The 57671-nt window shown below is 69.8% G+C and carries 46 protein-coding genes, 3 tRNA genes and 7 pseudogenes (1 of these 56 running past the window's edge); 32 read left to right on the top strand and 24 right to left on the bottom strand.

All coding sequences use genetic code 11. The features are described 5' to 3' along the window. Positions 1-501 carry the 5' portion of a response regulator transcription factor gene (locus tag IEZ21_RS00275; protein WP_246567167.1) on the bottom strand. 459 nt of this gene lie to the left of the window's left edge, so only the first 501 of its 960 coding nucleotides appear in the window; it begins with the start codon at positions 499-501; the stop codon falls past the left edge of the window. 291 nt (positions 502-792) lie between these two features. On the opposite strand from IEZ21_RS00275, the gene IEZ21_RS00270 reads away from it, so the two are divergent. From IEZ21_RS00270 to IEZ21_RS00260, 3 genes and pseudogenes are all read left to right on the top strand, one after another. Beyond that, the gene (locus IEZ21_RS00270; RefSeq protein ID WP_189319880.1) at positions 793-1407 is read left to right on the top strand and encodes a carbonic anhydrase; all 615 of its coding nucleotides are present in this window, start codon (positions 793-795) and stop codon (positions 1405-1407) included. Continuing rightward, a pseudogene (locus tag IEZ21_RS00265) lies at positions 1404-3020 on the top strand (SulP family inorganic anion transporter); the annotation flags it as partial. The gene IEZ21_RS00270 and the pseudogene IEZ21_RS00265, both read left to right, overlap by 4 nt. 815 nt (positions 3021-3835) lie before the next feature. After that, a complete protein-coding gene (locus tag IEZ21_RS00260) occupies positions 3836-4762 on the top strand; it encodes an oxidoreductase (protein ID WP_189319878.1) in 927 nt (308 codons plus the stop codon). A 6-nt stretch (positions 4763-4768) separates the two neighbouring features. Here IEZ21_RS00260 and nirD read toward each other — a convergent pair whose 3' ends face one another. The 5 genes from nirD to IEZ21_RS00235 all read right to left on the bottom strand — a co-directional run bounded on the left by nirD (position 4769) and on the right by IEZ21_RS00235 (position 10758). Beyond that, the gene (gene nirD, locus IEZ21_RS00255) at positions 4769-5128 is read right to left on the bottom strand and encodes a nitrite reductase small subunit NirD (RefSeq protein ID WP_189319877.1); all 360 of its coding nucleotides are present in this window, start codon (positions 5126-5128) and stop codon (positions 4769-4771) included. Beyond that, the gene (nirB, locus tag IEZ21_RS00250; RefSeq protein ID WP_033320890.1) at positions 5125-7707 is read right to left on the bottom strand and encodes a nitrite reductase large subunit NirB; all 2583 of its coding nucleotides are present in this window, start codon (positions 7705-7707) and stop codon (positions 5125-5127) included. The genes nirD and nirB overlap by 4 nt, the downstream gene beginning before the upstream one ends. Further along, entirely contained in the window at positions 7707-8921 is a 1215-nt protein-coding gene (locus IEZ21_RS00245) for an NAD(P)/FAD-dependent oxidoreductase (RefSeq protein WP_189319876.1), read from the bottom strand. Before IEZ21_RS00245 ends, nirB begins: the two co-directional genes overlap by 1 nt. 555 nt (positions 8922-9476) lie before the next feature. Then, on the bottom strand, positions 9477-10097 hold the full coding sequence (locus IEZ21_RS00240; protein WP_189319875.1) for a class F sortase: 621 nt from the start codon (positions 10095-10097) through the stop codon (positions 9477-9479). Between the two features lie 112 nt (positions 10098-10209). Then, entirely contained in the window at positions 10210-10758 is a 549-nt protein-coding gene (locus IEZ21_RS00235) for a hypothetical protein (RefSeq protein ID WP_189319874.1), read from the bottom strand. Positions 10759-11084: 326 nt separating this feature from the next. Between IEZ21_RS00235 and IEZ21_RS00230 the strand changes: the two genes are divergently transcribed. The 3 genes from IEZ21_RS00230 (at position 11085) to IEZ21_RS00220 (ending at position 13699) form a co-directional block, all read left to right on the top strand. After that, the gene (locus IEZ21_RS00230; RefSeq protein ID WP_189319873.1) at positions 11085-11696 is read left to right on the top strand and encodes an NADPH-dependent FMN reductase; all 612 of its coding nucleotides are present in this window, start codon (positions 11085-11087) and stop codon (positions 11694-11696) included. A 128-nt stretch (positions 11697-11824) separates the two neighbouring features. Then, positions 11825-12505 (top strand): Clp protease N-terminal domain-containing protein, encoded by a 681-nt coding sequence (locus IEZ21_RS00225; RefSeq protein ID WP_246567165.1) that lies wholly within the window; start codon positions 11825-11827, stop codon positions 12503-12505. A gap of 144 nt (positions 12506-12649) precedes the next feature. Then, the gene (locus IEZ21_RS00220; RefSeq protein WP_189319872.1) at positions 12650-13699 is read left to right on the top strand and encodes an LLM class flavin-dependent oxidoreductase; all 1050 of its coding nucleotides are present in this window, start codon (positions 12650-12652) and stop codon (positions 13697-13699) included. Between the two features lie 77 nt (positions 13700-13776). Here the strand turns inward: IEZ21_RS00220 and IEZ21_RS00215 are convergent, their stop codons facing one another. Continuing rightward, complete coding sequence (locus tag IEZ21_RS00215; protein WP_246567163.1) at positions 13777-14247, bottom strand: hypothetical protein; 471 nt, start codon at positions 14245-14247, stop codon at positions 13777-13779. 135 nt (positions 14248-14382) lie between these two features. Here IEZ21_RS00215 and IEZ21_RS00210 point away from each other — a divergent pair, with 135 nt between their 5' ends. Then, positions 14383-15006, top strand: coding sequence for a hypothetical protein (locus IEZ21_RS00210; RefSeq protein WP_189319871.1), 624 nt, complete (start codon positions 14383-14385; stop codon positions 15004-15006). 133 nt (positions 15007-15139) lie between these two features. Here IEZ21_RS00210 and IEZ21_RS00205 read toward each other — a convergent pair whose 3' ends face one another. Continuing rightward, the gene (locus IEZ21_RS00205) at positions 15140-15343 is read right to left on the bottom strand and encodes a DUF397 domain-containing protein (RefSeq protein WP_189319870.1); all 204 of its coding nucleotides are present in this window, start codon (positions 15341-15343) and stop codon (positions 15140-15142) included. Between the two features lie 2 nt (positions 15344-15345). Continuing rightward, a complete protein-coding gene (locus IEZ21_RS00200; RefSeq protein WP_246567161.1) occupies positions 15346-16233 on the bottom strand; it encodes a helix-turn-helix domain-containing protein in 888 nt (295 codons plus the stop codon). A 158-nt stretch (positions 16234-16391) separates the two neighbouring features. Between IEZ21_RS00200 and IEZ21_RS00195 the strand changes: the two are divergent. The 7 genes and pseudogenes from IEZ21_RS00195 to IEZ21_RS00165 form a co-directional block, all read left to right on the top strand. Continuing rightward, positions 16392-16817: pseudogene (locus IEZ21_RS00195) on the top strand (ATP-binding protein); the annotation flags it as partial. 99 nt (positions 16818-16916) lie between these two features. Beyond that, positions 16917-17165, top strand: coding sequence for a hypothetical protein (locus IEZ21_RS00190; protein WP_078491826.1), 249 nt, complete (start codon positions 16917-16919; stop codon positions 17163-17165). Beyond that, positions 17162-17404, top strand: a complete 243-nt coding sequence (locus IEZ21_RS00185) for a hypothetical protein (protein WP_189319869.1) — start codon at positions 17162-17164, stop codon at positions 17402-17404. Before IEZ21_RS00190 ends, IEZ21_RS00185 begins: the two co-directional genes overlap by 4 nt. Then, positions 17401-17598: a hypothetical protein gene (locus IEZ21_RS00180; RefSeq protein ID WP_189319868.1), complete on the top strand. Its 198-nt coding sequence runs from the start codon at positions 17401-17403 to the stop codon at positions 17596-17598. Before IEZ21_RS00185 ends, IEZ21_RS00180 begins: the two co-directional genes overlap by 4 nt. Positions 17599-17663: 65 nt before the next feature. Then, positions 17664-17990 carry a divalent-cation tolerance protein CutA gene (cutA, locus tag IEZ21_RS00175; protein WP_189319867.1) on the top strand — a complete coding sequence of 109 codons (327 nt, stop codon included), beginning with the start codon at positions 17664-17666 and terminating at the stop codon, positions 17988-17990. Then, a complete protein-coding gene (locus IEZ21_RS00170; protein ID WP_189319866.1) occupies positions 17987-18406 on the top strand; it encodes a gamma-glutamylcyclotransferase family protein in 420 nt (139 codons plus the stop codon). The genes cutA and IEZ21_RS00170 overlap by 4 nt, the downstream gene beginning before the upstream one ends. Before the next feature lie 117 nt (positions 18407-18523). Next, positions 18524-18994, top strand: a complete 471-nt coding sequence (locus tag IEZ21_RS00165) for a DUF6069 family protein (RefSeq protein WP_189319865.1) — start codon at positions 18524-18526, stop codon at positions 18992-18994. Positions 18995-19087: 93 nt separating this feature from the next. On the opposite strand, the gene IEZ21_RS00160 is transcribed toward IEZ21_RS00165, so the two are convergent. The 3 genes and pseudogenes from IEZ21_RS00160 to IEZ21_RS00155 form a co-directional block, all read right to left on the bottom strand. After that, positions 19088-19705: a Uma2 family endonuclease gene (locus IEZ21_RS00160; RefSeq protein ID WP_189319864.1), complete on the bottom strand. Its 618-nt coding sequence runs from the start codon at positions 19703-19705 to the stop codon at positions 19088-19090. Positions 19706-19959: 254 nt separating this feature from the next. Continuing rightward, a pseudogene (locus IEZ21_RS49085) lies at positions 19960-20049 on the bottom strand (IS5/IS1182 family transposase); the annotation flags it as partial. 39 nt (positions 20050-20088) lie between these two features. Then, positions 20089-20955 (bottom strand): helix-turn-helix transcriptional regulator, encoded by an 867-nt coding sequence (locus tag IEZ21_RS00155; RefSeq protein ID WP_373302136.1) that lies wholly within the window; start codon positions 20953-20955, stop codon positions 20089-20091. 114 nt (positions 20956-21069) lie between these two features. Here IEZ21_RS00155 and IEZ21_RS00150 point away from each other — a divergent pair, with 114 nt between their 5' ends. Continuing rightward, a complete protein-coding gene (locus IEZ21_RS00150) occupies positions 21070-21768 on the top strand; it encodes an SDR family NAD(P)-dependent oxidoreductase (protein ID WP_189319862.1) in 699 nt (232 codons plus the stop codon). Positions 21769-21914: 146 nt separating this feature from the next. Then, a pseudogene (locus IEZ21_RS00145) lies at positions 21915-22915 on the top strand (IS5 family transposase). A gap of 103 nt (positions 22916-23018) precedes the next feature. On the opposite strand, the gene IEZ21_RS00140 reads toward IEZ21_RS00145, so the two are convergent. Beyond that, positions 23019-25175 (bottom strand): glycoside hydrolase family 36 protein, encoded by a 2157-nt coding sequence (locus IEZ21_RS00140; protein ID WP_189319861.1) that lies wholly within the window; start codon positions 25173-25175, stop codon positions 23019-23021. A gap of 63 nt (positions 25176-25238) precedes the next feature. Then, positions 25239-26264, bottom strand: a complete 1026-nt coding sequence (locus IEZ21_RS00135) for a LacI family DNA-binding transcriptional regulator (protein WP_189319860.1) — start codon at positions 26262-26264, stop codon at positions 25239-25241. A 167-nt stretch (positions 26265-26431) separates the two neighbouring features. On the opposite strand from IEZ21_RS00135, the gene IEZ21_RS00130 reads away from it, so the two are divergent. After that, positions 26432-28906, top strand: a complete 2475-nt coding sequence (locus IEZ21_RS00130; RefSeq protein ID WP_189319859.1) for a CBM35 domain-containing protein — start codon at positions 26432-26434, stop codon at positions 28904-28906. Positions 28907-28983: 77 nt separating this feature from the next. Here IEZ21_RS00130 and IEZ21_RS00125 read toward each other — a convergent pair whose 3' ends face one another. Further along, entirely contained in the window at positions 28984-31209 is a 2226-nt protein-coding gene (locus tag IEZ21_RS00125) for a molybdopterin oxidoreductase family protein (RefSeq protein ID WP_189319858.1), read from the bottom strand. Positions 31210-31558: 349 nt separating this feature from the next. On the opposite strand from IEZ21_RS00125, the gene IEZ21_RS00120 reads away from it, so the two are divergent. From IEZ21_RS00120 to IEZ21_RS00100, 5 genes are all read left to right on the top strand, one after another. Next, the gene (locus IEZ21_RS00120) at positions 31559-33166 is read left to right on the top strand and encodes an amino acid adenylation domain-containing protein (protein ID WP_189319857.1); all 1608 of its coding nucleotides are present in this window, start codon (positions 31559-31561) and stop codon (positions 33164-33166) included. After that, positions 33166-34470 carry an FNR domain-containing protein gene (locus IEZ21_RS00115; protein ID WP_189319856.1) on the top strand — a complete coding sequence of 435 codons (1305 nt, stop codon included), beginning with the start codon at positions 33166-33168 and terminating at the stop codon, positions 34468-34470. The genes IEZ21_RS00120 and IEZ21_RS00115 overlap by 1 nt, the downstream gene beginning before the upstream one ends. 33 nt (positions 34471-34503) lie before the next feature. After that, positions 34504-35271: an enoyl-CoA hydratase-related protein gene (locus tag IEZ21_RS00110; RefSeq protein WP_189319855.1), complete on the top strand. Its 768-nt coding sequence runs from the start codon at positions 34504-34506 to the stop codon at positions 35269-35271. A 280-nt stretch (positions 35272-35551) separates the two neighbouring features. Further along, positions 35552-35755 (top strand): cold-shock protein, encoded by a 204-nt coding sequence (locus tag IEZ21_RS00105; protein ID WP_189319854.1) that lies wholly within the window; start codon positions 35552-35554, stop codon positions 35753-35755. A gap of 147 nt (positions 35756-35902) precedes the next feature. Continuing rightward, positions 35903-36997, top strand: a complete 1095-nt coding sequence (locus IEZ21_RS00100) for a fatty acid desaturase family protein (protein WP_189319853.1) — start codon at positions 35903-35905, stop codon at positions 36995-36997. Here IEZ21_RS00100 and IEZ21_RS00095 read toward each other — a convergent pair whose 3' ends face one another. After that, positions 36998-37615, bottom strand: coding sequence for a SanA/YdcF family protein (locus IEZ21_RS00095; RefSeq protein WP_246567235.1), 618 nt, complete (start codon positions 37613-37615; stop codon positions 36998-37000). 297 nt (positions 37616-37912) lie between these two features. On the opposite strand from IEZ21_RS00095, the gene IEZ21_RS00090 reads away from it, so the two are divergent. From IEZ21_RS00090 to IEZ21_RS00070, 5 genes and pseudogenes are all read left to right on the top strand, one after another. Then, positions 37913-38815, top strand: coding sequence for a sirohydrochlorin chelatase (locus tag IEZ21_RS00090; RefSeq protein ID WP_189319851.1), 903 nt, complete (start codon positions 37913-37915; stop codon positions 38813-38815). A gap of 218 nt (positions 38816-39033) precedes the next feature. Then, a complete protein-coding gene (locus IEZ21_RS00085) occupies positions 39034-40386 on the top strand; it encodes a deoxyguanosinetriphosphate triphosphohydrolase (RefSeq protein WP_189319850.1) in 1353 nt (450 codons plus the stop codon). A 224-nt stretch (positions 40387-40610) separates the two neighbouring features. Beyond that, complete coding sequence (locus IEZ21_RS00080; RefSeq protein WP_189319849.1) at positions 40611-41876, top strand: NAD(P)/FAD-dependent oxidoreductase; 1266 nt, start codon at positions 40611-40613, stop codon at positions 41874-41876. Between the two features lie 137 nt (positions 41877-42013). After that, positions 42014-43915 carry a DNA primase gene (gene dnaG, locus IEZ21_RS00075; RefSeq protein WP_189319848.1) on the top strand — a complete coding sequence of 634 codons (1902 nt, stop codon included), beginning with the start codon at positions 42014-42016 and terminating at the stop codon, positions 43913-43915. A 126-nt stretch (positions 43916-44041) separates the two neighbouring features. After that, positions 44042-45366 (top strand): annotated as a pseudogene (locus tag IEZ21_RS00070) (RNA polymerase sigma factor). 55 nt (positions 45367-45421) lie between these two features. On the opposite strand, the gene IEZ21_RS00065 reads toward IEZ21_RS00070, so the two are convergent. From IEZ21_RS00065 to IEZ21_RS00050, 4 genes are all read right to left on the bottom strand, one after another. Next, positions 45422-47350, bottom strand: a complete 1929-nt coding sequence (locus IEZ21_RS00065; RefSeq protein WP_189319847.1) for an ABC transporter ATP-binding protein — start codon at positions 47348-47350, stop codon at positions 45422-45424. Further along, the gene (locus IEZ21_RS00060; RefSeq protein ID WP_189319846.1) at positions 47350-49083 is read right to left on the bottom strand and encodes an ABC transporter ATP-binding protein; all 1734 of its coding nucleotides are present in this window, start codon (positions 49081-49083) and stop codon (positions 47350-47352) included. The genes IEZ21_RS00065 and IEZ21_RS00060 overlap by 1 nt, the downstream gene beginning before the upstream one ends. 194 nt (positions 49084-49277) lie before the next feature. Further along, positions 49278-50729 carry an FGGY family carbohydrate kinase gene (locus IEZ21_RS00055; protein ID WP_189319845.1) on the bottom strand — a complete coding sequence of 484 codons (1452 nt, stop codon included), beginning with the start codon at positions 50727-50729 and terminating at the stop codon, positions 49278-49280. Positions 50730-50975: 246 nt separating this feature from the next. Continuing rightward, positions 50976-51284, bottom strand: coding sequence for a hypothetical protein (locus tag IEZ21_RS00050; protein ID WP_033320955.1), 309 nt, complete (start codon positions 51282-51284; stop codon positions 50976-50978). A 148-nt stretch (positions 51285-51432) separates the two neighbouring features. Between IEZ21_RS00050 and IEZ21_RS00045 the strand changes: the two genes are divergently transcribed. From IEZ21_RS00045 to IEZ21_RS00035, 3 genes are all read left to right on the top strand, one after another. After that, positions 51433-51505: transfer RNA gene (locus IEZ21_RS00045), tRNA-Asn, on the top strand. 5 nt (positions 51506-51510) lie between these two features. Next, positions 51511-51583: transfer RNA gene (locus IEZ21_RS00040), tRNA-Asn, on the top strand. 167 nt (positions 51584-51750) lie between these two features. Next, a tRNA-Ile gene (locus IEZ21_RS00035) sits at positions 51751-51824 on the top strand. 400 nt (positions 51825-52224) lie between these two features. Here IEZ21_RS00035 and IEZ21_RS00030 read toward each other — a convergent pair. The 4 genes and pseudogenes from IEZ21_RS00030 to IEZ21_RS00015 all read right to left on the bottom strand — a co-directional run. Further along, a pseudogene (locus IEZ21_RS00030) lies at positions 52225-52674 on the bottom strand (CoA transferase subunit A); the annotation flags it as partial. A gap of 60 nt (positions 52675-52734) precedes the next feature. Continuing rightward, positions 52735-53679, bottom strand: a complete 945-nt coding sequence (locus tag IEZ21_RS00025; RefSeq protein WP_189319844.1) for an MBL fold metallo-hydrolase — start codon at positions 53677-53679, stop codon at positions 52735-52737. Beyond that, positions 53676-54659, bottom strand: coding sequence for a fumarylacetoacetate hydrolase family protein (locus IEZ21_RS00020; RefSeq protein WP_189319843.1), 984 nt, complete (start codon positions 54657-54659; stop codon positions 53676-53678). Before IEZ21_RS00020 ends, IEZ21_RS00025 begins: the two co-directional genes overlap by 4 nt. Positions 54660-54661: 2 nt before the next feature. Continuing rightward, complete coding sequence (locus tag IEZ21_RS00015; RefSeq protein WP_189319842.1) at positions 54662-56107, bottom strand: amidohydrolase family protein; 1446 nt, start codon at positions 56105-56107, stop codon at positions 54662-54664. 192 nt (positions 56108-56299) lie between these two features. On the opposite strand from IEZ21_RS00015, the gene IEZ21_RS00010 reads away from it, so the two are divergent. Next, positions 56300-57157 (top strand): LysR family transcriptional regulator, encoded by an 858-nt coding sequence (locus tag IEZ21_RS00010; protein WP_189319841.1) that lies wholly within the window; start codon positions 56300-56302, stop codon positions 57155-57157. A gap of 227 nt (positions 57158-57384) precedes the next feature. Beyond that, a pseudogene (locus tag IEZ21_RS47260) lies at positions 57385-57671 on the top strand (hypothetical protein); the annotation flags it as partial.

The following is a 57671-nucleotide window of genomic DNA, read 5'->3' as shown; positions in this document are numbered from 1 at the left end:
CGGGTCGTACGCGGGCACGGCAGGGTCGTACGCGTTCGGATCGTACGTCGCCGACTGGGGCGCGTACGGATCAGGAATGTACGTACCGGCTGCGGGACCAACGTACGTACCCGCCGCGGGAGTTGCGTCGCCCGGCGCCCCCGTGCGGTGCAGTCGGCGCGTCACGGCGCGGATACGGGCGACGAGTTCGCGGATGCTGAATGGTTTCGCCAGGTAGTCGTCCGCGCCGAGTTCCAGGCCCAGTACGCGGTCGGCCTCCTCGCCGCGCGCGCTGAGGATGATGATGGGTACGTCGGAGGTCTGGCGGATACCGCGACAGACGTCGATGCCGTCCAGGTCGGGTAGGCCCAGGTCCAGCAGGACGACGTCGCCGTGCGGCCCTCTCAGCCCTTCGGCGCCGGTGGCGACATGGCTGACCGTCAGCCCGAAGTGGCGCAGCCCCTCGGTCAGCGGTTCGGCGATCGTCTCGTCGTCCTCGATGAGCAGCACTCGTACGCCCATGCGTCCTGTCTCTCCATGAAACATGAATCCGGACAACACGAATCCCGTGCTGTGGAGTCGCCACGCTACAAGAGTTCTCATGTGCGTGTCCCATGAATGCGGGGTTTGTGAAAAGGAGCTCAGTAAGCGCTTGTATCTGTCCGATTCGACTGGTTCCGGCGGCTTCGGTGAGGTGCCTGGCTGAAATATGTGGCAAACCTGGTGTCGCCTTAGCGTCCCCTTAACCTTTCTCTGGCCAGGCCTCCCCTACGGTTCATAAGGCCAGGTCAGAATAGGTTTGAGGGAGGAAACGTGAAGGCATTGCTGGATCGCGCCCGGTCGTTCAAGCGCCGGGTCGACTTCGAGAGCGGTGAATACCGGAAGCTGGCCGAAGGTCAATTTCCGGAAGCGCTGTTCATCACCTGCTCGGACTCGCGGGTGATACCCGCTCTGATCACCGGCGCAAGGCCCGGCGAGATATTCGAGCTGCGCAATGCGGGCAATATCGTGCCGCCGCACGATGAGCACGGAGCGGCCTCCGGCGAGGCCGCCACCATCGAGTACGCACTGGAGGTGCTCGGCGTTCAGGACGTCGTGGTGTGTGGTCATTCCCACTGCGGCGCCATGGGAGCGCTGAAGCGCGGCGCGGATCTGTCCGGGCTGCCGCGGGTGGACGCCTGGCTCGACCTCGCCCGGCCGGGGCTCACCTCGCTGCTCGGGGACGCCGTCGAGCCCGAGGACCCGGCTCTGCGGGAGGTCGTGCAGATGAACGTGCGCAACCAGTTGGCCGCGCTGCGCGAGTACCCGACGGCCCGTCAACTCCTGGACTCCGGGCGGCTACGGCTGCACGGCTGGTACTACGAGATCGACACCGGCCAGGTCCAGGAGCTGGACGAGGACGGTCTGTTCCGGGTGCACGCGTCATGAGCGGGCAGCATGCGCGGCGGGCGCGCGAACAGAAGCCTCAGACTCCTCCGGGCTCCCGAAGTACCGAGGAAGGATCTGCCGGTCCTCCCGACCTGCGCAAGGGGAGCGGCAGTGGCGGTGGCGTGGACTTCGCCACCGAGATCACCGCCTCGCTCGTCGTGTTCCTCGTCGCGTTGCCGCTGTGCATTGGGGTGGCCGTGGCGTCCGGGGTGCCCGCCGAGCTGGGGATCATCTCCGGGGTCATCGGCGGGCTGGTGGTCGGGGCGGCCCGGGGCAGCACGCTCCAGGTCAGCGGGCCGGCCGCCGGGCTCGCCGCGCTGGTCGCGGAGACGGTGATGGAGTTCGGCGTCGCCATGCTCGGCGTGATCGTTCTCTTCTCCGGCATCCTGCAGATCATTCTGGGGATGGTCAGGCTCGGCCGCATGTTCCAGGCGATCTCCCTTGCCGTCGTCCAGGGGATGCTCGCCGGGATCGGACTGCCGCTGATGTTCAGCCAGGCGTACCCGATGGCCGACGCCAAGGCGCCCGGCATGCCGATCGAGAACATCGCCGGAGTTCCCGGCCTTGTCGTGGACACCCTGGCGAACCCCCAGGCGGGGATCGCGGCGCTGCTCGGCATCGTGACGATCGTGCTCAGCTTCGTGTGGAAGAAGATGCCGGGGCCGGTGAAGAAGGTCCCGGCGGCGCTCGTGGCCGTGGGCATCGGTATCGGGGTGGCCTCGCTGCCGGGCGTGGACGTGAAGACGCTCCAGGTGGGCAACCTGCTGGCTTCCGTACAGGTGCCGGGTGCGGAGCAGTTCGCGGGCCTGGCCAACGCCGGGATCATCACCGCGATCCTCACCTTCACGGTCATCGCCTCGGCGGAGAGCCTGTTCACCGCGGCGGCCGTGGACCGGATGCACAACGGCCCGCGCACCCGCTACAACACCGAACTCATCGCCCAGGGCGCCGGAAACACGGTGGCCGGCATCCTCGGAGCGCTGCCCATCACGGCGGTCGTGGCCCGCAGCTCGGCCAATGTGCAGGCCGGGGCCAAGACCCGGCTCTCCCGTACGCTGCACGGCCTGTGGCTGCTCGCCTTCGCGCTGCTGCTGCCGCAGGTGCTCGCGCTGATCCCGATCTCGGTGCTCGCGGGTGTCCTCGTCCACAGCGGGTGGAAGCTGTTCGCGCCCGAGGAGTTCCCGAAGATGTGGCGGCAGGACCGCGGCGAGTTCGCGGTGATGACCACCACGACGCTGGTCATCGTGGCCACGGCGCTGCTTGAGGGCGTACTGATCGGCCTCGCGGCCGGTGTGATCCTGGCGGCGCTGCGGATGTCGCAGACGGTCGTCCGGCAGCACATCGACAACGACACGGCGAAGGTGGTCATGGCGGGCAACGCCACGTTCCTGCGCCTGCCGCGCCTGATCGACGCCCTCGAGTCCGCGGCTGCCTCCGGCAAGCCCCGTATCCGTCTCGACCTCACGGGAGTGACCCACCTGGACCATGCCTGCCGCAGCCAGATCGACGAGTTCGTCGCGCAGCATCGGGGGGCGGGGTTGCGGGTGGAGTTGCTCATGCCGGGGCCGGCGGTTACGGGGGCGGGGGCGAAGGTGCCGCCGTCGCCGGAGCCGGAGGTGGCGGCTGCCGCCGGGGTCTCGGCGTCGGCATCGGCGCCGGGCCCTGATTCGGAGAGGGAGCGGGTGCTTGCCTCGGTCCCTGCCGCACCTGACGGGGAAGCGAACCGGGCATGGGGAGAGGCTTCGACCTCCGTCGGGGCGGCGAGCCCGGCGTGGGAGAGGGAGAGGGTTACGAACCGGGCCTGGGAAGCGGACTCCTCCAGCGGCCCCGCTTGGGAAGCGGACGGGTCCACCGGCTCGGCCCGGGACGCCGCCCCTGGCCGGGCAACGAACCTGGCTCTGGACGGACCTGCGACCTGGGATCCCGACCAGGCGTGGGGCACCGACCGGGCACGGGACCCCGACCAGGCGTGGGAAACCGGCCAGGCATGGGACCCCGACCAGGCATGGGACACCGGCCGCCCCTGGACCACGGACCGCGCCCAGGACGCCGACCCGCTCACCGATCCGTCCCACGACCGAGCCACCGCTGATCGGTCAGCGGATCCGGCCCCTGTCCCGGGCCCAACGGCCGAGTGGTTCTACCTGGACACGGAGCCCATGCCCGGCACGCCCCCGCCGCCCGTCATGCCCCTGTTCCGCCGCGGCAGGCCGACGACCGACCGGGTCTGAGTCAGCCGGTCAACCCCTCTGCTGGGCACCACATGCGTAGGGGGTGGACACTTTCCGGGAACGTGTTCACCCCTTACGCAGAGTGCATGCCCGCCACCAACCAGCCCATGAAGAAAAGCGGAACCGCCGCTAACCTGAAACCGTACGTCTCATGCGGAGTTGAGAGGGTCCTCAGGGCACAGCGAGAGGGAGCCGTCATGGCCGGCTGGAGTGTGCAGGACATCCCTGACCAGGGCGGGCGCATCGCCGTCGTGACCGGTGCCAACAGTGGGCTCGGGCTGGCCACCTCGCGTGAGCTGGCCCGGCGTGGGGCCCATGTGGTGCTCGCCTGCCGGAGTGAGGAGCGGGGGGCCCGCGCTCGCGACCGGATTCTTGGGGAAATCCCTGACGCGCAGGTCGAGTTGAGGGCCCTCGACCTCGGACACCTGGAATCTGTACGGGAGTTCGCGACGTCCTACGGTCACGAGCGGCTCGATCTGCTCATCAACAACGCGGGTGTGATGGCCCTGCCCCACGGGCGCACAGTGGACGGCTTCGAGACCCAGTTCGGTGTCAACCACCTCGGGCACTTCGCGCTCACCGGGCTCCTGCTGCCGCTGCTCCTGAAGACGCCGGGCGCGCGGATCGTCACCGTGTCCAGCACCATGCACTCGGTGGCCAACATCGACATCAACGACCTCAACAGCGAGCGCCGCTACAATCGTTGGCTCGCCTACTCCCGCTCCAAGACGGCCAACCTGCTCTTCACGCACGAACTCGCCCGCCGCCTCGGCGCGACCGGCTCGGACGTCGTGGCGGCCGCCGCCCACCCCGGCTACGCGGCCACGAACCTGCAGACCAAGGGCCCCAGGATGGAGCGCCGCAAGGCCGCCGAACTGTTCATGCAGATCGGCAACCGCTTCTTCGCCCAGTCCGCCGAAGCCGGCGCCCGGCCCATCCTGTACGCGGCCACCGCACCCGGCGTCGAACCCGACTCCTTCACCGGCCCCTCGTTCGCCGACTGGCGTGGCTCACCCGCCAAGTCCCGCCGCGCCAAGTGGACGCTCAACGACACGGCGGGGGAACGCCTCTGGGCGGAATCGGAACGGCTCACGGGAGTGACGTACGACGCCTTGAAGGTGTGAGAGGCGTCAGGACGTACGCACCTCGTACGTCGCCACCGTCACCGCATCGTCGTCCAGGCACCGCCCCGACTCCAGCTCGAAGCGCTGCTTGAGCAGGGGCGAGGCCACGAACGGGCGGCCCTGGTGGGAGCCGATGAGGCCGCGGGAGAGGACGGCGGCGCCACTGAACGGGTCGCGGTTGTCGATGGCGTACAGGCGGCCCGCGCGGTCCTGGAAGAGGGCGACCTGGCGGCCGTCGGGGAGCAGGGCCGCCACCCCGCGGCCGGGCATCAGCGCGCTGATGTCGCAGACCGTGAACCAGTCGTCCGCCGCGTCGTCGACGCGAAGCTGGACCTTCAGGGTCGTCGTCTCGGGTGCGAGAGTCATCGCTGGGCGCTTCCTTCCAGGGGACGGGTGCCGATGGTCAGCAGCGGCAGGTCGGGCTTGATCTGGTCGCGCTCGGGGACGAAGCCGACGACGGGGTCGGGGGTGTCCGGCGCGTTCACGAAGGAGACGAAGCGGGACAGCTTCTCCGGGTCGTTGATGGTCTCGGCCCACTCGTCGCGGTAGTTCGCGACATGCGCGGCCATCAGGGACTCCAGCTCCTCGCAGATGCCCAAGGAGTCGTCCACGACCACGTCGCGTACGTGGTCCAGGCCGCCGGGGATCCGCTCCAGCCAGGTCGAGGTGCGCTCGAGGCGGTCGGCCGTGCGGATGTAGAACATCAGGAAACGGTCGATCAGACGGATCAGTTCGGCGTCGGAGAGGTCCTGCGCGAGCAGGTCCGCGTGGCGCGGGGTGGCGCCGCCGTTGCCGGCCACGTACAGGTTCCAGCCGTTGGCCGTGGCGATCACGCCGAAGTCCTTCGACTGGGCCTCGGCGCACTCGCGCTGGCAGCCGGAGACCGCCGACTTCAGCTTGTGCGGGGAACGCAGCCCCCGGTAGCGCAGCTCCAGATCGATCGCCATGCGTACGGAGTCCTGGACGCCGTAACGGCACCAGGTCTGGCCGACGCACGACTTCACCGTACGCAGCGCCTTTCCGTACGCGTGACCGGACTCGAAGCCCGCGTCCACCAACCGGGCCCAGATCAGCGGGAGTTGTTCGACGCGTGCGCCGAACATGTCGATGCGCTGGCCGCCGGTGATCTTCGTGTAGAGGCCGAAGTCGCGCGCCACCTCCCCGATGACAATGAGCTTCTCCGGGGTGATCTCACCGCCCGGGATGCGCGGCACGATCGAGTACGAGCCGTTCTTCTGCAGGTTGGCGAGGAAGTGGTCGTTGCTGTCCTGCAAGGCCGCCTGCTCGCCCTCCAGTACGTAGCCGCTCGCGCCGATCGTCGGGGCCAGGGAGGCGATGATCGAGCCGACCGTCGGCTTGCAGATCTCGCAGCCGTCGCCGCCGCGGGCGGTCTCACGGCCGTAACGGTCCAGCAGGTCCTGGTACTTGTTGATGCGCAGGGCGAGGACGATCTCGTACAGCTCCTCGCGGGTCTGCGAGAAGCAGCCGCACAGGCCCTTGTCGACCTCGACGCCGCTGGCCTCCAGCTCGGCGTTGACGAGCTGGCCGAGGACCTTGACGCAACTGCCGCAGCCCGTACCGGCCTTGGTGCACTTCTTGACCTCGGGCACGGTCGTGCACTGGTGGTCGGTGACCGCGCCGCGGATCGTGCCCTTGGTGACGTTGTGGCAGGAGCAGATGACCGCCTCGTCGGGCAGCGCGGACGGGCCGAGCTGGGCGCCGCCGGCCGAGCCCGCCGGAAGCACCAGCTGCTCGGGGGAGACGGGCGGTACGGAACCGGTCAGTGCGCGCAGCGTGCCGTACGCGTCCGCGTCGCCGACCAGGATGCCGCCGAGCAGCTCGCCGTCGCGGCCGATGACCAGCTTCTTGTACGTGCCGGAGCGGGAGTCCGCGTACACGACGTCCAGGCAGTCCTCGGTCGCGCCGTGCGCGTCACCGAAGGAAGCCACGTCCACGCCGAGCAGCTTCAGCTTGGTCGACATGTCGGCACCGGTGAAGGAGGCTTCGTCCGCCGCGATCGTCGCGGCCACGGTCTCGGCCTGCTCGTAGCCGGGCGCCACCAGGCCGTACACCTTGCCGTCGGAGGCCAGCGCGCACTCGCCGATCGCGAAGACGTGCGGGTCGGAGACCGTACGGCACTGCTCGTCGACCGAGATGCCGCCGCGCTCGCCGACCGTCAGCCCGCAGTCGCGGGCGAGCTGGTCGCGGGGGCGGACACCGGCGCTGAACACCACCATGTCGGTGGCCAGTTCGGAGCCGTCGGACAGCTTCATGCCCGTGACGGCGCCCGAGTCGTCGGTCACGATCTCCTGCGTGCCCACGCCCGTGTGGACGGACAGGCCCATGTCCGCGATGGTGCGCAGCAGGGCGGCGCCACCACCCTCGTCGACCTGCACCGGCATCAGGCGCGGCGCGAACTCCACGATGTGGGCGGTGAGCCCGAGACCCTTCAGCGCGCCCGCGGCCTCCAGGCCGAGCAGACCGCCGCCGACCACCGCGCCGGTCGTCGCCTTCTTCGCGTACTCCTCGATCGCGAGGAGGTCCTCGATCGTGCGGTAGACGAAGCAGCCCTCGGCGTCCTTGTTCGGGACCGGCGGCACGAACGGGTACGAACCGGTGGCCATGACGAGGACGTCGTAGTCGACGACAAGACCGGAGCGGGCGGTCACCCTGCGGGCTTCACGGTCGATGGTCTCGGCCGGGTCGCCGACGTACAGCTCGATGCCCTCCTTCTCGATGAACGCCATGTCGGTCATCGAGAGGTCCTCGGGCGTCTTGCCCGAGAAGTACGAGGTCAGCTGGACGCGGTCGTACGCCGGCCGCGGCTCCTCGCACAGCACGACCACGCGGTGCGTGGCGGTCAGGCCGCGCTCGGCGAGCGCTTCGAGGAAGCGCTGGCCGACCATGCCGTGGCCGACGAGCACGATCGTGGGGGTCGTGGACATCAGGAGCCTCCATCGTTGGTGAGCAGGTGGAGCAGAGGGCCGGTCTCGGGGAGCGGCTCTGCTCCCTCCCAGGCACGGGCGAGCGCGCCTACGGTGCCGAGTTCGCCGACGAGTACGCCGCCGACCACGCGGTCGTTGCGGACGACGACCTTGCGGTAGGTGCCGCGAGTCGCGTCGGCGAGCTGGATGACGTCGTCACCGGGCTGCGGGGTGGGCTCGCCGAAGGCGGCGAGGTCGAGCGGGGTGCCGGAGGCGAGGGTCAGGCGGGTGAGGGCGCGGGTGCCGGTGTAGCGCGCGGCGCCCTCGCCCGTCGCCAGCAGCTCGGCCAGCGCTTCGGCCTGTTCGAGAGCGGGCGTCGCGAGACCGTAGACGGTGCCCGCGTGCTGCGCGCAGTCGCCGATCGCCCGGATGTGCGGGTCGGACGTACGCAGTTCGTCGTCGACGATGACGCCCTTGTGCACGGCGAGCCCCGCGTCCTGGGCGAGGCCCACGCGCGGGTGCACGCCACAGGTCAGCACCACCAGGTCGGCGTCGAGCGCGTACCCGTCGGCCAGCTCGACCGAGCGGACGGCTCCGCCGACGCAGCGCACGTCCCGTACCCGGCACTCGGTGTGCACCTCGACGCCCAGGTCCTTCAGGTGCCGGAGCACCAACTTCGAGGCGGACGGGTCGAGCTGGCGTTCCATCAGCCGCTCGGCCTGCTGCGCGAGCACGACCTGCGCGCCGCGCGCGGCGAGCGCGCGGGCGGCCGAGACGCCGAGCAGACCGCCGCCGATGACGACGGCGCGGGCGTTCGGGCGCACGGCCTTGGACAGCCCGAGGCAGTCGTCCATTGTGCGGAAGGCATGCACACCTTCCGGCAGCATGTGGTCCGCGGTGAAGAGCCCCCGCAAGGGCGGCAGCTTCGCGTTCGACCCGGTCGCCAGGACCAGCGTGTCGTATGCGATCACCGAGCCGTCCGAGCAGTGCACCTGCCGCTCGGCGCGGTCGATGCCGGTGACCCGGGCGCGCATCAGCTCCGCGGGCGCGGGCAGGGCGATCACGTCGGGGGCGTACCGCCCGGCCAGCACTTCGGCGAGCAGGACCCGGTTGTACGGGGTGTGCTCCTCCTCACCGATGAGCACGGCGGGCAGCCCGAGCTCGCCGAGCCGCCGGGCGAGCCGTACGCCCGCGAGGCCGGCGCCGATCACCACCACACGCGTATTCGAGGTCATGGTGACGAGCGTGCGGTGCCGGTGTTACCCGGCCGCATCACAACTGTTTCCCGCGAGGAACGCTGCGCTCAGCGGGGCGGGGTTCGGGGTGTGAGGGTTTTTTGGCGGGTGCGGGTTCGTTGTGGTTGCTCGCGCCGTTCCCCGCGCCCCTGGGTGGGTGGTGGGTGCGGGGTCGTGGGCCGGTGCGTCAGCCCGTCGCAGGGCGGGCATACGGCCCTGGCCTGGTACACGGTGCGGGTTCTCCGAGACCGAAGCTAAGCGACGGGCATACGACGCACCGGCCCACGACCCCTCCCGCCGGAGGAAGAGCGCGGGTTTCATCGGGGTGCGGGCTTTCCCGGGACGCGGGGGTCTTCGGGGCGCGGGCAGCCGCAGGCTTTTGCTTTTCAGGGGCGCGGGGAACTGCGCGACCAGCCACGACGCACCCGCAGTCGCGATACGACATGTCACCCCACCCCCTGGCGGAGGGCCTGGGGGCGCAGCCCCCTCACGCGGCGGAGCCGCAAATTGATACAGCCGGGAAGGGGCGGGGCTGGGGAAGAGAACCCCTCCCACCTACCCGCCGGAGGCCAGGTGGGCGAACACCACCACGTTGCCCCGATAGCCCGTGGCCTCCGAGTAGCCGCCCCCGCACGTGATCACGCGCAGCTCCGCCTCGTGAGAGGCCCCGTACACCTTCTCGTCCGGAAAGTCGTGGGCGTCGTACACCTCGACCGCGTCGACGGAGAAGACGGCGACCGTGCCGTCCCGCCGCGAGATCTCGATCGTGTCGGCCTTCTCCAGCGCGCCGAGGCGGAAGAAGACGGCGGGCCCGTCCGCGTTGTCGACATGGCCGACGACGATCGCGGTGCCCCGCTCGCCCGGGGTGGCGCCACCCGCGTACCAGCCCGCGAGATTCCGCCGCGATGCCGGCGGCACGTCGAGGCCGCCTTGCGGGGTGAGGCCGAGGCCCGTGAGAGGGGCGTCCACCCGGATGGACGGGATGCGGACGCGGTCGGGAAGGGAGGGCGGGAGCGGGGTGGCCGCGGGCCGGTCGGCATGGGCGTCCGCGCGGCTCTGCGCAGCAGACGGCTGCGGCGGGGCGTGCGCCTCGGCGCCACTGCGCACCAGCCACGCACCCGATCCGAAGGCCACCACCGTCACGGCGGCTATGGCGGCATTGCTGAACCTGTGCACGTACGCCCCCTCTGAAACAAGAGATGCGTCCCGCTTCCCCCTCCGGGCCGCGAGGGGCGTCGGACCCGGAGGGGGAGGGGACGGCGGTACCGGTGGACAGCGGAGGTGTCCGTCAGATCCCGTCGCCTCTCGCCCGGCGATGCAGGAGCCAGGTACCGCCCGCGGCGGCGACGGCGAGTGCCGCCACTCCCGCCGCGGTCTGTACGGGGTCGGGGCCGAGTGGGCCACCGACCCCCGTCTTCACGCTTCCTCTCGGGTGCGTCTGTTCGTCGGCCGCCTTCTCGGCCCCCGCCCTGGGGGCCAGCGCGACCCTCAGGTCCCCCGTCAGCCGCGTACCGCTGGAACAGCGCGCGACGATCTCGTACGTTCCGGGCTGTGCGGACGGCGGCACCCGGAACCGCCCGACCGCGTTCCGCTCGTGCGTGCTGGGCGTCAGCGTGAAGGCGCCCGCGCCCACCGCGCTCGCGTCCCCCTTCATCGCGCCGTCCGCACCGCACTTCGCCGTGTTCACCGTGACCTCGGCGCCGGGTGCGACGGTCGACGGGTACACCTCCAGCGCGCCGGTGTCCTCGCCGAACGCGTAGGCGTACGCGGGCGCGACGGGGAGGCCCGCGGCGGCGAGAGCCAACGCGGTACCGGTCAGCAGACGGCCTGTTCGCATCGTGCTCGCTCCTCCGCCTCGGTTGCACCCCTGCTCTGTCGAGGTAAGTGGCAGTCGGCCCGACACGCCTCCTGATGAGGCGTCAGAACGGGTGTCGGGCGGGTGCACCGGCCGACGCACCCAGGGCGTTTCAGCAGGTCACGGGCGTACGCGTAAAAAGTATCGGCGGGGTGTGGGGGGCGGGTGTGAACGGGTGACCGGCCTCTCGGACGAAGGCTCGGGTGACGGCTCGGGAACGGCTCCACCGGTGGTTCGGTCGAGTGGCTCGATCGGGTGGTCCGGTCGGGACTTGACCTCAACTTTGGTTGAGATATGAGCCTGTCCCCATGAACTCCACGAACCCCAAGAACTCCGCTACGGACGAACCCGTCCATCTCGGCCTGATCATCGGCAGCAACCGTGAGGGCCGCTTCGGACCCGTGATCGCCGACTGGCTGCTGAGCCGGATCCGCGAGCGCGACGACATCGAGGCCGACGTCGTCGACACCGCCGACGTACGACTGCCGACGGCCCTGTCCTACTCGCCGTCCGCCGAGGTGACCGCCGAGCTCGCCAAGATCGGGCCGACGCTCGCCGGCGCCGACGCGTTCGTGGTCCTCACTCCCGAGTACAACCACTCGTTCCCGGCCCCCCTGAAGAACCTCATCGACTGGCACTACACCGAGTGGCGCGCCAAGCCCGTCGCCTTCGTCTCGTACGGCGGACTCTCCGGCGGCCTCCGCGCCGTCGAACACCTCCGCCAGGTCTTCGCCGAACTCCACGCCGTCACCGTCCGCGACACGGTCTCCTTCCACAACGCGGGCGCCCACTTCGACGACGAGGGCCGCCACAGGGATCCGGCGGCTCCGGACGCCGCCGCGAAGGGGATGCTGGACCAACTGGTGTGGTGGGGGCGGACGTTGAGGGAAGCGAAGGCGGTGCGACCGTACGCGGGGTGACGCTGTCGCCGTAACCGCATGACGGCGGACATGCCGTCCGGCGGCGGGTGGCGAGTATTCGCCCCTCGCGCCGAGGAGAGAGGCAAGTGCGCCTTGACAGTTCGGGATTGTCAAGGCGCACTTGCCTCATGACTCTTCCAGACCTGGACGAACTCATCGCGGAAGTGGACCGCACCTGCGACACCGCACACCGGCCCGGCAGCGGCACGGAGCAGCCCGACTGGCTCGCCCTGCTGACCGTGGCCGCGCAGCTCTCGGGCCAACTGCAGGCCCTGGCGGACGACTTGGTCGAGGACTACGTCGAACACTGCCGGATGCACGGCTGCTCGTGGACCGACATCGGCGCCGCCCTGGGCGTGACCCGGCAGGCGGTGCAGCAGCGCTTCCACGCCCCCCACAAGCGATACGCCCCCGACACGATGACCGACGGCCTCCGCGAGGCGATGGCCCACGTCAAGCGGGCCGCGGTGCAGCACCGCAACAACTACATAGGCACCGAGCACCTGTTGTGGGGCCTCACCGCGATGCCCAACAACGCCACCCGGCTCCTTGAGGCGTCCGGTGTCGCCCCCGATGCCGTACACCGTTCGGTCGAGGCCCACCTGAGCATGGGCGCCTCACAAGCCGCCGAACGGATCGCCTGGACTCCCTACTCCCGCAAGGCCATCGCCCTGGCGGAAGAACAAGCGGGCGCCGCCCTCATCGACTGCGACCACCTGCTGACGGGCCTCGGCCGGGTCGGCCGCGGGGTGGCGGCGACGGTACTGACGGAGGCGGGCTTCAGGGTGGAGGCACTGGAGGAGGCGTAGGCGCAGCCATCCCGCTGCGTCGACTCCTCAAATGTGGGGATGGCTCTACAACTTGCTTGGCACGCTGGAGAGTTGGGCGCCGTTTTCCTAGCCTGGTGAGGACACCCGTACTGACCGCGGTCCCCTCTTCGGAAGGTGACACTCGTGAAGTTCAGCTATGCGATGCTCCCCGACTACCCCCTCACGGAGTCACTGGACTCCATCAAACTCGCCGACGAACTCGGCTTCCACGCCTGCTACGCCGCCGACGAGACCTGGCACAAGGACTTATGGCTGCTCTTCGCCGCGGCCGCCGGCCGGACCAGCCGAATCCGCCTGGGCCCGAGCGTCTCCCCGGTCACACTCCGCGAACCGACCCTGATCGCCCAGGCCGTGGCCACCCTCGACGAACTCTCCGACGGCCGCGCGGAGGCCGTGCTGTCCAGCGGCAACTTCGGGCTCCTGGCCCAGTACGGCATCGACTGGGCCCGCATCCGCCCGCTGTCCCGGGTCAAGGAGGCGCTGCATGTGGTGCGCACGCTGCTGGACGAGGGGACGATCTCGTACGACGGCGAATTCTTCTCGTACGAAGGCCTGTTCACCTTCGCGCGACCGGTCCAGAGCCGGGTGCCGCTGAAGCTCGGAGCGATGCGCGGGCCCAAGTCCTTCGAAGCGGCAGGCGAGTTGTCCGACGGCTGCCATCACGCGCTGAGCTACACCCGCGAGGCGTACGAGTACGCGGTGCGGCACATCCGGGCCGGAGCGGAACGCGCCGGCAAGGACTGGCAGTCCCTGGACATCGGCGCCTGGGTCGTCTTCGCCACCGGCCCCGACTCCGCCGCCGCCAAGGACGCGGCCCGCAGCATGGTCGGCATCTACGCCTCCTCGATGCCCGAGGAACAGCTACGCCGCAACGGCGTCGACCCTGGCGAGCTCAAACCGATCATCGACGCCATAGCCGCTGGCGACCTGCCCCGAGGCATCGAGCTGACGACGCCGGAAATCGCCGAACGCCTCTCCATAGCGGGCACCCCCGAGGAATGCCTGGAGAAGATCCAGCGGGAGATCGCCCCAACCGGCGTGAACCACATGATCTGCGCTATCACCGACCGCACCCTCGTCAAGTCCTTCACCGGCCGCCACCTCCCGGAGGTGGCCGACGTGAACATCCAGCTCCGCCTGATCCACGACGGGATCATGCCGGCGTTCGCGTGATCCGTCGTGGGCCTCCGACTGCCCGGGAGCGGCACCGTGCGGAACGGCAAGCGTCGTGGCGAGGACCGGCCCGACGGCTATTGCTGGGACAGCGCCTGGCTCACCTCGGCGCGGACCGGTCTGCGGCCGCTCACCGCCCAGGCTCGGGCGGTGAGCGCGATGGAACCGTCCGGCCTCCGGGGGACAGCCGCACTGAACACGTCACGCAGCCGGTCCCGGTCGGCGGGGGCGAGGGTGGCCACGTAGCCAGGTGCAGGACCCTGCCCCGCCAGGAAGGGCTTCCACAGGTCGTCGAAGTCGGCGAAGACGGTGGGCACTTCGATCGGGACGGTCGACACATCGACGAGTCCCGCGTCGGCCCACACCGTGTGCAACGCCTCCGGACGGCACAGAGGGAACCTGCGGCCTTCGTCCAGTGCGGCTGCGGACGGCTCCACCTTGACGGCGGCCTCCCAGAACCGGCGCAGGAAACCCATGCCCCCGGCGTAGTCCCACACATACGCCGCGACCAGGCCGCCCGGTCGGACGCCCCTGACCATCTCGGCCACGGCGGGCTCGGAAAGGAAGTTCAGTGCACGCCGGGGCGTTCAGGAGTCCGCGGTCATGTGCCCGTGGGGCGGGTCCGTACCTGCATGCGCTCGCCATGGGCCTACTTTCTGCAGAGGACGGGCTACGATCCCGCCATGCCGATCAAGGGTGGGGATCTGGCGCGTGCCTTCTGGGCTGTCGACCGCGTCCTCGGAGGACAGCGGCCTCCGACCAGGTCTCAGATGTTCGCAGCGAGGCGGCCACTCGTCGTCTGGCTTGTGGCAGGGATCTTGTGGTGGGGCCTCTTCATCCTCCTCCTCGATGGAGACGTTCTGCCCGCGCTGGGCATCGGCGTGCTGCTCGGCGGATTGTTGGCGATGTTCGCCCGGATCGAAAGGGGCCGCCAGCGCCGGCTCGTGCGCCTGGGAGTCTGGGACGGTGTCCACGCCCATTCGGTCGGCGAGACCCGCGCCATGGCCAAGCGGCGGATCCACGGCGAGAACCTACGGCCCCTGTGCGAGGTGTTGGCGTACTTCGCCGAGCACGACTTCGGGGACTCCGAATGGGAGGTCGTCGAGGCGGCCCTGCCGGAAACGGACATCGAGCGTGATGAGTGGTACAGCCACCGGCTGGCCGGCCGACGCACGTTCACCCTGCGGATCGCGGCAGTGCCGGATTCGAGAGACGCTTTCGTCGAGATCTACGGGGTGTTGGGTGGCCGCGGAAAGTTCCTGATCGCGGGGGTGCTGCACGTGTTCGGCAAGTATCGCGTCAGCTGATCTTCGCGCGAGCCGGAATGGCGATGAGTTCGGTCAGACAGGCCATCTGCTGCAGCCCGCGGAATGGGGGCAACGCATCCGGGAAGCCCGAACCTTCGTGCAGAGCGTGTTTCCCGTGCGCTGACCCACCAAGTCAGTGTGCCGTTCCGGTCGTCAACCTCTTTGTAAGCAGGGCTGTTCGGAAGGCCGTCCAGGTGGCAGGGCGGACGTGGAGGGACGGGCCGGTGGGGTTCTTCGAGTCGCGTATGGCGATGGTGGTGGGGATGTTGGTGGCTATTTCGACGCACTCGGCTTCGGGGTCGCTATAGGTGGACTTGCAGTACTGGAATTCAGGCACGGTCACAGTTCCTTACGGAGCTTGTGGAGGAACAGCACGGACTCTCGTTGGTCGAGGGAGCGTTCGGCGATCATCTCGAACAGCTCATCGTAGGCAGCAGCGCCCTCTCCGCCTTCCACCCACCGCTGAGCGAAGGGGGCCTCCACGTAGACGATGTCCATGGCTCCGGGCTCGGCGAACGAGATGATGTTGAACGAGCCGTTCAAGCCGAAGTGCGTGCCTGCACTGAACGGGAAGATCTGGAGACCGACGTTCGGCAAGTCGGCCATCTGCGCCAGGTGGTCGAGTTGCCTGCGCGCCTCTTCCGTTCCGCCAGGGAAGTTCCGGAGCACTGCCTCGTAGATCACAGTCCGCAGCGAGAGGGGTGGGTCCTCCGAGAGGCGCTGTTGCCGTGCGAGCCGTGCAGCGACGAACTCCTCGTCGGACTGCCTGTTCGTGGCCGCTGACGTGATGGGGTTGCTGCGCAGAGCTCGTACATATTCGGCGGTTTGAAGCAGTCCAGGGACGAACGCGGGTTGCCACACCTTGATCGTCGTTGCGGCGCTCTCCAGGGTGACGTACTCCTGCATGACGCCGCGGATTGTGTAGTCGTCCCACCAGCCCCTGGCTTTACGACGCTCACGATCGACCTTCGCGAGCTCCAGGAGCCCTCCGACGGTACCGGGGTCGTGAACTCCGTACAGCTCGCACAGGGCACGGACATCCGGGTCGCGCATGGGTACCCAGCCGCGCTCCATTTTCGCGATCTTCGTGGTGGACGCCGTGAGGGCCTTGGCCGCGTGGGTCTGTGTCATACCGGTGGCGATGCGCAACTTGATGAGTTCACCGCCCAGTCGACGCCCCAGGACGGTGGAGGTGCTGTTGCCCTGCATCGACTGGCTCGCGGTCACGTTGGTGCTCCTCCTGGCGTTGTTGCGCCGTCAGTCTGGCGCGGTGCGTGTCAGCCAAGCAAACCTCAATCGGAGGAAATCCTCCAAGAGGAACTTGCGAGCAATGATGTACTGCCCCTACCGTCGGTGACGAACTGCTCGCAGAGTGGCGCCAGTTGATGCATGGCGCTGCTCAACCCTGCCCGGAGGTGAGCGACATGGTCGCCCCCGAAGAGCCTGAAAAGTCTGACGGAGCCCAGCTCCAGTACGACCGTCTTGACTACACCCCGCTCCCCAAAAGCGTCACCCTCGCCCGCCGTCGCGCCCACCGCCTCCTCACCGACTGGGGTCACCCCGAACTCGCCGCAGACACAGCCCTGTTGGTGTCCGAGCTGGGCGGTAACGCCGTACTGCACGGGTGCCTGCGCGACCGGCTTTTCCGGGTGGAACTCACCCTCACCGAGCGAGCCGTACGCGTCTCCGTCTCCGACCCGAAGGGCGAGGTGCAGCCGAGCCTTCGAGAGGCGGCCGCGGACGACATGTTCGGGCGCGGGCTGCTGATCGTCAGGGAGATCGCCGACCGGTGGGGCGTGTCCGAGCTGAAGGTCGGCAAGTCCGTATGGTGCGAGCTGGACGTAGTACGCCAGGCGGCCTCCACCCACTACCGTGAGCCCAGCGAATCCCGGCTCCATAGGAGGACGACGATGGCCGAACCGCTGAAGACCTTCGTCAACGGTGTCGAGGTCGAGGTGCCCAACAGCATCCCCGACATCCGCGCCGCTCTCCCGGAAGGGCGGCGCGAGGAGTTCGACCGCGCTGTGAACGAGGCCGGCGTGCATGACATCCACGCCGTCATGCGGCACTGGATGCTGGAGGCCGTGCCCGACCCGGAGGCCGACGCGCTGCTGGCACGGCTCGCCGCGGATGAGGCCGAGAGGCGGGGCGTCGCTTGAGCTACCGCATCAGCTACGCGCCGCCCGCCGACGACACCCTGGCCAAGATGCGGAATGCCGAAGCGTTCAGGGATGCCATGGGGCGGACCATCGGCCGAGATCCGTACGGCCACGGATCGACCGCCGTCAGGGGCGAGCGAGACCGGCGGGAGGCGACCGTCCTCGGTGCCCTCGTTCTCTACTACGTCTCGGGATCCGTGCTGACCGTGACCGTGGTCAGGCTCGTTCCCGGGCTGTGAGCGAGGGTCTCGGCTCCGAGGAGATCGGCGTCCGGCAGCGGCGTGCGGCGGCGGTGGAACGGATGCGGCGGATGGTTGCTGAGGGGGAGATCGACTTCTCGGTCATCGAGATCAGCAAGGTCATGGAGGACGCCGGGACGGACGCCCGTGTGACGCCCGCGTTTCCCGACGTACGGCCGTCGCCCCGGACGTAAGCCGAGGCCACCGTACGTGTGAGGAGTGAGAATCGTTCTGCGAAGGTCTGGAAAGGAGATCGATCATGACCATGGCCGACTGGCTCACCGTCCTGACCACGACGGACGCCCCGGAGAAGGCGGACGCCCTCGCGCGGGGCGCGGTCGCGGCGCGCGTCGCCGCGTGCGCGCAGATCTCCGGGCCGGTCACGTCCGTCTACCGGTGGAAGGGAGAGATCGAGACCGCGTCCGAGTGGCAGGTGCTGTTCAAGACGACGGACACGCGGTATGCGGAGTTGGAGGCGTATCTGCGCAAGGCGCACGACTATGACACGCCGGAGATCATCGCCACGCCGGTGGTGCGGGGGAGTGCGGCGTATCTGGAGTGGCTGGAGCGGGAGACGGCGGGGTGAGCCGTCTGCCCTTCTTCGTGTACGGAACGCTGCGGCCCGGCGAGCCCAACCACGACCTCTTCCTCCTCGGCCGCACCGTTTCCGAGGTGCCGGGACGGCTGCCGGGGGCGGTGCTGTACGAGGGTCCCGGCTATCCGTACGCCGTGGAGGAAGCCGGGGGTGTGGTGTGCGGCGAGCTGATCACTTCCGTCCCCGAGCAGTACGGGCAACTCCTCCTCGCCCTCGACCGGTTGGAGGACTACGCGCCGGGTGACCCTCGCAACTTGTACGAGCGCGTGGCCCGCGACGTGGTGCTCGGGGACGGCACGAGTGTCCAGGCCTGGGTGTACGTGGCTGCGCCTGCGGTGGAGGCTCGACTGCGGGCGCGCGGCAAGCTCATCGAGGGCGGGGACTGGCGGGGGCGGCGGGGTTGTTGAGCGTTGTTTCCCCGCCCTTCTGAAAAGGTCCCCCCGTCACCGCTCAGTTCTGTGGCGCTCCTCGGTCTACATCTACGAAAGGCACCAACTCCCGTACGACAAACAGGAGACAGAGCCATGACCGCGACCACGCCCCAGACCCAGACCATCGCCCAGTCCTCCCCTTCCTCGACCCGGTCCCTCGCCACGCGGCCCGTGTGGCTGGTCGGTGTTCTGGCCACCCTCGCCGGTGCTGTCGTGACCGAGGTGTTCGCGCTGATCGCTCGCGGCGCCGGCGTATCGATGGACGCGGCCAGCCCAGGGGCCAAGGAGGCCGCGGAGATTCCGGTGGGCGGCTTTGCCGGGGGCGTGGTGTTCTGGTCGATCGCCGGGATCGTTCTCGCGGTGGTTCTCGCCCGCTGGGCCAAGCGGCCCGCCCGTACCTTCGTGGTGATCACCGTCGCACTCACCGCGCTGTCCATGGCCGGCCCGGCCGCCGCCCCGCACACCGCCACGTCCACCCAGATCGTCCTGGCCGTGTCCCACGTGGTCGCCGCCGCCGTGATCATTCCCGTACTGGCCCGGCGCCTTGCCCAGCACCGCCGGTGACGGATCAGGTAGCCCCACCCACCCGTAGTCGCACCCTCGGTATGAGCCGAGGGTGCGACTACGGGTGGGTGGCGTAGGGGCACATGGACGCGGTCAATTGGCCTTCTTCTGCCCGGCCTTGATGAGCTGCTCCACGTCGAGGGCGACTTCGGCGCCGATTGTGGCAGGCAGCGTAACGGTCTCGCCGGGAGCGTGTACGCGATGGCTGTTGTAAGCGCTCCCGGCCGGCTCGGTGAGTACGTGGAGGCGCTGGTGCTTGCGGTCGACTACGACGTAGACCGGCACCTTCGCCTCGGCATAAGCGGCGACCTTGGTCTTCAGGTCGTCGCGCCAGTTGCCGGAGGTCACCTCCAGGACGAGGCGGAAGCAGACCGGGTCGTAGGCGTTGTTCTCGACGAGGTGGTCTTCGATGTCGGATTCCACCACCACGAGGTCGGGGATGGCGTAGTCCTCGGCGCCGGTGGGCAGCCAGAGGCCGACGTTCTGGCCGACCTTGGTTTCCTCGCCATGCAGTCCAGCGGCGAGGAAGGGAACCATGAGGTCGGTGAGGACGAAGGCGTGCGGGGCATCCGGTGATGGGGTCACGAGGAGGTGGCCTCCGATGATCTCGACGCGGTAGCCCGGATGGCGCTCCATGATCTCGTCGGCGATGGCCGTGAGGGAGAACGGCTCATCATCGTCGAAGGGCTGCTCGACGGATGCAGCGGACATCGCGTGCCTCCTAGGGGCTGGTGTCGAGAGCATCATCGTAGGCAGGCCGCAGACGCTGTGTCCCGTTCCGGCCCCTTCACCCGAAAGTGATCACCCGGTCTCGTCACGCTCCGGGGCCGTCGTGACCGAGGTGTTCGTCCGGATCGCTCGCGGCGCCGGTGTACCGATGGAGGCGGCAAGTCCTAGGGCGCGTATCGAGTTGTGATCGTCGGTGGTCCGGTGTGAGGTCTTCGATCCAGATCATTGAGGAATTCGGCGATGCCCAGCCAGGCATTGAGCTTGTTGATCAGGCGCTCGGCGGTGTTCCTCTCCTTGTAGAGATCGGTGTCGTGATTCGGCGCTCGCCACGCACATGCGGCCGGTCGATCGACACGTAGGTCAGATCAGTTGCGTGTGGTGGCCGGTGGGTCGGCGATGGCGGTGAGCCGAAGCTTGGTCTCGTCCTCGCTGCCGGGTACGGCGGTCATGATGACGATCTTGAGCTCGGAGTCGCCGTCGGTCAGGACGTCGCAGTCCACCGTGACCGGGCCCACCGACGGGTGGTCGATGGTCTTGTGGTCCTCGCGGTGCGCGGCCACCTCTCCGGTCGTCCACAGCTCGGCGAACCTCCTGTTGCCCGCATTCAGATCGCGGATCAGCGCGGCCAAACGGCTGTCCTGGGGGAAGCGGCCGGTGGCGCGGCGCAGGTCGGAGACGACGGCTGCGTCGGTGGCGTTGGGGTCCGCCTCGGCCACTGGCCACAGCGCGAGGCGGGCGGGGCCGGCGTCCACCGGGAACCTGTCGCGGGCGAAGTTGCGCAGCCGTGGCGGCGAGGCGGAGGGGTCGCCCAGCAGGGCGGCCCACCCGCGGTTCCACCACACCAGTTGCCAGTCCGCCGCAAACACGGCGACCGCCACGTCCCCGAGGCGGGCGAGCACCCGTTGCACGCCGGGCGGGAGATGGGCAGAGATCGTGCCGTCCACCGGCGGTACGAGCTGGGCCAGTCGGTAAAGGTGGTCCCGCTCGGCGGTGGACAGCTGCAGGGCGCGCGCCAGGGACGCCACCACCGACGCTGAGGGTGTGGTGGCCCGCCCCTGCTCCAGGCGCACGACGTAGTCGACCGATACTCCGGCCAGGTCAGCCAGTTCCTCGCGGCGCAGCCCGGCCGTCCGGCGTCCGCGGGCCACCGGCAGCCCGGCGGCCGACGGGGGCAGCCGGTCCCGCCACGTGCGGATCATCACGCCCAGTCCGGTTCCGGGTGTCGCCGACATGACCTCCATCCTCCTGCATCCCGGGTCGTGCATGTGGGCGCGAGGGTGGTACTGGTCTTCCTACCGTCGAAGCGTCCCTGGTCCGCCTCCCTCGTCGGGATCAGCATCGAGCGCATGACAATTACCTTCATCACCGGAGCCAACAAGGGTCTCGGCCGCGAGACCGCCCGTCGCCTGATCGAGTGTGGCCACACCGTGCTCGTCGGAGCGCGCAATCGCGAGCAGGGCGAGGAGGCCGCCGCTGCGCTTGGCGCACGCTACGTCCCCATCGACGTGACCGACGACGCGTCCGTGGCCGCCGCGGCCGCGAACGTCGCCGAACACGAGGGCAGCATCGACGTCCTGATCAACAATGCTGGTGTCCACGGCCCCGTCGGCGACCCCAGCGACCTCACTGCCGCCGACGCCCGCGCCGTCCTCGACGTCAACGTCATCGGCGTCGTCCGCACCACCACCGCGTTCTTGCCGTTGCTGCGCCGCTCGGACGACCCTGTGATCGTCAACGTCAGCAGCGGCATGGGCTCCCTCGCCCTCACCCACGACCCCGGCCGACCCGAGTCGCACGTCGTCGCGCCGCTGTACACCTCCTCCAAGGCGGCGCTGACGATGTTGACCACGCAGTACGCCAAGGGGCTCAAGGGCATCCGCGTCAACGCCGCCGACCCCGGCTACACCGCGACCGACCTCAACGGTCACAGCGGCTCCCAAACCGTCACCGAGGGCACGGACGCGATCGTCGCCCTCGCCACCGAGGAGCCCGGCGCCGGCAGCGGACGCTTCGTCTCCCGCCATGGCGAGATCGCCTGGTCCTGACACCGGCTGTGCCGGATCAGCTATTTCGGGCGCCGAGGACATCGCGAAGTCGTTGCAGTGTCCGGGGTGCTCCAGGGCGCAGTTCGCATCGTGATCGATCTGCGGTTCGCTCTCGCGGCGGGGCCCGGACCGGTAGATCTTCTTGCGTGACACGAGCACAACTGACGGACGAGGAGTGGAAGTTCATCGGGCCGTACCTGCCGATCGGCAGGTACGGCCCGTATCCAGAGCGGCTTCGGCAGCAGTTCGAGGGCGTGATCTGGCGGTTCAAGACGGGCGGGCAATGGCGGGAGATGCCAGCGGAGTTCGGGGCTTGGCCCACTGTCCATAACCGCTTCCGGCAGTGGCGGGACGCCGGTGTCTTCGAGGCCTTGCTGGAGGGCCTGATCGCACAGGCCGCTGAGCGGGGCGAGGTGGATTTGTCCCTGGTCAGCGTGGACTCCACCACCGCCCGCGCCCACCACGACGCCGCCGGGATGCACCTTGATGACGACGTTCTCAGCGCTCTGGAGAAGGCCGCCGTCGAGGAGGAGAAGGCCCGGCAAAAAGGGGCGTGCCAGAAGGACAAGCCGGGCAGGCCGCCGGCAACGACCCCAAGCGGGAGGAACGGCGCCGCATCCGGCGGCGGCGCAGACTCCGGCTGAAGGTTGCCCTGCTCGGGCGCTCGCGCGGCGGGCAGACCAGCAAGATCCACTTTGCCGCTGACCGGAAGTGCCGCCCACTCGGGCTTGTCCTGACCGCGGGGCAGGCCGCCGACGGCCCGCAGTTCATCCCCGTGCTGGCCAAGGTGCGGGTCCGCGGGCCGGTCGGCCGTCCCCGCACTCGGCCCGGCGCGGTCGCCGGAGACAAGGCGTACTCGTCCCGAGGAAACCGCACCTACCTGCGTAAACGCCAGATCAAGGCGGTCATCCCGGAGAAGAAAGACCAGGCCGCGAACCGGAAGAAGAAAGGCAGCAGGGGCGGCCGACCCGTCGGGCACGATGCCGACCTCTACAAGGAGAGGAACACCGTCGAGCGCCTGATCAACAAGTTGAAAGCCTGGCGGGGTATCGCCACCCGCTACGACAAGACCCCCGAGAGCTACCTCGCTGGCCTTCATCTCCGCGCCTCCATGATCTGGATCAAGGACCTCACGCAAACCGCTTGATCTCGACTCGATACGCGCCCTAGCACCACCGGTGAGCAAGAGCGCACCCTCATCCACCCGCAGTTGCACCCTCGGTACCAGCCAAGAGTGCGACCCCAACCGCTCAGCCGCCAGAGGCAACCCGGACCAGCAGCACCGCCGGAGAAGCCGGCAACACCACCCGCAGCACCCCCGCCTCCCCGTCCCACTCCGCCGTACTGGCCGGCGCCGACGGATGCAGGATCTCGACCTGTACGTCCTCCCGGCCCGCCAACTGCGGCACGGACAGCTGCCGTTCCGCCGCGCCGCCCCGGCGCCACACCGACAGATACGTCACCTCCGACGCCGGCACCCGCACCCCCAACGCCACCCACTCATCCGCCCACCCCGGCAACCCGAGCGGCCAGAACGCCACCCCCGCCCGCAGGTCACCCCGGATCGACTTGTACGTCGCCACAGCGTCCCGTACCAACGACAGCTGCCCCGGCGACATCCGATCAAGATGCCCCGACAGATGCACCCGCCCCAGCAGCGCCGTCCCCAACGTGAAGTTGATCTCGTCGTCCGAGAACTCGGGCTGTGGGTACGCCCACACCGCCCCCTGCTCCGGCGGCACAGCCGTCGGCGCCGCGACAGCGATCGGTGGATAGCGGAGCGGATCCTGCTGGTCCGACGTGGACTGCACCTGCGCGACGGCCAGTGAAGCGCCGTCCATGCGCATGCCGCCGGACCCGCAGTTCTCGATCACCAGCGACGGGTGGCGGTCCAGGACCGACGACAGCCAGGACAGCCACGCCCGCGTATGCGAGAGCAACCCCGGCACGGACGTGGTGATGTTGTAGTCCAGCTTCAGATAGCCCACACCCCACTCGCCCACGATCCGGTCCACCGCCTCGTCGAGGTGGGCGCGAGCCGCCGGATGCGTCAGGTCCAGTTGGTGGCGGCCCTGTTCGGTGACCCGGATACCGCCCTCGTGGCGCAGGAAGGCGGCATCCGGCAGCTCGCGCGCGACGGCGCTGCGGACGCCCACGACCTCCGGCTCCAGCCACAGCCCGGGCACCATCCCTCGTGAGCGGATACGGTCGAGCACTGCCCCGAGCCCTCCGCCGGGGAAGCGCCCGGAGGACGGCAGCCAGGCGCCGACGCTGTCCCACCAGCCCGCGGAGTCGTCGTACCAGCCGGCGTCGATGCAGAAGTACTCCGCCCCGGCCGAGGCCGCCGCGTCGATCAGCGGCAGGAGCTTCTCGGTGGTCGGGTCGCCCATCAACGTGTTCATGTAGTCGTTGAAGATGACGGGGAGCCGCTCGTGGTCGGGGTGCGGGCGGCGGACGAGACGGCGGTACGTCGTCAGCGCGGCCAGCGCTCCGTCGAAGCAGGTGCCGAGGGCCAGTGCCCCCCACTCGCTGCCGAACTCCCCGCCCGGCTCAAGGACTTCACGCCAGCCGTGCTCGTCCGAGGTCGGCCCGCCGAGCGTCAGATACGTGTGCCCGCCGGCTTCCCCCGCCTCCCAGGACCAGCTCGCCGCGGACTCGATCTGCCACAGCCAACTGCGTTCGTCCGTATGGTGGTTGAGGGCGCCCATCGCCAAGTGTCCGTCGGTGGGCCAGCTGCCCCGCCCGGCCAGGCGTACCGCGGCCCGGCTGTCGTGCTCGTGGACGTCCCGGCCGATGTCGGGCACGGACGCCCTCAGCGGCTCGGTGTACCAACGGCATTCGGCGAGCCAGTCGTTGCGCGCCCGGAACACGAGCAGGTCGTCGGGGGAGGGCAGGGCGCCAAGGAGCAGACTGCTGACCGAGCGCAGGGTGACCGGCGCGGAGCCGTCGTTGCGGAGCCGTACCCGGGAGCGCAGCACCGGCACCCCGTCGGGCGAGGCGTACTCCGCGAAGACCGCCAACTCGCTTGCCGGATCGTGGAGTTCGACGGTCAGACGATGCCAGCCGTCGTCGTACGTGGCGTTGTGTCCCCGGTACCGCAGCCGCGGCCCGAGCGCCGTCCCGGTGAACCGCGGCCCCGAGAACCCCGTCCCCTCACCGGCCAGCACCAGATCGACCAGCGGCAACGCGGCACGGACCTCGGCATCCTCGTCCTTCGGCTCCGGATCGCCCGGCCGCCCCACTCGGAGCAGCCGAGCCGAGTCCCCGCCGACACCGGCGGCCCAAGCGGCCCCGCTGGGCCCGCCGGTCTCATCTGCCCTGCCGGCCCCGCCGAAGTCGAAGTCGACCGCGAGCTCTGAATGCCCCCAGCGATAGTGCCGTACGCCGTTGCCGTGGTCCTGCGTCACCCGATCTCCCCGCGATAGCCCTGATGACTCATGTCCTGATGCCGTGATCCCAAAGTCACCAAGTCAACCGTTACCCCTGCCACCCGGCCCCGAACTCTCCCGCACGATCAACTCCGGCTCCGCACAAGGCTCCTGCCCCGGAGCCGACGGATCCAGCAGGCGATGCAGCAGGCCGAAACACGTACGCCCGAGCCCCTCGAAGTCCAGCCGTACCGTGGTCAGCGCCGGAGCGAGATACGCGGACGCGGGCGTGTCGTCGAAGCCCACGACGCTCAGCTCGTCCGGCACCCGGCGCCCCGCCTCCCGCGCCGCCCGCAGCATCCCGAGCGCCAGGTCGTCGTTGCCGCACAGTACGGCGGTGGTGTCGGGGTGGTGTTCCAGCAGCCCGCGCGCTGCCAGGTAACCGGAGCGCGGCGTCCAGCCGCCCTCGACCGGCGCGGGGGCGTCGACTCCCGCTTCCCGCAAGGCGTCCAGCCAGCCCTCCGTCCGCTGTGCGGTGTGTGCCGTGGACGACGGGAGCGCGAGGCAGTGCACGGTCGGATGGCCGAGGCCGAGCAGATGGCGGGTGGCGCGGGTGGCGGCGAGGCGGTCGTCGAGCCATACGTGCCGGGGGTCCGGGTCGTCGCCCGGTGGCCGCTCGACCAGTGCCGTCACCGGTACGTCCGGGGGCAGCAGCTCCAGCGCCCGGGCGCCCGCCGCGTCGAAGGCGATCACGATCACGGGCTCGCCCGGGCGTACCAGCCGGGCCCGCAACTCCTCGGCGTCCAGGGCGGCGTGCCGGTCGAGCACGCTGATCGAGACCGCGAAACCCGCTGTGCGCGCGGCCTCCTCGATGCCGCGCAGCGCCGCCGCGTTGCCGTACAGGGAGGTGTCGGAGGTGAGCACGGTCAGCGAGCGGACCGCCTTGCCGGCGAGTTCGCGCGCGGCCCGGTTGGGCCGGTAGCCGAGTTCGCCTATCGCGGCCTGCACCCGTCGGCGGGTGGCTTCGGCGACGCGTTCGTTGCCGTTGATGACGCGCGAGACGGTCTGGTGGGAGACGCCGGCCGTGCGGGCGACGTCCCGGATGGTCGGCTCCTGAACGCTCCTCATGTGAACGGTCACTCCAGGCTAGTCCTGCTACAGGTGTTGACAGATGGTACGTCGGCGGGAGAATCATGCGCTGAATGTGACCGTTCACACAAGAGTCCAGGAGCCGGTGGATGAGTCGGAGAACGCGCACCAGACGATGGACCACAGCGGTCCTCACGCTCGCACTGATGGGAGGGGCCATATCGGCGGCCCAGATGTCCGCGGCCCGAGGGGCGGAACGCGCGGCGGCGCCCCGCCTCTCCGCCGACCTCGCCGCCTCCGAGGGTCCGGTGATGCTCGGTGCGAACGGCGCGCTGTACGGGCTCAGCGACGACGGCGTACCCAGTGATGCCGCGCTGGAGCCCCTGAAGATCACCAGCATCTCGCAGAAGCCGGAGGGCGGTGCCCAGCACCCCAACGGTGACGCGATCACCGTCTCCAAGTCGTTCTTCCGCAACGGCGGCGGCGAGATCAACGTGATGATGCAGGACGTCTACGCCAAGTGGCCGTACGAGGACCTCGGCATCGACGACTACCTCCCCAAGGTCGACAAGATCGTCGAGGAGGTGTCGGCCGCCCCGAACAGCGACCGCTTCGTCTACATCCCGTTCAACGAGCCCGACCAGATCTGGTACAACCTCGGCACCTCCGACCAGGCGCAGTACGAGGCCAACCGCGACCGGTTCTTCAAGGACTGGAAGACGGTGTACGAGCGGATCCGCGCGATCGACCCCGACGCCGTGATCGCCGGCCCGAACGAATCCGCGTACCACACACGCCTGTTGACCGACTTCCTCACCTTCGCGAAGCGCGAGAACGTCCTGCCCCAGATCATGACCTGGCACGAGCTGGACTCCGGCTCGCTGCGGGACTTCCAGGGGCACTACGACACCTACCGCTCGATCGAGAAGAACCTCGGCATCGCACCGTTGAAGATCAACATCGACGAGTACGCCAACCGCCGCGATCTGTCCGTGCCGGGGCAGCTCGTGCAGTGGGTGTCGATGTTCGAGCGGAACAAGGTGTATGCCAACCAGGCCTACTGGGACGCCGCCGGCAACATGGACGGCAATGTCGTGCGTACGAACATCCCCAACGGCGGCTGGTGGCTCTTCCGCTGGTACGCGGGCCTGACCGGCAACACCGTCAAGGTGACCCCGCCGCAGGCCAACACCATCGACACGCTCCAGGGCCTCGCCTCGTACGACAAGAAGCGCAGGCAGGCGCAGGTGGTGCTCGGCGGCGCGGCGGGCGACGCGGACGTCGTCGTCAAGAGCGTCGACCGCAAGGTCTTCGGGTCCTCGGTCACCGCGACCGTGGCGGAGGCGGCCTGGTCGGGGTACGAGGGCGCGCACGCGGCGCCTCAGGTGCTCAAGCGCGTGAAGCTGAAGGTGGCGAAGGACGGCACGGTCACCGTTCCGCTCACCGGCATGCGGAAGATGTCGGCGTACCGCGTCGTCCTCAACCCGGCCGGCTCCGGCACGCCCGCCACGCCGTCCGTCCCCTGGTCGGCGTCGTACGAGGCGGAGGACGCGGCGATCACCGGCGGGAAGGTCTACACCCAGGGCACGGTGTCCAACGCCAACGGGTACGCCGCCTCCGGCACCAAGGACGTCGGCTCGCTCAACACCGCCTCCAGCAAGGTGGACTTCACGGTCTCGGTCCCGCGCACGGGGACGTACGACCTGGGGATCCTGTACGGCAACCAGAGCGGGACGCCCGCCACGCAGAAGCTCCTGGTGGACGGCGCCGCCGCCACGACGGTGACGTACCCCTCGACGGAGAACTGGACGTACCGGGGCCTGCAGACGGTCCCCGTCTCCCTCACGGCCGGCAGCCACACGCTGACGCTGGCCAAGGGCAACACGGAGGTGACGCTGGACCGCGTCGATCTGACGGCGAGTACCACGCCGTCGGCGCAGTACGAGGCGACGCTCGCGGACGTGTCGGGCAAGCCGGCGTACGACTACGGGAGTTCGGCCGGCACCGGGACGGGAACCCTGCGGCTCGGCTCCGGCGACAAGGCGGTCTACGACGTGTACGCGCCGCGTGACGGCTACTACACGCTGACCTCGCGGGCCTCGGCGTCCGTGAAGCTGTCCCTGCACGGGCAGACGGTGACGGCACCGCCGGGCAAGGCGCTCCGGCTGTACCTGGTCGCGGGCAACAACCGTGTGACGGCGACCGGTTCGGGTGTCGGACTGCGCTCGCTGGACGTGTCGGGGGCGGGCTCGTCCTCGGGCACGCTCGGGTACGAGGGCGCCGACGCGACCCTGGCCGGGGGAGCACGGCTGGAGTCCTCGTCGTACGCCTCGGCGGGCTCGTACATCGGCTGGCTCGGCAACTCGGCTGCCAGTACGGCCCAGTTCAAGGTCGACGCACCCAAGGCGGGCCGCTACATGCTGGTCGTCTCGTACGCCAACAACGACCGCCGCGACAACGGCCACTCGTACAACACCGACATCATGTCCCGCACGGCGGACATCACGGTCGGCGGCGCGACCAGGAAGGTGACCTTCAAGAACACGTGGGGCTGGGACGACTACTGGACGCTCGGCGTCCCGGTCGATCTGGCGAAGGGCGAGAACACGGTCACGTTCGCCAACGCGGCGGCTTGGGCGCCGAACATCGACAGGGTGGAACTGGCGCCGGTGCTGGGTTAGTTGGGCCGGTTTGAAGCTGCGGGTCCGTCGTGGCTGGTCGCGCAGTTCCCCGCGCCCCTGACGGGGCGCGGAACCGCTTAGCCAGCGAGCTCAACGCGTACCGCGCACGCCTTGAACTCCGGCATGCGGGAGGTCGGGTCGAGGGCCGGGTTGGTCAGAGTGTTGGCCCGGCCCTCGCCCGGCCAGTGGAAGGGCATGAAGACCGTGTCGGGGCGGATGGAGGTGGTGATCCGCGCGGGCGCGGTCGCGCGACCGCGCCGCGACACGACGGCCAAGGGGTCGCCCTCCTTGGCGCCGAGCCGCTCGGCGAGCCTCGGGTGCAGTTCCACGAAGGGGCCGGGGGCGGCGGCGTTCAGCTCGTCCACGCGACGCGTCTGGGCGCCGGACTGGTACTGCGAGACGACCCGCCCGGTGGTCAGCAGCACCGGGTACTCGGCGTCGGGCTCCTCGGCGAGCGGCCGATGCGTCACGGCGACGAACCGGGCACGGCCGTCGGGAGTGGCGAAACGGTCGAGGAAGAGGCGGGGGGTGCCGGGGTGGTTGCCCGACGCGGCGACGGCCGTGGCTCCGCCCGGCCGGGCGTCCGGCGCGGCGGCGGCCGGGGCCATGGGCTCGGCCTCGCCCGCAGGGTCGTCCGGCAGCACGTCGAGCGCGGAGTCCTCGCAGTCCTCCGAGCCCTCGACGCTCTCCGCGGGGTCGGGTGCCGGGCACGGCCAGAAGACCCCGTTCTCCTCGATGAGCCGGCGGTACGTGATCCCCGAGTAGTCGGCGGGACCGCCCGCGCTCGCCCGGCGCAGCTCCTCGAAGATCTCCTCCGGGTCCGTGGGGAAGCCCTTCTCCACGCCCAGGCGGGCAGCCAGTTCGTGCATCACGTGCAGGTCGCTGCGTACGCCCTCGGGCGGCGTGATCGCCTGCTTGCGCAGCAGCACGCGGCCCTCCAGGTTGGTCATCGTGCCGGTCTCCTCGGCCCACTGGGTGACCGGGAGGACGACGTCCGCCAGGGCCGCCGTCTCCGACAGGACCACGTCCGCGACCGCCAGGAAGTCCAGGGACTTGATGCGTTCCTCGATGTGCGCGGCGCGCGGCGCCGACACCACCGGGTTCGAGGCCATCAGCAGCAGGGCGCGGATGTCCGTACCGAGGGCGTCGAGGAGCTCGTACGCGCTGCGGCCCGGGCCCGGAAGTGAGTCCGGGTCCACGCCCCAGACCTCGGCCACATGGCGGCGGGCCGCGGGGTCGTCGAGCTTGCGGTAGCCGGGCAACTGGTCGGCCTTCTGGCCGTGTTCACGGCCGCCCTGTCCGTTGCCCTGCCCGGTCAGACAGCCGTAGCCGGACAGCGGACGCCCGGCGCGGCCCGTCGCCAGGCACAGGTTGATCCACGCGCCCACCGTGTCCGTACCCTTCGACTGCTGCTCGGGCCCGCGTGCGGTGAGCACCATCGCGGACTCCGGCTCGCAGAACAGCCGTACCGTCTCGCGGAGTTCGGGCACGGACACGCCGGTGATCCGCTCCACCAGCTCCGGCCAGTGCGCCATCGCCGCGGCCCGCGCCTCCTCCCAGCCGCTCGTACGCTCCTGGATGTACGCCTCGTCCGTACGCCCCTCCGCCACGACCAGGTGCAGCAGGCCGAGCGCCAGGGCGAGATCCGTACCGGGGCGGGGGGCGAGGTGCAGGTCCGCCTGCTCGGCGGTCCGGGTGCGGCGCGGGTCGATGACGATCAGCTTGCCGCCGTTGGCCTTGAGCTCGGTGAGATAGCGCAGTGCGGGCGGCATCGTCTCGGCGAGGTTCGAGCCGACGAGGATGACACAGCCGGTCTTCGGGATGTCCTCCAGCGGGAACGGCAGCCCCCGGTCCAGGCCGAACGCCTTGATCCCGCCGGCCGCCGCGGACGACATGCAGAAGCGTCCGTTGTAGTCGATCTGCGAGGTGCCGAGCACGACGCGGGCGAACTTCCCGAGCGTGTACGCCTTCTCGTTGGTGAGCCCGCCGCCGCCGAAGACCCCGCACGCGTCCGGGCCATGCTCCGTACGCGTGCGGGACAACGCGTCGGCGATCCGGCCGAGCGCTTCTTCCCAGGTGGCGGGCTCCAGAACACCGGCGTTCCGGACCAGCGGGGTCGTCAGGCGGATGCTCGATGACAGCACCGCGGGCGCGGTACGGCCCTTGCCGCACAGCGCGCCACGGTTCACCGGGAAGTCCGGGCGCTCGACCACCGCGACGCCACCGTCCTGCTCGGGCGTGAGATTCATTCCGCACTGCAGGGCGCAGTACGGGCAGTGGGTGGGCGTCACGGAGGTCTGCATACCGTCCAGCGTGCGTCGCACGTGTTACGCACCGCAACGCGTCCCGTTACACGGCAGGCACGGGGACCTCCCCGCGGGGGCTCAGGCGGCGTGAGGCGCCGGAAGCGCCGCGCGTGAGATTCCTGTCGTCTTCCTGTACGGAAGCTGTCGATGTGCTGTCAGTACAGCCATGTGACTGGTTTTGCCAGTGACGCGGACCACGTTGAACGTTGAAGCTATTGGGGCCGCTACCGCGCACAGGCGGTGCGGCCTGCAACACCTCCGCACGGTGTTCGACATGTCGAAACGCACGTCAGCGTTCAGTCGCCCGAGGCACCTTCACCCCACACAGCCAGGAGGTCTGTGAAGCATGCCCCTGAGCCATCTGTCCCCCCAAGACAGGGCCCTGTTCTGGCAGTTCGGCCAAGGCCCCGAAGTCCCCGTCCCCGACCCCCTCGTCCACCACGCCGTCGAACGGCGGGCCGCCACCGCGCCGCACACCGTCGCCGCCGAGCACCAGGGCACGACGATCACCTACGGCGAGCTCAACCGGCGTGCCGACCGGCTCGCGGCCAGACTCGTACGGGAGGGTGTACGGCCCGGCGATCACGTCGGCCTCTTCGTACGCCGCTCCATCCCGATGCTCGTCGGACTGCTCGGCACGCTGAAGGCCGGCGCCGCGTACGTCCCGCAGGACATCGGCCTCACCCCCGCCGCCCAGTTACGGCACGTCATCCGTACCGCCGGAACGCGGGTCGTCCTCACTCAGACAGAGCACACGCTGCGGGTGCCTCTGCCTGACACCGGACACCGGCTGATCACGCTGGACGGCGATGACCTCGCCTCGGCAGGGCCGGTTCGGCTCGAGCGGCCCGTACACCCCGACGACGGGTGCTACGTCCTGTTCACCTCCGGCACGACCGGCAAGCCCAACGGCGTGAAGGTCACCCACCGCAACGTCGCGAACATCCTCCTCACCGAGCCCGGTGACCTCGGCATCCGCCCCGGCGACCGGGTCGCCCAGCTCCTCAACATCGCCTTCGACATGGCCGCCTGGGAGATCCTCGGCTGCCTCAGCCACGGCGGCACGCTCGTCGTCCGCGGCAAGGACGTCACGGCGGCGGCCCGTACGGCGGACGTGCTGATCGCGACGCCCACGGTGCTGTCCGGGATCGACCCGGCGGGCTGCCCCCATGTCCGGACGGTGGCGGTCGCGGGGGAGCCGTGCCCGCGCCCGCTCGCGGACGCCTGGGCCCGGCGGTCCGCCTTCCACAACTCCTGCGGACCCACGGAGACGACCATCGTCAACACGATGCGCCGCCACCACGTGGACGACCCGCTGCTCACGATCGGCCGCCCCACCCCCAACAACACGGTGTACGTCCTCGACGAGCACCGGCGCGCGCTGCCCATCGGGGAGGTCGGCGAGATGTGGGCCGGCGGCGACTGTGTCTCGGCGGGCTATCTCAACAACGAGGCGCTGAACGTCGAGCGCTACGCCTCCGACCCCTTCCTCGGCGGCGGACGCCGGATGTTCCGTACCCGCGACCTCGGCCGCTGGACTCCCGACGGCGAACTCGAGCACCTCGGCCGTACCGACGACCAGGTCAAGGTCCGCGGCTTCCGCGTCGAACTCGACTCCGTCTCCTCGGTGCTGGAGTCGGTGGCGGGCTGCTCCCGCGCCGTCACGCTCAAGCGGGATGCCCGCAACCTGGTCTCCTTCGTCTGCCCGGCCGACGTCGACCCGGACACGGCCCGACGCGCGGTGGCCGACGCGCTGCCGTACTACTGCGTGCCGGCCACGGTCGTCCCGGTGGCCGCGCTGCCGGAGACGGACCGGGGCAAGGTCGACCGGGCGGCGCTGCTGCGGCTGGCGACGGAACGGGAGGCCGAGCGGGAGGCCGTGCAGGCGGCGACGGTTCGTGGCGAGGGGGCACCCCGGCTGCCGGTGCCGGCGGTGCGAGAGGGGGCGGCCTGATGACCTCGTCCGTCGAGACTTCATCCGCTGAGACGTCGTCCGTCGAGACCTCGTCCGCTCCCGCGGACATCGCCGAACTCCCTCCGCTCACCTCCGCACCCCGTCGCCTCCTCAAGCACCCCCGCCTGATGCACTACAACCGCCTGGCGGCCCTGGTGCTTCTCGCCAACCTCGGCTTTCTGGGGGTGAGTTGGGCCCCGAGCGCCGAAACCATCGGATACGCGTCCCTCGTGAACCTCGCGCTCGCCGTGGTCGTACGCCAGCAGTACGTCATCAACCTCTTCTTCCGGCTGGCGACCCGGGCGCCGACGAGCTGGCCGCTGAAGGTGCGGTGGACGCTCGGGAAGGTGTACCACTTCGGCGGACTGCACGTGGGCGGGGCGCTGGCGGGAGCGGTGTGGTTCCTCGCGGGGGCGGTCGTGGTGACCGTCGACGGCGCCGACGTGCCGCTCATCACGGTGAGCTGGGTACTTGTCGCGCTGCTCGTCGGCATCGTCGCCACCGCCCTGCCGCCCTTCCGCTCCCGCTTCCACGACCACTTCGAGAAGATCCACCGCTTCGGCGGCTGGACGGCGCTCGCACTGTTCTGGACGCACACGCTGCTGGGCGCCCAGGGCCCGCTCGCCCTCGGGGTGCTGGCCGTGGTCACCTTCAGCGTCGCCCTGCCCTGGCTGCGGCTGCGCAAGGTGGACGTACGGATCGAACGGCCCTCCTCGCACGTCGCGCTGGCCCGCTTCGGCCATGGCGTGACCCCCTTCGCGGGCTCCTCCACCGCCATCAGCCGCAGCCCGCTCACCGAGTGGCACTCCTTCGCCAACGTGCCCTCACCCGGCCGGCCCGGCTTCCGGCTGACCATCTCCCGCGCGGGCGACTGGACGGGCTCGTTCATCGACGACGCGCCCCCGAAGGTCTGGGTCAAGGGCATCACCACGGCCGGGGTCGCCAATATCGAGACCCTGTTCAGCAAGGTGATCTACGTCGCCACCGGCAGCGGTATCGGTCCCTGCCTGCCCCATCTGCTGGCCGCCGAGGTGCCCTCACGGCTCGTGTGGGCGACGCGCGATCCCCGCAGGACCTATGGCGACGAACTGGTCGACGAGATCCTCGCCGTCCAGCCGAACGCGCTGGTCTGGGACACCTCGCAGCACGGCAAACCGGACATGGTGCGGCTCGCGTACACCGCGTACCGCGACTTCGGTGCCGAAGCCGTCATCTGCATCTCCAACAAGAAGCTGACCTGGCAGGTCGTACACGGTCTCGAACGGCGCGGCATTCCCGCGTACGGCGCGATCTGGGACTCGTGACAGACCACCTGGAGAAGGAGAGAGGGAGAGTCGATGAACACCCTCAAGATCGAACGCCACGACCGCGTCGTCACCGTACGACTCCACCGGCCGCACGTCCTGAACGCCCTCAGCAGCGAGCTGCTGGCCGAACTCCTCGACGCACTGCGCCCGTTGGACCGCGACCCGGACGTCGGCTGCTTCGTCGTCACCGGTTCGGAGAAGGTCTTCGCGGCCGGTGCCGACATCAAGGAGATGGCCGGGAAGTCGGCCGTGGACATGGCCGCGGAGGACTACTTCGCGGCCTGGGAGGAGTTCGCCGGATTCCGTACGCCGAAGATCGCGGCCGTCAACGGCTACGCACTGGGCGGTGGCTGCGAACTCGCGATGATGTGCGACCTGATCATCGCGGGCGAGTCGGCGGTGTTCGGCCAGCCGGAGATCAAGCTCGGCGTGATCCCCGGCATCGGCGGCACCCAGCGGCTGACCCGCCTGGTCGGCCGCGCCAAGGCCATGGACCTGGTCCTCACGGGCCGCACGATGGACGCCCGCGAGGCGGAGACCGCGGGCCTCGTGTCGCGGGTCGTACCCGACGACCGGGTCCTGACCGAGGCGACGGAAGCCGCCGAAACCATCGCCTCCTACGGCCGCCCGGCCGTCACGGCGGCCCGCGAGTCGGTCGACCGCGCCCTGGAAACCGGCCTGCGCGACGGGCTCGTCTTCGAGCGGCGTGTGTTCCATGCGCTGTTCGCGACTGAGGACCAGGGGGAGGGCATGAGCGCGTTCCTGGAGAAGAGGAGGCCTGTTTTCAAGGGGCGCTGACCAGGGCTGCAGACGGTTGAGCGCGGGCGGCGGGCGGGTTCTCCCGCTCCGCCGCCCCTGCCCTCACCGAGAGTCCAGGGGGCCGGGAACGTTCCCGGCCCTCCGGACGTTCTAGGCAGTGGTTGTAGTTGAAGTTTGCGAACGTGTGAGCGCCCGCGGAGTTCTGACAGCGGGCGCTTCGTCGTTTTCGGGGGTTTTCTTCGACGGCGGACGACCAGCAGCCCGGGATCGCGCGAGCGCGCGTATTCCGCACTACTCGTCATCTCGAAGGAGACATCACATGGCTCAAGGAACCGTGAAGTGGTTCAACCCGGACAAGGGTTTCGGCTTCATCGCCCCCGATGACGGCGGCGCCGACCTCTTCGTCCACCACTCGGCGATCGACACGGGTGGTTTCCGCTCCCTGGAGGAGAACCAGCGGGTGGAGTTCACCGCCACCCAGGGCCCCAAGGGCATGCAGGCCGACCAGGTCCGCGCGCTCTGAGGACACCCTCGCCGAAGCAGGCCCGCACGCGCGGGCCTGCTTCGCGCTGTCTCCGTAAGGGCTTCCCGAAGGGCTTCCCGTTCCGGCGCCCTGCCCCCGCGCCGACGGAATCGGCCCGCGCATTCCGCGCATCCCGAGAGGAAAACCGTGACCACTGAAATCATCGACCGGGGCACGGATCCGGCGGACCAGCACCCCGAGACGTCAGAACCCCCGCCCAGCGGCCGGGGCAGCGACTACGCCGCGCTGTCCCGTGAGGTGAAGCAGCGCGGGCTGCTGAAGCGGCGCCTGGGCTACTACTCCGTCAAGGTCGGCGCGAACCTGCTTCTGCTGGCCGCCGGATGGACCGCGTTCGCCCTGATCGGAGAGTCGTGGTGGCAGCTGCTGACCGCCGCCTTCCTCGCGGTGATGTTCACCCAGACCGGGTTCATCGGGCACGACGCCGGCCATCACCAGATCGCCGGCTCCAAGCGCGTCAACAACCTGCTCGGCCGCGTGCACGCCGATCTGCTCATCGGTCTCAGCTACGGCTGGTGGATCTCCAAGCACAACCGGCACCACGCCCACCCCAACTACATCGACCGCGATCCTGACATCGCCGACGGCGCGATCGCCTTCACCGAGGACCAGGCCCGCGTGCGCAGCGGAGCGTACGCCTGGCTGGGCCGCCACCAGGCCTGGCTGTTCTTCCCGATGCTGCTCCTGGAAGGACTCGCCCTGCACGTCGCCGGGGTGAAGGCGATGCTCGACCGCAGCGGTAGCCGTGACTCGCGGACGACCAAGATCGCCGAGGCGGGCATGCTGACGGCGCACCTCGTCGGCTATCTCACCGCCGTGTTCTGGGTACTGCCCCCGGTCCAGGCTCTGTGCTTCATCGCCGTGCACCAAGGGCTGTTCGGGCTGTACATGGGGTGCTCGTTCGCCCCCAACCACAAGGGCATGCCGATGTTCGCCAAGGACGACAAGATCGACTTTCTGCGCCGGCAGGTACTGACCTCACGCAACATCCGCGGCCGACGCCTCACCGACTTCGCGCTCGGCGGGCTGAACTACCAGATCGAACACCACCTGTTCCCCTCCATGCCGCGGCCCAGCCTGCGCCATGCCCAGGAACTCGTGCGCACGTTCTGTGCCCGGCACGACATCGCCTACCACGAGACCGGACTCATCGAGTCCTACGCCCAGGTGCTGCGGCACCTCCACGCGGTCGGCGGCCCCCTGCGCCCCGAACTGGAGTACTGATCACGGCCTCGTCGTCGCCAGAGCCCGTGCCACCCCCGGTTCCCGCGGCCCCAGGAACCGGGGATCGGGCTCGAACAGCGCTTCCGTGGCCGCCTTGCTCGCCGCGAAGAGCTCCCGGACGGTGCCGTAGTACCAGGTCGCGTTCTTCCGGTCGCCCTGTGCCGGAACGCCGTACGACGTGACGCCCGCCTCCTGGCACAGGGCGACCGCACGGCGGATGTGGAAGCCCTGGCTGATGAGTACGGCCTCGTCGACACCGAAGATCTTCTTGGCGCGGACGCAGGAGTCCCAGGTGTCGAAGCCGGCGTAGTCGCTGACGATGCGGCGGCCGGGGACGCCGCGCTCGGTGAGGTAGGTACGCATGGTGTCCGGCTCGTCGTAGTCCTCGCGGCTGTTGTCGCCGGTGACCAGGACGACCTCGATACGGCCCGAGCGGTACAGCTCGGCCGCCGCGTCCAGGCGGTGGGCGAGGTACGGGGAGGGCTCCTCGCCGCGCAGTCCGGCTCCGAACACCATCGCCACCTCGGTCCGCGGCACATCCCGTGTGGTCCGCAACCGGTCGTCCGCCGCCAGGAACAGCCAGGTCGCGGGGAGCAGCGCCAGTACGCACCCGAGCATCACCGCCTGCACGGCCCGCCGCTGCCCGGCACGGGTGCGCGGCAACCGCGGCCTCAGCAGGGGGAAGAGACGCAGCAGCCGCGGTCGAAGCAGCCGCAGCTTGCCCAGCCTCAGGTGGCGCATCCGGTATCCTCCCAGGTCAGTGGCCTTGTAGAAGGGAACGTGGGGAGGGGTGATCCGGTTCCCCTCCGGCTCCCGAGCCACCTCACGACCTCCCGTCCCTCGCCGTGAACCCCCGGAAAACACCCGTCATTCCCGCGCAACGGGGCGGCAACGTCGTACCGCCACCATCAGTTCATGACGGCGTCGAACACACCTCGCGACGAGTCCACCACGCGCCCCGGTGGCCAGCACCTCCGGAGCGCTCACCTCGACAGTACGGCGCAACTCATGAACCGGATCACCAGCCAGCTCGGCAGCCAGCTCAGCCTCGTCTCGCGTGACGGGACGCGGCGCAGCGCGCCGCCCGCGCTCGTCCTCGTGGGCCACGGCAGCCGTGATCCGCGGGCGCTGAGCACCATCCGTGCCCTCATCGAGAAGGTCCGCGAGCTGCGTCCCTCACTGCCCGTGCACCTCGGCCACATCGAGCTGAACGAGCCCCTGCTGCCCGACACGCTCGCCTCCCTCGGCACCGGTGACGCGGTCCTAGTGCCCCTCCTGCTCAGCCGCGGCTACCACGTCAAGCAGGACATCCCCGAAGCGGCGGCAGCGGCACAGGCACGCACACGCGTGGCCGCCCCGCTCGGCCCGCACCCCCTCCTGATCGAGACGCTGTACGCGCGGCTCGTCGAGGCCGGCTGGCGGACGCGGATGACCGAGGCGGCCCGCCGCAGCAGCGGGATCGTGCTGGCCGCCGCCGGTTCCCGGGACCCCGAAGCGGCCGTCGACACCCGCCGTACCGCCCAGCTGCTGGCCGAGCGCCTCGGGGTGCCCGTCGTCCCGGCGTACGCCTCCGCCGCCGCACCCACCGTCCCGCACGCCGTCCGCGCACTCGCCGCCCGTGGCCGCCACCGGGTCGCGATCGCCTCGTACTTCACCGCCCCCGGCCGCTTCTCCACCGAGTGCGCCGAGGCGGCCCCCTGGATAGCCGCAGCCCCACTGGGCGCCCACCCGGCAATGGCCCGCCTGGTCCTGCACCGCTACGACCAGACACTGGCAACCGCGACCACGACGGCAGCACCCCAATTGGCGTCCGCCTGAGGACTCCGGGCGAGGGCAGCGCCCCTGTAAGGGGCGCGGGGCTGTATCAATTTGCGGCTCCGCCGCGATGGGGGTCCCCCCGCTCGAGCGAATTCGAGAGTGGGGGAGCGATCAGCCACAGACAATCCGCACTCGCCAGCGATCAGAACCCGGCAGACGAGTAGGCGCCCTGCAGCTGGCAGCGCCCATTTGTCACTGCCGACGCTTAATGTCGAGACATGGAAGGCACCGCACCCGCCCAGCCGTACGAAAACCACCTCCCACCCCCCGGCTACGACCCGACGTCAGTCGACCGCTGGGCCGGCGAGCCCGACAAGCGCCCCGGCCGCACCGCCTTCCAGCGCGACCGCGCCCGCGTGCTGCACTCCGCCGCGCTGCGCCGCCTCGCGGGCAAGACCCAGGTGGTCACGCTCGGCACCCTCCCCCAAGTCCTCGACTCCGCTCGAACAGGGAAGACCCCCATCGAGGCCTGGGACGCAAGCCCCCGTACACGGCTGACGCACTCCCTGGAGTGCGCCCAGGTCGGCCGCGAGCTGGGCGCCGCCCTCGGCTGCGACCCGGACCTCGTCGAGGCGGCCTGCCTCTCGCACGACCTGGGCCACCCGCCCTTCGGGCACAACGGCGAACAGGCCCTGAACGAGTTCGCGCACGACTGCGGCGGCTTCGAGGGCAACGCCCAGTCACTGCGACTGCTGACGCGCATCGAGCCCAAGCGCTTCCAGAGAAGCGAAGAAACAGGCGACCTCGTCAGCGTCGGCCTCAATCTCACCCGCGCGGCCCTCGACGCCGCCACCAAGTACCCCTGGCCGCGCGGCGCCCACCCCACCGACCCCACGTCACCCAAGTTCGGGGTCTACGACGACGACCGGCCGGTCTTCGACTGGATCCGCAAGGGCGCCCCCGATCACCGCACCTGCTTCGAGGCCCAGGTCATGGACTGGTCCGACGACGTGGCGTACTCCGTGCACGACGTCGAGGACGGACTGCACGCGGGCCATATCGACCCCGGCTGCCTGTACGCGGAGCCCGAGCGGCAGTCGGTCTTCGCGGTGGCGATCGGCCGGTACGTACCCGCCGACACCGACCCCGCCGAGCTCGCCGAGGCCCTCGACCGGCTCCTGGACCAGGAGTGGTGGCCGCACGGCTACGACGGATCGGCCGTCGCGCAGGCCCGCCTGAAGGACGCCACGAGCCAGCTCATCGGCCGCTTCTGCCTGGCCGCGGAGGGCGCCACCCGGGCGGCGTACGGCACGGGGCGGCTCACGCGATACGCCGCCGAGCTGGTCGTACCGGGAAACGCCCGCCTGGAGTGCGCGGTCCTCAAGGCGGTCGCCGACCGGTACGTCATGCAGCGCGCCGAGCAGGAGCGACTGCGCGCCGACCAGCGGATCATGGTCGCCGAACTGGCCGAGGCACTCACGGCCCGCGCGCCCGAAGGACTGGACCCCCAGTTCCGAGCCCTGTTCGACGAGGCCCCGGACGACAGGGCCCGCAAACGCGTGCTCGTGGACCAGATCGCCTCCCTGACGGACACGTCGGCGCGATCGCTGCACGCGCGGCTGACGATTTAAGCCCGTCCGGCGTTTGAGGACGAGGCCGTTCAGGCCGAAAACGGGGGCCTGGGGGCGGAGCCCCCAGTTTCGGGAAGGGGCGGGGCTGGGGAACAAAGCCCGCCGCAGGCGACACCCACACCCAGACGTGCCCCTCCGTGGCCTGATCGGGCCACTCCCTCTTCCCGCACCACGCTGCGTGCGGGAGGCTCACATATGGCGGCATATTTACGAGGAGGCATCAAGTGGTCGACGCGGATCAGACATTCGTCATCGTCGGAGGAGGGCTGGCCGGCGCGAAGGCGGCCGAGACGCTCCGGACGGAGGGCTTCACCGGCCGCGTCATACTGATCTGTGACGAGCGCGACCACCCGTACGAGCGCCCCCCGCTGTCCAAGGGCTATCTGCTCGGCAAGGAGGAGCGCAACAGCGTTTTCGTGCACGAGCCCGCCTGGTACGCGCGCAACGACATCGAGCTGCATCTCGGCCAGACCGTCGACGTGATCGACCCGGCCGCGAAGACGGTTCACTTCGGCGACGACGGCACGCTCGTGCGCTACGACAAGCTGCTGCTCGCGACCGGCGCCGAGCCCCGCCGCCTCGACATCCCCGGGACCGGCCTGGCGGGCGTCCACCACCTGCGCCGTCTCGCCCACGCCGAGCGCCTCAAGGGCGTCCTCGCCGCCCTCGGCCGCGACAACGGCCATCTCGTCATCGCGGGCGCCGGCTGGATCGGCCTGGAGGTCGCGGCGGCGGCCCGCGAGTACGGCGCCGAAGTCACCGTCGTCGAGCCCGAGCCGACCCCGCTGCACGCGGTCCTCGGCCCCGAGATCGGCCAGATGTTCACCGAGCTGCACGCCGAGCGCGGAGTCCGTTTCCACTTCGGCGCCCGGCTCACCGAGATCATCGGCCAGGACGGCATGGTCCTGGCGGCCCACACGGACGACGGCGAGGAACACCCGGCGCACGACGTGCTCGCCGCGCCCGGCGCCGCCCCGCGCACGGGCCTCGCCGAAGCCGCGGGCCTCACCCTGGTCGACCGTGCGCGGGGCGGCGGCATCGCGGTCGACGAACGGCTGCGCACCTCGGACCCCGACATCTTCGCGGCCGGCGACGTGGCCGCCTTCCACCACGCCCTCTTCGACACCCGGCTGCGCGTCGAGCACTGGGCCAACGCCCTCAACGGCGGACCCGCGGCGGCCCGCTCGATGCTCGGCCGCGAGCTGACGTACGACAGGGTGCCCTATTTCTTCTCCGACCAGTACGACGTGGGGCTCGAGTACTCGGGCTGGGCGCCCCCCGGCTCGTACGACCAAGTGGTGATCCGGGGAGACGCGGGCAAGCGGCAGTTCATCGCCTTCTGGATCAAGGAGGGCCAGGTGCTCGCCGGGATGAACGTGAATGTGTGGGACGTCACGGAGCCGATCCAACAGCTGATCCGCTCAAGGGCTCAGGTGGACACGGAGGCACTGGCGGACCCGCACGTTCCGCTGGACAGCCTGGTCTCGTGACCGACGGACGTAGACGGACGTACTCGACTGTCACACCACGCCCGTGCTGCAATTCCCGGGGGACAACCCCCGGACCCCCGGCCGAGAAGCCGCTCGCTCGCCTCAGGAGTGTCAGTTCTGCCCCGTAGAATCAACGCGTGGCCGGAAGGATCAACGACGAGGACGTGAAGGCGGTTCGGGACGCGGTTCCGATCGACGCCGTGGTGTCCGAGTACCTCCAGCTGAAGGGCGCGGGCGGGGGCAACCTCAAGGGCCTGTGCCCGTTCCACGACGAGAAGTCGCCCTCCTTCCAGGTCAGCCCGAGCAAGGGGTTCTTCCACTGCTTCGGCTGCCAGGAGGGCGGCGACACCATCACGTTCGTGATGAAGATCGACCACCTCTCCTTCTCGGAGGCGGTCGAGCGCCTGGCCGCCCAGGCGGGCATCACGCTGCGGTACGAGGAGGGCGGCTACAACCCCTCCCACCAGCGCGGCGAGCGCATCCGCCTGGTCGAGGCCCACAAGATCGCCGCCGAGTGGTACGTGGAACAGCTGGCGACCAGCCCGGAAGCCGACACGGGCCGCAAGTTCCTCGCCGAGCGCGGCTTCGACCAGTCCGCCGCCGAGCACTTCTCCGTCGGCTACAGCCCCCAGGGCTGGGACCATCTCACCCGCTATCTGCGCGGCAAGGGCTTCACCGACAAGGAACTCCTCCTCTCCGGGCTCTCCCAGGAGGGCCGCCGCGGCCCCATCGACCGCTTCCGCGGCCGGCTGATGTGGCCGATCCGCGACATCGGCGGCGAGGTCGTCGGCTTCGGCGCGCGGAAGCTGTACGAGGCGGACAACGGCCCCAAGTACCTCAACACCCCCGACACGGCGATCTACAAGAAGTCCCAGGTGCTGTACGGGATCGATCTCGCCAAGAGGGACATCGCCAAGGCCAGCCGAGCCGTCGTGGTCGAGGGCTACACCGACGTCATGGCCTGCCACCTCGCCGGCGTCACCACCGCCATCGCGACCTGCGGCACGGCCTTCGGCAGCGACCACATCAAGATCCTCCGCCGACTGCTGATGGACAACGGCTCGGCGCGTGTCATCTTCACCTTCGACGGCGACGCGGCCGGCCAGAAGGCGGCCCTGCGCGCCTTCGAGGACGACCAGAAGTTCGCCGCCGAGACGTACATCGCCATCGCGCCGGACGGCATGGACCCCTGCGACCTGCGCCTCGCCAAGGGCGACGAGGCGGTCGCCGACCTGGTCGAACCCCGCACCCCGCTCTTCGAGTTCGCCCTCCGCCAGATCGCCTCCCGCTACGACCTCGAAACCCCCGCGGGCCGCGCCGCCGCCCTGGACGAGGCGGCGCCCATCGTGGCCCGCATCAAGAACAGCGGCGCCCAGCACGAGGTCGCCGTACAGCTCGCGGGCATGCTCGGCATCCTGGACACGCAGTTCGTGGTCAAGCGGGTGGCCCAGCTGGCACGCTGGGCCCGCGACCGCGGCGGCAGGGGACCGGCGCCGACGTCCAGCCGTCAGCCCTCGTACGACATGGCACCGCGCCAGGCCCCCTCGGGCCCTGCCCTCAACCTCCGCAACCCCGTGTACGCCACCGAGCGCGAGCTGCTCAAGCTTGCCCTCCAGCGCCCCGAGCTGGTCTCCCCGGCCTTCGACGCGTACGGGATCGACGAGTTCACCGCCCCGCCGTACGCGGCCGTACGCCAGGCGATCATGGACGCGGGCGGCGCGGAGTACGGCGTACAGGACCCCCAGGAGTATCTGATCCGGGTCCGCGAGGCAGCCCCCGACAACGCGGTCCGCGCCATGGTCACGGAGCTGGCCGTAGAGGCCATCATGCGCAAGACCGTCGACGAGCTGTACGCGGGCGATCAGCTCGTCATGGTGCGCCGCCGCGCCGTCGACCGCCGCATCCACGAGGTCCAGGGCACCCTCGCCCGCGCCAGCGCCCAGGGCGACCCGGCCCATCTGGCCGCCGTACAGAACGAGTTGTGGGTGCTCCAACAGTACGGACAGGCTTTGCGCGAACGGGGCGCGGCAGCGCTCTGACGGGGCCCTTTGCCCTCTTCGCAGCCCACTCGTACGTGTGGGTAACCACCCGGTCACGGACCGGACTCAAAAAGTCACCGCACGCCCCTCGTGGCGAGGATGTGTCGTACTCCACACTGGGTTCCGGTGCCTGAGTCCTCGGAGCGCGGCCGACCCGAACGCGACGGGTCCTCCATCCCGCGGTTCCGCTCAACGTGTACGGGACGGATGGCGGCGCGGCCGTCGAGTCCGTTCGCGAAGTACCGCTGCCGCACGCCTCAGCAGCGATCACCCTGGAGGTCGCCCCCGTGCAGACCCAGACCCTGACCCAGACCGAGACCACGACGGACGCGGAGGCGGACGTCGTCCCGGCGGTTCCGCAACAGAACCGCGTCGCGCACCATCCCGAAACCGAGTCGGGGGACCCGCCGCCGGATCCCGACAAGCCGCGTGCCGGTGCTGCCGGGACGGCCGTAGAGACAGCCGTCGAGACCGAGGCTCCCGAGCCGCCTGTCGAGGCGCTGCCACCCCGTGGCCGTACGGCCGACACCGGTGGCCCGTCCTCGGACCTGTTCCGCCAGTACCTGCGCGAAATCGGCCGCATCCCCCTCCTCACTGCCGCCGAAGAGGTCGAGCTCGCGCGCCGCGTCGAGGCGGGCCTCTTCGCCGAGGAGAAGCTGGCGCGAACCCCGGCTCCCGAGCTGAACAGCCAACTCGCCCTGGACCTCGACAAGTTGGTGGTCATGGGGCGGATGGCCAAGCGCCGCCTCATCGAGGCCAACCTGCGGCTCGTGGTCTCGGTCGCGAAGCGGTACGTGGGCCGCGGGCTCACCATGCTCGACCTCGTCCAGGAGGGAAACCTGGGCCTGATCAGGGCCGTCGAGAAGTTCGACTACGCCCGCGGGTACAAGTTCTCGACGTACGCGACCTGGTGGATCCGGCAGGCCATGTCCCGGGCCCTCGCCGACCAGGCCCGGACCATACGAGTCCCCGTTCACGTCGTCGAGTTGATCAACCGTGTCGTCCGCGTGCAACGCCGCATGCTCCAGGAACGCGGCTACGAGCCGACCCCCGAAGAGGTCGCCGGCCAGCTCGACCTGCCGAGCGAGCGGGTCAGCGAGGTCCTGCGCCTGGCCCAGGAGCCGGTGTCCCTGCACGCCCCGGTGGGCGAGGAGGACGACGTGGCGCTGGGCGACCTGATCGAGGACGGCGACGCGACATCTCCCGTGGAGTCGGCGGCCTTCCTTCTCCTCAGGGAGCACCTGGAGGCGGTGCTGTCGACCCTGGGCGAACGCGAACGCAAGGTAGTTCAACTCCGCTACGGCCTCGCGGACGGGCGCCCGCGCACGCTGGAGGAGATCGGCCGGATCTTCGGCGTCACGCGGGAGCGCATCCGCCAGATCGAGTCGAAGACGCTGAACAAGCTGCGTGACCATGCGTTCGCGGACCAGCTGCGGGGCTACCTGGACTGAACCCGCGGGTGCCGCTGCGACACGCGCAGCGGCACCAGGCGCCTCCTCAGCCCACTCAGTCCACCTCCACCGCCGCCTCTGCGAACTGCGCCTTGTACAGCCGCGCGTACGCACCGTCCGCCGCCAACAGCTCCCCATGGGCGCCCTGTTCCACAATCGCCCCGTTCTCCATCACCAGAATCGTGTCGGCGTCCCGAATCGTCGACAGCCGATGCGCGATCACAAACGACGTCCGCCCATGCGCCAGCTTCGCCATCGCCTTCTGGATCAGCACCTCGGTCCGGGTGTCGACCGAGCTCGTCGCCTCGTCAAGGACCAGGATCACCGGATCGGACAGGAACGCCCGCGCGATCGTGATCAGCTGCTTCTCACCCGCGCTCACCCCCGACCCCTCGTCGTCGATCACGGTGTCGTAGCCATCCGGCAGCGTACGAATGAACCGGTCCGCGTGAGCCGCCCGCGCCGCCTCCTCGATCTCCCCGCGCGTTACCTCGCGAGAGGCCCCGTAAGCGATGTTCTCCGCGATCGTCCCCCCGAACAGCCAGGTGTCCTGGAGCACCATCCCGATCCCGGCCCGCAACTCGTCGCGGGACATCTTCGCGACGTCGACCCCGTCGAGCGTGATCCGCCCGCCCGTGACCTCGTAGAATCGCATCAGCAGATTCACCAGCGTCGTCTTGCCCGCCCCCGTCGGGCCCACGATGGCGACCGTGTTGCCGGGCTCGACCTTCAGGGACAGGTCCTCGATGAGCGGCTTCTCGGGGTCGTACCGGAACGACACGTTCTCCAGCGCGACCCGCCCCCGTACCTCCTCCGGCCGAACCCCGGGCACGGGATCCGCCTCCTGCTCCTCCGCGTCGAGCAGCTCGAAGATGCGTTCCGCCGACGCGATTCCCGACTGCACGAGGTTCGCCATCGACGCGACCTGGGTGAGCGGCATCGAGAACTGCCGCGAGTACTGGATGAAGGCCTGCACATCACCGATCGACAGAGCGCCGGAGGCCACCCGCAGCCCGCCGACCACCGCCACCAGCACATAGTTCAGGTTCGACACGAACATCATCAGCGGCTGCATGACCCCGCTGTTGAACTGCGCCTTGAACCCGGCCTCGTACAACTTGTCGTTCTGCTCCGCGAACTGCGCCGCCGACTCGTCCTGCCGCCCGAAGACCTTGACGAGCGTGTGCCCGGTGTACATCTCCTCGATGTGCGCGTTGAGCTTGCCGGTGGACCGCCACTGCTGTACGAAGTGCGGCTGCGACCGCTTGCCGACCGACTTGGCGACGACGTACGACAACGGCACCGTCACCAGCGCGACCAGCGCCAGCAGCGGCGACACCCAGAACATCATCGCGAGTACGCCGACGATGGTGAGCAGCGAGTTGACGAGCTGGCCCAGCGACTGCTGCAGCGTCTGACCGATGTTGTCGATGTCGTTGGTCGCCCGGCTGAGCACCTCACCGCGCTGCCGCTGGTCGAAGTACGACAGCGGCAGCCGCGACAGCTTCGTCTGCACGTCCTCCCGCATCCGGTACACGGTCATGTTGACGGCCCGGTTGACCAGCCGCGTCGCCACGGCCATCAGCAGCCCGGCCGCCGTGAACGCCAGCAGCGCGAGCCCCAGCACCTCGCCGACCGCGGTGAAGTCGATGCCCTTGCCCGGCGTGAAGTCCGTACCGGAGAGCATGTCGGCCATACCGCCGTCACCACGCTCCCGCATGGAGGCCAGCACCTCGGCCTTCGTGGCGCCTTCCGGCATCTGACGCCCGACGATCCCCGCGAAGACCAGGTCGGTCGCTCGCCCGAGGATCCAGGGGCCCAGCACGGACAGGCCCACACTCAGGACGACGGCGAGCAACATCCCGTACATCGTCGCCCGTTCGGGCCTGAACTGCGCGAGCAGCCGTTTCCCGGATCCCTTGAAGTCCATCGACTGCTGGTCGGGGCCGCCCCCGGCCATCATCCGCCCCATGGGCCCGGCCATCAGGCTGCCTCCGCTTCCGTCAGCTGGGAGAGCACGATCTCCCGATAGCACTCGTTGTCCGCCATCAGCTCGTGGTGGAGACCCGTCCCCACGACCCGCCCCTCGTCGAGTACGACGATCCGGTCGGCGTCACGAATGGTCGACACGCGTTGCGCGACAATCACGACGGTCGCCTCGGCGGTCTCCCGCGCCAGCGCCGTACGCAGGGCCGCGTCCGTCGCGTAGTCGAGCGCGGAGAACGAGTCGTCGAAGAGATAGATCTCCGGGCGCTGTACGAGGGTCCGGGCGATCGCGAGCCGCTGCCGCTGACCACCCGACACATTGGTGCCGCCCTGCGCGATGGGGGAGTCGAGCCCGTTCTCCAGCCGCTGAACGAAGTCCTTGGCCTGCGCCACCTCCAGCGCGTGCCACAGCTCCTCGTCGGTCGCGTCCGGATTCCCGTACCGCAGGTTCGTGGCCACCGTGCCCGCGAACAGATACGGCTTCTGCGGTACGAGGCCCACGGTCCGCGCCAGCAGCCGCGGTTCAAGGGTCCGTACGTCCACACCGTCGACGAGGACCTCACCGTCCGTGGCGTCGAACAGGCGCGGGACCAGCCCGAGAAGCGTCGACTTGCCGCTGCCGGTCGACCCGATCACGGCGGTCGTCTCACCGGGCCGCGCCACCAGGTCGATGGACTTCAGCACCGGCTCCTCGGCACCCGGGTAACGGAAACCGGCCCCGCGGACCTCCAGATGACCGTGCCGCCGCAGTTCCCGTACAGGAGCCTTCGGAGGCACCACACTGCTCCTCGTGTCCAGGACCTCCTGGATGCGCTCGGCGCAGACCTCGGCGCGCGGCACCATCATGAACATGAAGGTGGCCATCATCACGGCCATCACGATCTGCATCAGATAGGCGAGAAACGCGGTCAGCGCGCCGATCTCCATCCCGCCGCTGTCGATGCGATGTGCGCCGAACCACACCACCGCGATCGACGAGACGTTCACCACCGTCATGACGATCGGGAACATCAGCGCCAGAATCCGCCCGGTGCCCAGCGACACCTCGGTGAGGTCGACGTTGGCCTTACGGAAGCGCTCCTCCTCGTAGGTGTCCCGGACGAAGGCGCGGATGACGCGGTTGCCGGTGATCTGCTCGCGCAGCACCCGGTTCACGTTGTCGAGCCGCTCCTGCATGGTGCGGAACAGCGGGCGCAGCCGCCGCACGATCAACGTCACGCTGATGCCGAGGACGGGCACCACGGCGACGAGCACTCCGGACAGCTGTACGTCCAGACCGAGCGCCATGACGATGCCGCCCACGCACATGATGGGCGCCGACACCATCAGCGTGAACGTCATCAGGGCCAGCATCTGCACCTGCTGCACATCGTTCGTGGTGCGGGTGATCAGCGACGGCGCCCCGAAGTGGCCGACCTCACGCGCGGAGAACGACTGCACCCGGTCGAAGACGCCGGCCCGGATGTCCCGGCCAACCGCCGAGGCCGTACGGGCGCCGTAGTAGACGGCACCGATGTTGCAGACGACCTGCGCCAGCGAGACGCCGATCATCAACGCCCCGAAGGACAGGATGTAGCCCGTGTCGCCCTTCACGACCCCGTCGTCGATGATGTCCGCGTTCAGGGTGGGCAGATAGAGGGTGGCGCAGGTCTGGAGGAACTGCAGCAGTACCAGTAAGGCGATGGCCTTCTTGTACGGCCTGAGATGGGCACGGAGGAGTCGTATGAGCACGCTGGTCTCTCGGAGTCGGCGACAGGGGTGAGTGGTGACGCACCACGCCCCATCGTCGGACACTCCACCGGCGTTACCCCAGCCAATTAACCCGACAGCGCTTCAAGAACCTCTCAAAGCATCCGGAACGCCCGATTCCGGCATCCTTCGCACGGCCAGGCTTCCCTCGCGCGGCCATCGGCCGGGTCGTGCGGTCAGAGCCTGACAGCCCCCGGGTGGGTCTGGTCCCGTACCGACGTGTACTGCTGCCGCACCGCCGCCCCCACCGCCACCTCGTCGCCGGGGTCCAGGACCTGCGCGGTCGCGCCCTGCCAGGCGGGCGGCTGCCGTGGATCGAGGGTGCCCTGCGAGACGCCGAGCGCCCAGGCGGCCTGCCGCGCCGCACCGATCGCCGCGTAGTCCGCGGGCTGCGGCACCACGATCTGCACGCCGAGCAGCGAGGGCGCACAGGCCTGCACGGCCGGCAACTCGGCGGCCGGACCCAGCAGAAAGATCCGCCGCACCTCCACGCCCCGTCGGCGCAGCACGTCCAGCGCGTCCGCGAGTCCGCACAGCATGCCCTCGAACGCCGCCCGAGCCAGATGCTCGGGCCGCATCGACTCCCGCCGCAGCCCCGCCAGCGTCCCCGCCACATGCGGCAGAGCGGGCACCCGCTCACCTTCCAGATACGGCAGCAGTACGAGTCCATGGGCGCCCGGCGTCGACTTCATCGCCAGGTCTGACAGGCTTTCCAGGTCGGGCAGCCCGAGGAGTTCGGCACTCCCGCGCAGCACCCGTACGGCATTCAGCGTGGTGACGACCGGCAGATGCATGCCCGTCGCGTCCGCGAGCGAGGTGATCATCCCGGACGGATCGACCAGCGCCTCGTGGTGTACGGCCATCACGGACCCGGAGGCGCCGAGCGACACCACCGCGTCACCGAGCCCGATCCCCAGGCCGAACGCCGCAGCCATCGTCTCGCCCGTCCCCGCCGAGATCAGCAGCCCCTCGGGCGTCGTCCCCGCGGCCTCCGAAGGACCGAGCACGTCGGGCAGCAGCGCCTGATGCCCGAGCGCCAGCTCGACCAGATCGGGCCGGTACGCACCGTTCACCGCGCACCAGTACCCCGTACTGGAGGCATCGCCCCGGTCCGTGGTCCGGCGGGCCGGTCTGCCGAGCAGCTGCCACACCAGCCAGTCGTGCGCCTGCATGAGCATGGCCGTGCGCAGCGCGGCGTCCGGCTCGTTCTTGACCATCCAGCGCAGCTTGGTCACCGGCTGCGCCGCCCCCGGCACAGTGCCCACGGCCTGCGCCCAGGCCTCCCGGCCACCGAGCGCGTCGACCAGTTCGGCGGCGCTGACCTGCGCCCGCTTGTCCCCGCCGACCAGCGCCGGGCGCACCGTATTGCCCTGCGTGTCCAACGGGACGAGCGCGTTCTGCTGCGCGGAGACGCCGATGGCCTGCACGCCTTCGAGCAGCCCCCCGCCCGCCGCCTCACCCAGGGACAGCAGCCAGGCCTGCGGGTCGACGTCCGAGGGCCGACCGCCCTCGGCGCCGTCGAGCGGATGCGGAGCGTACCCCTGCCGGAGCACAGCTCCGCTGTCCGCGTCGCAGACGACGATGCGAGTGAAATCGGGCGAACTGTCCAGCCCGGCGACTATCCCCATGGCGGAAATTCTGCCGTACCGCCGGAGCCCACCGCGCCGCTCTGCCGGAGGCACCCGTACCGCTTGTGCCCTGACCTGCTATGTGTTGCCGGTACTGAGTCGTGCACGTGGCGCAGGGCACTCCGTTCGGCTGCCTGGTGCGGTACCGCGCCCCTTAGGAGGCCGCAGGCCTCTTAGGGGCGCGGGGAACTGCGCGACCAGCCACAACGAACCCGCAGCTTGGAACTGCCGAACCCAGCGGAGCGCCTACGTGTTGCTGGTGCCCCAGTCGTCGTGAGCCGCCGCGCCGTTCGTGTTGCGCTCGCGCAGATGCCGTACGCGCTCGGCCACCGAGTCCGGGACGCGGTCACCGACCCGCTCGCTCACCACGTGGTAGGCCTTGCCCGCGAACTGCCGGCTCTGCTGGGCGGCCGACTCCGCGGTGTTGCGCACCGCGGGGTTCTGGGCGATCTCCCGCGCGGACTTCTTCAACTGCTCGTAACGCTCACGCCCGGCACGTGTGCCCAGGACGTATCCCAGGGCCAGTCCGGCAACGAACGTCAGTCGATAGCGCATGACGGCCACCCTTCCCTTGAGTCGGCATCGGTCACGGGGGAGGAACCGATTGGCGAAGCACCCCCCTGCTTGCGCTAATGTATGTGTCGCAGCGAGCGCCTGCCCTCTGGCGGATACCCAGGGAGGTACGTTCGATGCAACGAGACAATCCTCCGTAGCTCAATTGGCAGAGCAGCCGGCTGTTAACCGGCAGGTTACTGGTTCGAGTCCAGTCGGGGGAGCTCGGTCTTCCGTAGCTCAATTGGCAGAGCAGCCGGCTGTTAACCGGCAGGTTACTGGTTCGAGTCCAGTCGGGAGAGCAGCGGAAGAGGACCCCTCAGGGGTCCTTTTTCATGTCCGGCGGAACCGTCCAGCCTGCGGCGCTGTCCTCATGGTCATGCGTAGCCGACCACCCGAAGCAGGAGATCGTATGAGCGGCTATGCTGCGGCAGACGGCGCGCACAAATGTGCGCGACGCGCCGTAGACGGGGCGGTAGCTCAGCCGGTTAGAGCAGCGGACTCATAATCCGTCGGCCGTGGGTTCGAGTCCCACCCGCCCCACTGTGCAGGTCTCTGACCTGCGGAAACGTCTCAGCGGGTGTGCGGATTCAGGACTTTGGGACAACGGACTGAATCCGCTGCTCACAAGTTCAACGGTGTCTGCGACGGCCGTGGTTGGTGCCGTCCTGACCTGCGGGAATGGGCGGACCTTGGTTCGGCTGGGCCGCAACGGCGGCCTGAACGAGGGGCCGAGGGCGGGATTGAGGCCGCGTTGAGGCCGCAGGTATCCGGAAGGGTCGCCTGCGAGGCGCGCTGCTGTGGGTAGTGGGCGACGGTGATGTGGCCGGGAACGTTCCAAGCGTGGGCGTGGATCTGCGGCCCTGTCGCAGCGTGCGGGAAAACTGCCCGTACTGGAAACGGCCCAGGAGGGCACCCTGCTCGCGGCCGGCTGTCCCTCGACAAGCTCGGCTGGCGTACGGCGGGAGTACGGCCCCCCGTCGGGGGCGTAGCGCCAGGGCAGTCCGGCCTGGGCAACTTGGGTGCCTATGCCCGTCGTGGTGTAAATGGCGGGGATGCCGGCGCAGCCGGCCCGCAGACGTTCGGCGAGCGTGCCCTGCGGCACGAGTTCCACTTCCAGTTCGCCGGACAAGTATTGGCGGGCGAACTCCTTGTTCTTGCCCACGTAGGAGCCGGTGACGCGGGCGATCCGGCCGGAGGCAAGCAGGACACCGAGGCCGCAGCCGTCCACGCCGCAGTTGTTGGAGACGACCCGCAGCCCGCTCGCGCCCTGTGTGTGAAGGGCGCGGATGAGGACTTCGGGCACGCCGCCGCTGAGGCCGCCGACGGCCAGTGAGGCGCCGTCGGGGATGTCGGCGACCGCCTCGGCGGCGGTGTCGCGGACTTTGTTCACGTGCAGCCTTTTCAGGTGGTGGTGGGGCAATGCGCGCTGCGTGAGGTAGGCCGACGCCGGTCAGACCCGGGTGTGCAGGGGGCCCGAGTTGTAGGTGATCGCGTCGGTGAATGCCTGGGGCAGGTCGAAGGGGTGGCCGGTGGTGTCGGCGTAGGCGCGGTGCAGGTTGAGGACGATGCGTTCCGCGTCGGGCAGGTCGGCGAAGGGGCCGAGGGGGCAGGTGCGCGCCGCTTGCAGGGGTGTGAGGCCGTCGCGCAGGCCGGCCTGCGCGGTGGTGTGTACGAGTCGGTAGTACGCGCGGTGCTGGTCGAGCACCGCCGGCAGGGCGTGTGCGTCGATGACGGGGCCGTGGCCCGGTACCACGTGTTCGGGTGCGAAGGAGGCGATCCAGTCCAGGGAGCGCAGGGCGCCGTCCAGGGAGCCCATGAACACCAGCGGGGTGACGCGGTGGAAGAGCAGGTCTCCGGCGAACAGCACGCGTTGTTCGGGGAGCCAGGCGATCAGGTCGCCGTTGGTGTGCGCGGGGTGGCCGGGGTGGTGGAGTTGGATCGGATGGCTGTCGCTGTGCAGGGTGAGTGCTGTGCGGATGGTGAGATCCGGGGCGCGCCGGGTGACCGCGCCCCAGTCGGGCACGGGCTGCCAGATCGGCGGGCAGCCGTCGATGACGGTGTCGGTCAGGATGCCTTCGCGGGTGGTTTCGTGCGCGATGACCACCGTCGTGCGGGGCAGCAGGCTGTTGCCGTGGGTGTGGTCGCCGTGCAGGTGGGTGTTGACCAGGTAGCGGATCGGTGTGCCCGGTGCTGCCTGGCCGATGGCGCCCAGCAGGTCCCGGGTGCGGTTCTCGGTGGCGCAGGTGTCGATGAGGACGGTGTAGTCGTCGGTGATGACGAACCCGGCGTTGTTGATCCACCAGGAGCCGTCGTGCTGTATCCAGGCGTACACGCCGGGGGCCACGGCGTGGGCGGTGCCTGCCGCGTCCGGTGCCGGGCTCTGGGTGGGGGTCATCGGTGGCCTCCGTGGGGTGCGAGGACGTGCGGGTGCGAGGTGGCCCGCAGATCGCCGACGGGGTGCTCGGCACGCTCGGTCACGCGACAGGTCTGGGTACCCAGGTGCTCGACGCTGAGGGTGACGGTGTCGCCCGGGGCCAGGGGAGGGTGGGCGTTGAACCCGTGGCGTCCCCACAGTTCGGCCAGGCAGCCGCCGCCGCAGGTCCCGGAACCGAAGATGTCGCCGGTGCGGACCTCGGTGCCCCGCGAGGCGTAGGCGATCATCTGGGCGTAGCTGAAGGCCATGTTGCTCCATACGTCCTGGCCAACGACGGTGCCGTTGACGGCGGCCGTCATCCGCAGGTTGTAGGCGTTGCCCGCCCGGTAGGGCTCCAGTTCGTCGGGGGTGACGAACACCGGGCCGAGCGTGGTGGCGCTGTCCTTGCCCTTGGCGGGGCCGAGGCGGACCTGCATTTCCGTGAATTGCAGGTCGCGCGCGGACCAGTCGTTCATGAGGACGTATCCGGCGATGTGGGACTCGGCCTCGTCGACGTTCAGGTCCCGGCCGCCTCGCCCGATCACGGCGGCGACCTCGAGTTCGAAGTCGAAGCGCGTGCAGCCCGGCGGGATGCGCACGCCGTCCTGCGGGCCGTGGATGGCGTAGGGGTTGGTGAAGTAGAAGGCCGGCGCCTCGTACCACTGCTCGGGCGGGCCTGCCTCTGGTCCGCCCAGTCTGGCCACGCCCTCGACGTGGCTCTCGAAGGTCATGAAGTCCCGCACGGTCGGCGGCTGGGGAATCGGCGCCCGCAGCCTGAGCGAGGCGTAGGGGTGCACAGTATGGGGATCGCGCAGCGCGTTGTCTGCGGCGTTGTGCAATCGCTGCGGGTCGTCGAGCAGGTCGATGAGACGGATACCGGGTGGGAGCGCGTGGACAAGATCGTCGGCGTCGAGTATGCCGACGCGGTCGCCGTCGCTTTCGGTGTAGGTGACGAAACGCATGATCACTGTCCGGGCTGCTGGGGTTCCGGAGTCGCCTGGAGTTCTGAGGACATGCGGGCAATGAGGCCCCAGCCTTCCGGCGGGGTACCGGGCAGGGGGCGCCCGGCGTCGGCGAGCCGGCCGAGGACTGATTCGGCTGAGGCGTCCGCCCGTGCGAGCAGGGCCGGAAGGTCAGTGCCGGTGAGTCGGCCGTCGCGCTTGGCGAAGCGGCCGGCGACCAGGACGTGGCGGACATCGGCGGGGGTGGTCTGGAAGACGAGGGTGCCGGCCGGGTCGAGGTGCGGGTGCTGGGACATGCCGGGCCCGCCGGTCACGATGATGTCGGCCTGCTTGCCGGGGGTGAGGCTGCCGATGCGGTGATCGAGTCCGATCGCCTCGGCCGCGTTGACGGTGGTCCAGGCCAGTGCCTCCTGCGCGGTGATGGTCACCGCGGTGGGGTCCCCGCTGGTGAGGTTGAGGTTCTCGGTGTCGGCCCAGCGTTGGAAGGCCAGGCCCATGCGGGTCTGGGTGAACAGGTCGCCGGTGTTGAGGGAGACGATGTCGCAGGACAGGGTCGGTTTGATGCCGTGCCGGCGGGCGGCGGCGAAGGCGGGGCGGCCCATGCCCATGTTGAGTTCGGTCTCCACCGAGATCGACAGCTTGGCGCCGTGGTCGGCCAGCAGGCGCCACTCCTCGTCGGTGAGGGTGTTGCAGTGCACGTGGACCTGGTCCGGTCCGAGCAGGCCCGCCGCGGCGAATTCGCGCACGCCGCTCGGCAGTGACCACACGCAGCCGGTGTGCGTGACGATCAGCGCGTCGCGTTCGCGGGCGGCGGCGATCTCGGCGCGGGTGGTGTCGAACGGCAGCGTGCCGTACTCGGTGAGCGCCACCCCGAGGGTCAGCAGTGCGTCCCGGCTCGGGAAGTGGGTGTCGGCGACGCGCCGGAAGTCCGCGAGGCGCAAGGCGTGGTCGGTGAAGTGCGGCGGCTGGAGCGGGTTCGACTCGAAGAAGCCGTAGCCGAACACTGCGCGGATTCCCGCGTCCCGCAGCCCGGTGATCGCGGCGTCGGCGTGCTCGGGTGTGTTGTTGCAGTGCGAGAAGTCCAGGATCGTGGTGACGCCGGAATTCAGGGCGTCCAGGGCGCCGAGGTGATTGCCCAGGTGGACGTCCTCGGCGAGGTAGGCCGGTGAGACGCCGAGCCGGATGCCGAACAGGTAGTCCGCCAGGGTCCAGTCGGCGCACAGGGCGCGCAGCTGCGTCTGCCAGGTGTGCCGGTGTGTGTCGATCATGCCGGGTGCCACGATGTGTCCCGTGACGTCCACCGTCTCCGCCTCCTCGACGGAGAGAGCCGGTGCCACCGTGGCGATCACACCGTCCTCGATCAGCACGTCACCTCGGGGCAGGTTTCCCAGGTGCGGATCCATGGTGAGGACGGTGCCGCCGCGCAGCACAACGCGATGCCGAGCCATGATGATGACTCCTTCGTCATCCGAGCCACGGAGGCAGTGCCTCCCGTGGACTCACCTCACCAGAGGAGGAAGCCGGGGATCATCAGCCGAAATGGTTGTGAACCGGCCGTGCCCGAGGGGTTGACGGCTCGACCTCCTCTGACGTAGACGGAAGCACCGGCGGTACGGAGCGGGAGGCACGGAGGCACAGGGATGGACATCCGGGCACTCCGCTACGCGGTGACACTGGCGGAGGAACTGCACTTCGGCAGGGCCGCGCAGCGGCACTACATCAGCCCCCAGCCCTTCGGCCGCCACATCCAGCGGCTGGAACGGGAACTGGGCACCCAGCTCTTCGAACGCACCAGCCGCCGGGTGGCGCTCACCCCTGAGGGAGAGCGGCTGATCGCCGAGGCCCGGACTTTGCTCGACACCGCGGACTCCCTCACCGAACAAAACCGCCGCCGCACCGCCGACGAAAAGCTCCTCACGCTGGGCGTCCTGGGATTCGGACTCGCCGAACGCTGGACGGACCTGACCGCGGCGGTGCACGGACACGATCCCGAAATCGCCTTCTCCTACGCCGAACTGGACCTGGTCGACCAGTACGAAGCGGTCCGCAGCCACCGGGTCGACGTGGGCATCGTCCAGTACGTCGGCCCCGTCGACGGGCTCGTCTTCGAGCACGCCCTGACCATGCCCCGGGTCGTGGTCGTCCCCGCCCGCTCCCCTTTCGCCGACGCCGACCGTCTGACCGAGGCCGACGTCAGTGACAGCCCGTGGCTGCCTACCGCCCGCGCCCATCCCGCGCTCGAAGCATGGGCCAGCCCCGCCGCCGACGGGTCCCACAGCCGTGGCGCCCTGCGCAACCCCGCCGCCATACCGTCAGCCGTGGTGACAACCGGCCGCATAGCCCTGCACGCCGAGGCCGCCAGCCGCTTCTACCCACACCCGGACGTCCGGTTCGTCCCGCTCGACGGACCGCCCGTGGAGATCGCCATCGCCACCCGCGCCACCGACGACCGGCACGCCATCACCGCCGTCCGCCACGCCACGCGCTTTCTCGGCTGAGGGGCCTCGTCCAGCATCACGCGGTGGCAGAGCCTTCCAGCCGCCCGCCTCGTCCCTGAAGAACACCGCGCACTTCTGTCTGGCAACGCGCGCCGTTCTGCCTGGTGGGCGCGGTGAATGAACTGGTGCGAGCCCATGGGGAGGAAGGCGCTTCGATGGCGGCGTTCGAACTCGCCTGCCGAACGCTCCGTTGGGAGTCCTCGACGGCATCCGGCGACCATGCGACCACGGCGTTCGAGGCGGGCGCGGAGGGTGCTGGCCACCGCCGCTGGCCCGGCTGGCCCCTTCACCTAGCCGTTCGATATGACCCAGCAGCCGGCCGCGGCGTCCGCATCGGCGCGGCCGGGGACGGCCTCCCGGTCAGCCTCCAGCCCGTGGCCGCCCAGCACCGCTGCGACCTGGTGCGGCGGGCGGCGCACGCGCTGTACGAGGCGGGGTGGCGGGGTCAGGCCGGGTGCGCCGTAGTCACCATGAGCCGCCGCCCCCGCCACCGTCTCCGCCGCCGACCCCTCCG

Source organism: Streptomyces flaveus, assembly GCF_014647675.1.
GTDB classification, from domain to species: Bacteria; Actinomycetota; Actinomycetes; order Streptomycetales; family Streptomycetaceae; genus Streptomyces; species Streptomyces flaveus.
The sequence above is the reverse complement of the archived record's forward strand: the minus strand, read 5'-3'. Positions and strand labels throughout refer to the sequence as shown.

Bases quoted from the DNA above. Each gene is read 5' to 3' on its own strand.
- IEZ21_RS00165 (WP_189319865.1), top strand. From the start codon at position 18,524: ATGACCGCGACCACGCCCCAGACCCAGACCATCGCCCAGTCCTCCCCT.
- cutA (WP_189319867.1), top strand. From the start codon at position 17,664: ATGACCATGGCCGACTGGCTCACCGTCCTGACCACGACGGACGCCCCG.
- IEZ21_RS00125 (WP_189319858.1), bottom strand. From the start codon at position 31,209: ATGCAGACCTCCGTGACGCCCACCCACTGCCCGTACTGCGCCCTGCAG.
- IEZ21_RS00260 (WP_189319878.1), top strand. From the start codon at position 3,836: ATGGCCGGCTGGAGTGTGCAGGACATCCCTGACCAGGGCGGGCGCATC.
- IEZ21_RS00190 (WP_078491826.1), top strand. From the start codon at position 16,917: ATGGCCGAACCGCTGAAGACCTTCGTCAACGGTGTCGAGGTCGAGGTG.
- IEZ21_RS00245 (WP_189319876.1), bottom strand. From the start codon at position 8,921: ATGACCTCGAATACGCGTGTGGTGGTGATCGGCGCCGGCCTCGCGGGC.
- IEZ21_RS00155 (WP_373302136.1), bottom strand. From the start codon at position 20,955: ATGTCGGCGACACCCGGAACCGGACTGGGCGTGATGATCCGCACGTGG.
- IEZ21_RS00160 (WP_189319864.1), bottom strand. From the start codon at position 19,705: ATGTCCGCTGCATCCGTCGAGCAGCCCTTCGACGATGATGAGCCGTTC.
- IEZ21_RS00105 (WP_189319854.1), top strand. From the start codon at position 35,552: ATGGCTCAAGGAACCGTGAAGTGGTTCAACCCGGACAAGGGTTTCGGC.
- IEZ21_RS00120 (WP_189319857.1), top strand. From the start codon at position 31,559: ATGCCCCTGAGCCATCTGTCCCCCCAAGACAGGGCCCTGTTCTGGCAG.
- IEZ21_RS00210 (WP_189319871.1), top strand. From the start codon at position 14,383: ATGCCGATCAAGGGTGGGGATCTGGCGCGTGCCTTCTGGGCTGTCGAC.
- IEZ21_RS00020 (WP_189319843.1), bottom strand. From the start codon at position 54,659: ATGCGTTTCGTCACCTACACCGAAAGCGACGGCGACCGCGTCGGCATA.
- IEZ21_RS00010 (WP_189319841.1), top strand. From the start codon at position 56,300: ATGGACATCCGGGCACTCCGCTACGCGGTGACACTGGCGGAGGAACTG.
- IEZ21_RS00095 (WP_246567235.1), bottom strand. From the start codon at position 37,615: ATGCTCGGGTGCGTACTGGCGCTGCTCCCCGCGACCTGGCTGTTCCTG.
- IEZ21_RS00115 (WP_189319856.1), top strand. From the start codon at position 33,166: ATGACCTCGTCCGTCGAGACTTCATCCGCTGAGACGTCGTCCGTCGAG.
- IEZ21_RS00235 (WP_189319874.1), bottom strand. From the start codon at position 10,758: ATGCGAACAGGCCGTCTGCTGACCGGTACCGCGTTGGCTCTCGCCGCC.
- IEZ21_RS00225 (WP_246567165.1), top strand. From the start codon at position 11,825: ATGACTCTTCCAGACCTGGACGAACTCATCGCGGAAGTGGACCGCACC.
- IEZ21_RS00230 (WP_189319873.1), top strand. From the start codon at position 11,085: ATGAACTCCACGAACCCCAAGAACTCCGCTACGGACGAACCCGTCCAT.
- IEZ21_RS00090 (WP_189319851.1), top strand. From the start codon at position 37,913: ATGACGGCGTCGAACACACCTCGCGACGAGTCCACCACGCGCCCCGGT.
- IEZ21_RS00130 (WP_189319859.1), top strand. From the start codon at position 26,432: ATGGGAGGGGCCATATCGGCGGCCCAGATGTCCGCGGCCCGAGGGGCG.
- IEZ21_RS00015 (WP_189319842.1), bottom strand. From the start codon at position 56,107: ATGGCTCGGCATCGCGTTGTGCTGCGCGGCGGCACCGTCCTCACCATG.
- nirB (WP_033320890.1), bottom strand. From the start codon at position 7,707: ATGTCCACGACCCCCACGATCGTGCTCGTCGGCCACGGCATGGTCGGC.
- IEZ21_RS00110 (WP_189319855.1), top strand. From the start codon at position 34,504: ATGAACACCCTCAAGATCGAACGCCACGACCGCGTCGTCACCGTACGA.
- IEZ21_RS00025 (WP_189319844.1), bottom strand. From the start codon at position 53,679: ATGACCCCCACCCAGAGCCCGGCACCGGACGCGGCAGGCACCGCCCAC.
- IEZ21_RS00150 (WP_189319862.1), top strand. From the start codon at position 21,070: ATGACAATTACCTTCATCACCGGAGCCAACAAGGGTCTCGGCCGCGAG.
- nirD (WP_189319877.1), bottom strand. From the start codon at position 5,128: ATGACTCTCGCACCCGAGACGACGACCCTGAAGGTCCAGCTTCGCGTC.
- IEZ21_RS00050 (WP_033320955.1), bottom strand. From the start codon at position 51,284: ATGCGCTATCGACTGACGTTCGTTGCCGGACTGGCCCTGGGATACGTC.
- IEZ21_RS00135 (WP_189319860.1), bottom strand. From the start codon at position 26,264: ATGAGGAGCGTTCAGGAGCCGACCATCCGGGACGTCGCCCGCACGGCC.
- IEZ21_RS00065 (WP_189319847.1), bottom strand. From the start codon at position 47,350: ATGGCCGGGCCCATGGGGCGGATGATGGCCGGGGGCGGCCCCGACCAG.
- IEZ21_RS00085 (WP_189319850.1), top strand. From the start codon at position 39,034: ATGGAAGGCACCGCACCCGCCCAGCCGTACGAAAACCACCTCCCACCC.
- IEZ21_RS00055 (WP_189319845.1), bottom strand. From the start codon at position 50,729: ATGGGGATAGTCGCCGGGCTGGACAGTTCGCCCGATTTCACTCGCATC.